The sequence below is a fragment of the Streptococcus sp. F2 genome, assembly GCF_056500955.1.
In genome coordinates, this window is record NZ_JBWKAI010000006.1 from 1 (window position 1) to 57,671 (window position 57,671).

The 57,671-nt window shown below is 39.3% G+C and carries 52 protein-coding genes and 1 other annotated feature (1 of these 53 running past the window's edge); of the genes, 36 read left to right on the forward strand and 16 right to left on the reverse strand.

Going from position 1 to position 57,671, the window contains the following annotated elements; all coding sequences use genetic code 11:
* The first annotated feature begins 235 nt into the window (after positions 1-235).
* Positions 236-646 carry a peptide deformylase gene (locus ACYTR8_RS03180; protein WP_111716170.1) on the forward strand — a complete coding sequence of 137 codons (411 nt, stop codon included), beginning with the start codon at positions 236-238 and terminating at the stop codon, positions 644-646.
* Positions 647-833: 187 nt separating this feature from the next.
* Here ACYTR8_RS03180 and ACYTR8_RS03185 read toward each other — a convergent pair whose 3' ends face one another.
* Positions 834-2,858 (reverse strand): surface-anchored 5'-nucleotidase, encoded by a 2,025-nt coding sequence (locus tag ACYTR8_RS03185; RefSeq protein WP_269760697.1) that lies wholly within the window; start codon positions 2,856-2,858, stop codon positions 834-836.
* A gap of 462 nt (positions 2,859-3,320) precedes the next feature.
* Between ACYTR8_RS03185 and ACYTR8_RS03190 the strand changes: the two genes are divergently transcribed.
* The 6 genes from ACYTR8_RS03190 (at position 3,321) to fni (ending at position 10,781) form a co-directional block, all read left to right on the forward strand.
* The gene (locus ACYTR8_RS03190; protein ID WP_479641659.1) at positions 3,321-5,042 is read left to right on the forward strand and encodes an ABC transporter ATP-binding protein; all 1,722 of its coding nucleotides are present in this window, start codon (positions 3,321-3,323) and stop codon (positions 5,040-5,042) included.
* Position 5,043: 1 nt separating this feature from the next.
* Entirely contained in the window at positions 5,044-6,786 is a 1,743-nt protein-coding gene (locus tag ACYTR8_RS03195; protein ID WP_111716177.1) for an ABC transporter ATP-binding protein, read from the forward strand.
* A 205-nt stretch (positions 6,787-6,991) separates the two neighbouring features.
* Positions 6,992-7,870: a mevalonate kinase gene (gene mvk, locus ACYTR8_RS03200; protein WP_111716180.1), complete on the forward strand. Its 879-nt coding sequence runs from the start codon at positions 6,992-6,994 to the stop codon at positions 7,868-7,870.
* Complete coding sequence (gene mvaD, locus ACYTR8_RS03205) at positions 7,852-8,796, forward strand: diphosphomevalonate decarboxylase (RefSeq protein ID WP_111716182.1); 945 nt, start codon at positions 7,852-7,854, stop codon at positions 8,794-8,796. Before mvk ends, mvaD begins: the two co-directional genes overlap by 19 nt.
* The gene (locus ACYTR8_RS03210; protein WP_479641660.1) at positions 8,789-9,802 is read left to right on the forward strand and encodes a phosphomevalonate kinase; all 1,014 of its coding nucleotides are present in this window, start codon (positions 8,789-8,791) and stop codon (positions 9,800-9,802) included. The genes mvaD and ACYTR8_RS03210 overlap by 8 nt, the downstream gene beginning before the upstream one ends.
* Positions 9,789-10,781 (forward strand): type 2 isopentenyl-diphosphate Delta-isomerase, encoded by a 993-nt coding sequence (gene fni / locus ACYTR8_RS03215; protein ID WP_479641661.1) that lies wholly within the window; start codon positions 9,789-9,791, stop codon positions 10,779-10,781. The genes ACYTR8_RS03210 and fni overlap by 14 nt, the downstream gene beginning before the upstream one ends.
* A gap of 145 nt (positions 10,782-10,926) precedes the next feature.
* On the opposite strand, the gene ACYTR8_RS03220 is transcribed toward fni, so the two are convergent.
* Positions 10,927-12,453: a helix-turn-helix domain-containing protein gene (locus tag ACYTR8_RS03220; protein WP_479641662.1), complete on the reverse strand. Its 1,527-nt coding sequence runs from the start codon at positions 12,451-12,453 to the stop codon at positions 10,927-10,929.
* Positions 12,454-12,803: 350 nt separating this feature from the next.
* Between ACYTR8_RS03220 and ACYTR8_RS03225 the strand changes: the two genes are divergently transcribed.
* The gene (locus ACYTR8_RS03225) at positions 12,804-16,211 is read left to right on the forward strand and encodes an Ig-like domain-containing protein (RefSeq protein ID WP_479641663.1); all 3,408 of its coding nucleotides are present in this window, start codon (positions 12,804-12,806) and stop codon (positions 16,209-16,211) included.
* A 283-nt stretch (positions 16,212-16,494) separates the two neighbouring features.
* On the forward strand, positions 16,495-16,890 hold the full coding sequence (locus ACYTR8_RS03230; protein ID WP_269760705.1) for an LPXTG cell wall anchor domain-containing protein: 396 nt from the start codon (positions 16,495-16,497) through the stop codon (positions 16,888-16,890).
* Between the two features lie 136 nt (positions 16,891-17,026).
* On the opposite strand, the gene ACYTR8_RS03235 is transcribed toward ACYTR8_RS03230, so the two are convergent.
* The 3 genes from ACYTR8_RS03235 to ACYTR8_RS03245 form a co-directional block, all read right to left on the reverse strand.
* Complete coding sequence (locus tag ACYTR8_RS03235; RefSeq protein ID WP_111716194.1) at positions 17,027-18,571, reverse strand: helix-turn-helix domain-containing protein; 1,545 nt, start codon at positions 18,569-18,571, stop codon at positions 17,027-17,029.
* 159 nt (positions 18,572-18,730) lie between these two features.
* Positions 18,731-20,008 (reverse strand): hydroxymethylglutaryl-CoA reductase, degradative, encoded by a 1,278-nt coding sequence (locus ACYTR8_RS03240; RefSeq protein ID WP_434177661.1) that lies wholly within the window; start codon positions 20,006-20,008, stop codon positions 18,731-18,733.
* Positions 19,989-21,170 carry a hydroxymethylglutaryl-CoA synthase gene (locus ACYTR8_RS03245; protein ID WP_111716199.1) on the reverse strand — a complete coding sequence of 394 codons (1,182 nt, stop codon included), beginning with the start codon at positions 21,168-21,170 and terminating at the stop codon, positions 19,989-19,991. Before ACYTR8_RS03245 ends, ACYTR8_RS03240 begins: the two co-directional genes overlap by 20 nt.
* Positions 21,171-21,387: 217 nt before the next feature.
* On the opposite strand from ACYTR8_RS03245, the gene ACYTR8_RS03250 reads away from it, so the two are divergent.
* The 6 genes from ACYTR8_RS03250 to ACYTR8_RS03275 all read left to right on the forward strand — a co-directional run bounded on the left by ACYTR8_RS03250 (position 21,388) and on the right by ACYTR8_RS03275 (position 25,833).
* Positions 21,388-22,227, forward strand: coding sequence for a thymidylate synthase (locus tag ACYTR8_RS03250; protein WP_129555803.1), 840 nt, complete (start codon positions 21,388-21,390; stop codon positions 22,225-22,227).
* An 80-nt stretch (positions 22,228-22,307) separates the two neighbouring features.
* Positions 22,308-22,805 carry a dihydrofolate reductase gene (locus ACYTR8_RS03255; RefSeq protein WP_269760710.1) on the forward strand — a complete coding sequence of 166 codons (498 nt, stop codon included), beginning with the start codon at positions 22,308-22,310 and terminating at the stop codon, positions 22,803-22,805.
* Positions 22,806-22,824: 19 nt separating this feature from the next.
* A complete protein-coding gene (locus tag ACYTR8_RS03260; RefSeq protein ID WP_003054200.1) occupies positions 22,825-22,995 on the forward strand; it encodes a hypothetical protein in 171 nt (56 codons plus the stop codon).
* A 117-nt stretch (positions 22,996-23,112) separates the two neighbouring features.
* Positions 23,113-24,342 (forward strand): ATP-dependent Clp protease ATP-binding subunit ClpX, encoded by a 1,230-nt coding sequence (gene clpX, locus ACYTR8_RS03265; RefSeq protein ID WP_479641664.1) that lies wholly within the window; start codon positions 23,113-23,115, stop codon positions 24,340-24,342.
* Positions 24,343-24,351: 9 nt separating this feature from the next.
* Positions 24,352-24,951, forward strand: a complete 600-nt coding sequence (gene yihA / locus ACYTR8_RS03270; RefSeq protein ID WP_003061604.1) for a ribosome biogenesis GTP-binding protein YihA/YsxC — start codon at positions 24,352-24,354, stop codon at positions 24,949-24,951.
* 138 nt (positions 24,952-25,089) lie between these two features.
* On the forward strand, positions 25,090-25,833 hold the full coding sequence (locus ACYTR8_RS03275) for a hypothetical protein (RefSeq protein WP_269760711.1): 744 nt from the start codon (positions 25,090-25,092) through the stop codon (positions 25,831-25,833).
* Positions 25,834-25,889: 56 nt separating this feature from the next.
* Here ACYTR8_RS03275 and ACYTR8_RS03280 read toward each other — a convergent pair whose 3' ends face one another.
* Positions 25,890-27,989 carry an AAA family ATPase gene (locus tag ACYTR8_RS03280; RefSeq protein WP_479641665.1) on the reverse strand — a complete coding sequence of 700 codons (2,100 nt, stop codon included), beginning with the start codon at positions 27,987-27,989 and terminating at the stop codon, positions 25,890-25,892.
* Between the two features lie 601 nt (positions 27,990-28,590).
* Positions 28,591-28,725 (forward strand) — a sequence feature (ribosomal protein L10 leader region).
* Positions 28,726-28,753: 28 nt separating this feature from the next.
* Between ACYTR8_RS03280 and rplJ the strand changes: the two genes are divergently transcribed.
* From rplJ to pbp3, 3 genes are all read left to right on the forward strand, one after another.
* Positions 28,754-29,254: a 50S ribosomal protein L10 gene (rplJ, locus tag ACYTR8_RS03285; RefSeq protein WP_479641666.1), complete on the forward strand. Its 501-nt coding sequence runs from the start codon at positions 28,754-28,756 to the stop codon at positions 29,252-29,254.
* Positions 29,255-29,318: 64 nt separating this feature from the next.
* Positions 29,319-29,684: a 50S ribosomal protein L7/L12 gene (gene rplL / locus ACYTR8_RS03290; RefSeq protein WP_003043797.1), complete on the forward strand. Its 366-nt coding sequence runs from the start codon at positions 29,319-29,321 to the stop codon at positions 29,682-29,684.
* A gap of 237 nt (positions 29,685-29,921) precedes the next feature.
* A complete protein-coding gene (gene pbp3, locus ACYTR8_RS03295) occupies positions 29,922-31,151 on the forward strand; it encodes a D-alanyl-D-alanine carboxypeptidase PBP3 (RefSeq protein ID WP_479641667.1) in 1,230 nt (409 codons plus the stop codon).
* Positions 31,152-31,247: 96 nt separating this feature from the next.
* Here the strand turns inward: pbp3 and ACYTR8_RS03300 are convergent, their stop codons facing one another.
* Complete coding sequence (locus ACYTR8_RS03300; RefSeq protein WP_479641668.1) at positions 31,248-32,210, reverse strand: polysaccharide deacetylase family protein; 963 nt, start codon at positions 32,208-32,210, stop codon at positions 31,248-31,250.
* Between the two features lie 183 nt (positions 32,211-32,393).
* Here ACYTR8_RS03300 and ACYTR8_RS03305 point away from each other — a divergent pair, with 183 nt between their 5' ends.
* The 12 genes from ACYTR8_RS03305 to ACYTR8_RS03360 all read left to right on the forward strand — a co-directional run bounded on the left by ACYTR8_RS03305 (position 32,394) and on the right by ACYTR8_RS03360 (position 43,057).
* Positions 32,394-33,680 carry a homoserine dehydrogenase gene (locus ACYTR8_RS03305; RefSeq protein WP_479641669.1) on the forward strand — a complete coding sequence of 429 codons (1,287 nt, stop codon included), beginning with the start codon at positions 32,394-32,396 and terminating at the stop codon, positions 33,678-33,680.
* A 1-nt stretch (position 33,681) separates the two neighbouring features.
* Entirely contained in the window at positions 33,682-34,542 is an 861-nt protein-coding gene (gene thrB, locus ACYTR8_RS03310; RefSeq protein WP_111716220.1) for a homoserine kinase, read from the forward strand.
* Positions 34,543-34,655: 113 nt separating this feature from the next.
* Entirely contained in the window at positions 34,656-35,924 is a 1,269-nt protein-coding gene (locus tag ACYTR8_RS03315) for a bifunctional folylpolyglutamate synthase/dihydrofolate synthase (RefSeq protein ID WP_269760098.1), read from the forward strand.
* Between the two features lie 39 nt (positions 35,925-35,963).
* A complete protein-coding gene (gene folE / locus ACYTR8_RS03320) occupies positions 35,964-36,527 on the forward strand; it encodes a GTP cyclohydrolase I FolE (RefSeq protein WP_164714908.1) in 564 nt (187 codons plus the stop codon).
* 9 nt (positions 36,528-36,536) lie between these two features.
* On the forward strand, positions 36,537-37,337 hold the full coding sequence (gene folP / locus ACYTR8_RS03325) for a dihydropteroate synthase (RefSeq protein WP_269760097.1): 801 nt from the start codon (positions 36,537-36,539) through the stop codon (positions 37,335-37,337).
* Positions 37,338-37,344: 7 nt separating this feature from the next.
* Positions 37,345-37,704 (forward strand): dihydroneopterin aldolase, encoded by a 360-nt coding sequence (gene folB, locus ACYTR8_RS03330; protein WP_111716229.1) that lies wholly within the window; start codon positions 37,345-37,347, stop codon positions 37,702-37,704.
* Positions 37,701-38,201: a 2-amino-4-hydroxy-6-hydroxymethyldihydropteridine diphosphokinase gene (gene folK / locus ACYTR8_RS03335; protein ID WP_479640176.1), complete on the forward strand. Its 501-nt coding sequence runs from the start codon at positions 37,701-37,703 to the stop codon at positions 38,199-38,201. Before folB ends, folK begins: the two co-directional genes overlap by 4 nt.
* Positions 38,202-38,349: 148 nt before the next feature.
* Complete coding sequence (gene murB, locus ACYTR8_RS03340) at positions 38,350-39,237, forward strand: UDP-N-acetylmuramate dehydrogenase (protein ID WP_269760095.1); 888 nt, start codon at positions 38,350-38,352, stop codon at positions 39,235-39,237.
* Between the two features lie 48 nt (positions 39,238-39,285).
* A complete protein-coding gene (locus tag ACYTR8_RS03345; RefSeq protein WP_111716236.1) occupies positions 39,286-40,440 on the forward strand; it encodes an ABC transporter ATP-binding protein in 1,155 nt (384 codons plus the stop codon).
* Positions 40,424-41,218 (forward strand): ABC transporter permease, encoded by a 795-nt coding sequence (locus tag ACYTR8_RS03350; protein WP_003048634.1) that lies wholly within the window; start codon positions 40,424-40,426, stop codon positions 41,216-41,218. The genes ACYTR8_RS03345 and ACYTR8_RS03350 overlap by 17 nt, the downstream gene beginning before the upstream one ends.
* The gene (locus ACYTR8_RS03355; RefSeq protein ID WP_269760094.1) at positions 41,215-41,991 is read left to right on the forward strand and encodes an ABC transporter permease; all 777 of its coding nucleotides are present in this window, start codon (positions 41,215-41,217) and stop codon (positions 41,989-41,991) included. Before ACYTR8_RS03350 ends, ACYTR8_RS03355 begins: the two co-directional genes overlap by 4 nt.
* Complete coding sequence (locus ACYTR8_RS03360) at positions 41,984-43,057, forward strand: ABC transporter substrate-binding protein (protein ID WP_479641670.1); 1,074 nt, start codon at positions 41,984-41,986, stop codon at positions 43,055-43,057. Before ACYTR8_RS03355 ends, ACYTR8_RS03360 begins: the two co-directional genes overlap by 8 nt.
* A 95-nt stretch (positions 43,058-43,152) precedes the next feature.
* On the opposite strand, the gene ACYTR8_RS03365 is transcribed toward ACYTR8_RS03360, so the two are convergent.
* Complete coding sequence (locus ACYTR8_RS03365; protein WP_479641671.1) at positions 43,153-43,830, reverse strand: response regulator; 678 nt, start codon at positions 43,828-43,830, stop codon at positions 43,153-43,155.
* A gap of 1 nt (position 43,831) precedes the next feature.
* A complete protein-coding gene (locus ACYTR8_RS03370; protein WP_269760092.1) occupies positions 43,832-45,352 on the reverse strand; it encodes a Spo0B domain-containing protein in 1,521 nt (506 codons plus the stop codon).
* A 160-nt stretch (positions 45,353-45,512) separates the two neighbouring features.
* On the opposite strand from ACYTR8_RS03370, the gene ACYTR8_RS03375 reads away from it, so the two are divergent.
* From ACYTR8_RS03375 to ACYTR8_RS03385, 3 genes are all read left to right on the forward strand, one after another.
* Positions 45,513-46,844: a 2-hydroxycarboxylate transporter family protein gene (locus tag ACYTR8_RS03375; RefSeq protein WP_269760091.1), complete on the forward strand. Its 1,332-nt coding sequence runs from the start codon at positions 45,513-45,515 to the stop codon at positions 46,842-46,844.
* Between the two features lie 31 nt (positions 46,845-46,875).
* Positions 46,876-48,042, forward strand: coding sequence for an NAD(P)-dependent malic enzyme (locus ACYTR8_RS03380; protein ID WP_269760090.1), 1,167 nt, complete (start codon positions 46,876-46,878; stop codon positions 48,040-48,042).
* Between the two features lie 167 nt (positions 48,043-48,209).
* A complete protein-coding gene (locus ACYTR8_RS03385) occupies positions 48,210-49,742 on the forward strand; it encodes a ClC family H(+)/Cl(-) exchange transporter (protein ID WP_111716252.1) in 1,533 nt (510 codons plus the stop codon).
* Positions 49,743-49,800: 58 nt separating this feature from the next.
* On the opposite strand, the gene ACYTR8_RS03390 is transcribed toward ACYTR8_RS03385, so the two are convergent.
* Entirely contained in the window at positions 49,801-50,724 is a 924-nt protein-coding gene (locus ACYTR8_RS03390) for a helix-turn-helix domain-containing protein (protein WP_443597672.1), read from the reverse strand.
* Between the two features lie 219 nt (positions 50,725-50,943).
* Here ACYTR8_RS03390 and ACYTR8_RS03395 point away from each other — a divergent pair, with 219 nt between their 5' ends.
* The 3 genes from ACYTR8_RS03395 (at position 50,944) to radC (ending at position 53,590) form a co-directional block, all read left to right on the forward strand.
* Positions 50,944-51,558, forward strand: a complete 615-nt coding sequence (locus ACYTR8_RS03395; RefSeq protein WP_111716257.1) for an SGNH/GDSL hydrolase family protein — start codon at positions 50,944-50,946, stop codon at positions 51,556-51,558.
* Between the two features lie 176 nt (positions 51,559-51,734).
* A complete protein-coding gene (locus tag ACYTR8_RS03400; protein ID WP_269760087.1) occupies positions 51,735-52,862 on the forward strand; it encodes an AI-2E family transporter in 1,128 nt (375 codons plus the stop codon).
* Positions 52,863-52,909: 47 nt separating this feature from the next.
* Entirely contained in the window at positions 52,910-53,590 is a 681-nt protein-coding gene (radC, locus tag ACYTR8_RS03405) for a RadC family protein (protein ID WP_111716263.1), read from the forward strand.
* On the opposite strand, the gene ACYTR8_RS03410 is transcribed toward radC, so the two are convergent.
* From ACYTR8_RS03410 to ACYTR8_RS03435, 6 genes are all read right to left on the reverse strand, one after another.
* On the reverse strand, positions 53,541-54,287 hold the full coding sequence (locus ACYTR8_RS03410; RefSeq protein WP_269760086.1) for a gamma-glutamyl-gamma-aminobutyrate hydrolase family protein: 747 nt from the start codon (positions 54,285-54,287) through the stop codon (positions 53,541-53,543). The two genes, radC and ACYTR8_RS03410, sit on opposite strands and share 50 nt — an antisense overlap.
* Before the next feature lie 9 nt (positions 54,288-54,296).
* Entirely contained in the window at positions 54,297-54,941 is a 645-nt protein-coding gene (locus tag ACYTR8_RS03415) for a redox-sensing transcriptional repressor Rex (RefSeq protein WP_003054034.1), read from the reverse strand.
* A gap of 175 nt (positions 54,942-55,116) precedes the next feature.
* The gene (locus ACYTR8_RS03420) at positions 55,117-55,329 is read right to left on the reverse strand and encodes a DUF4649 family protein (protein WP_269760085.1); all 213 of its coding nucleotides are present in this window, start codon (positions 55,327-55,329) and stop codon (positions 55,117-55,119) included.
* Positions 55,330-55,396: 67 nt separating this feature from the next.
* Positions 55,397-55,744, reverse strand: coding sequence for a DUF1831 domain-containing protein (locus tag ACYTR8_RS03425; RefSeq protein WP_269760084.1), 348 nt, complete (start codon positions 55,742-55,744; stop codon positions 55,397-55,399).
* On the reverse strand, positions 55,734-56,861 hold the full coding sequence (locus ACYTR8_RS03430; RefSeq protein WP_269760083.1) for a cysteine desulfurase family protein: 1,128 nt from the start codon (positions 56,859-56,861) through the stop codon (positions 55,734-55,736). Before ACYTR8_RS03430 ends, ACYTR8_RS03425 begins: the two co-directional genes overlap by 11 nt.
* A protein-coding gene (locus ACYTR8_RS03435) for a ribose-phosphate diphosphokinase (RefSeq protein ID WP_111716278.1) crosses the window boundary here: on the reverse strand, positions 56,858-57,671 show its 3' portion. It continues 167 nt past the right edge of the window; the window shows 814 of its 981 coding nt (coding positions 168-981); its start codon lies beyond the right edge, outside the window; its stop codon occupies positions 56,858-56,860. Before ACYTR8_RS03435 ends, ACYTR8_RS03430 begins: the two co-directional genes overlap by 4 nt.

Genomic DNA, 57,671 nt, shown 5'->3' on the forward strand with positions numbered 1-57,671 from the left:
GAAAGATTATTTAGTCCAATTATTTGGAGAAAGAGGCTAAGCAGATGATTGATTTAAAAAGGAATCTTTTCAAAATTGATGTCCGGGCACAAAAGGATGAAGAGAAAGTTTTCATGCGTACGGCGTGTCCTTAAGCAATTCTCGAGAGATTTTCCCTATCGCATCTGGTATAATAGAGATGAGTCATTCACATCATACTGCTTTGAAAACAGTATTTGCATTAGGGGGAGAAAAGATGATTAGAGAGATTGTGACAGATACTTTTTTCTTGCAGCAAAAGTCCAAAGCTGCTACTAAAGAAGATTTATGGATTGGTCAAGCCCTACAAGATACCCTGTCTTTCCATAGAGATCATTGTCTTGGCTTAGCTGCTAATATGATTGGTGAGCAGAAGCGTGTGATTATCATCAGCATGGGATTTGTGGATTTGGTGATGTTTAATCCCGTTATGGTCTCTAAGAAAGAAGCTTATGAGACAGAAGAGTCATGCTTGTCCTTAACTGGTAGCCGTCAGACCAAACGCTATACTAGTATCACAGTTGAATACGTTGACCTTAATTGGAGGCCTAAACGCTTAAGATTATCAGGTTTACCAGCTCAAATTTGCCAACATGAGTTAGATCATTTAGAAGGTGTTTTAATATAAACCCAAAAGCCGGCAAGGCAGTTATAACAAGTTCCTTAATCGCTAGAGATAGCTATTAGTGTGTCGAGGGGAGTTGTGACTGTTTGCTTGGCTTTTTTATGCTTTTAGCTAACAGTAGGACACTAAAAATACCCCATCCTCGATAAGAGAATGGGGTATGATTAGCTATGTGGATAGAAACGAGATTTTAGTTTCTGTCTTTTTTCTTAAGAAGCCCAGCACCACCTAAAGTTAGGAAGCCAAGAATCATCATGAGGGTAGACGAACTTTGATTGCTACCTGCCATTGGAAGACTAGCATTGGCAGTCTTACTTTTAGCAGCAAGTTCTTCTGCTTGTTTAGGAGTAGTTAATTTCTTCTCGTCAGCTTTCACAGCAGGTGTGACAAGGTCAGAGACAATTTCAGTAGAAAGGATATTACCAGCGCGGTCTCTGAAGATTCTGCTGATGATATCATGTTTACCAGTGTCATCTGTCTTAGTAGAGCCTTCAAGTGTTGAGGTTACATAAGTTTTCACCCCTTTGACAGTCGCAGAAACAGGTTTACCAGCAGCTTCTAAATCTTTGATGTACTCGATAAAGACTTCTGTATCAGGATTGATAGCGCCAATTAACTTAGCTGATTTGAAGACTGAGAAGCCATCACCACCACCATAAAGAAAGTCATTGACAACAAGAGTATAATTAGCAGCTAAATCAAGCTCTTCACCATTATCTTTATAGACTTTAACAACTTTAAATGGAACCTCAGGATTTTTAGCTTCGTTGTCGGTGTAAGTGTACTTAAGACCAGACATTTGAAGGAAGTATTTTTGACCTTCATCATACTGTTGGTTCAACACATCATAGATTTGTTGACCGGTTATTTGAACAACTTGAAGGATATTGCCAAATGGTTGAACAGCCTGTGCAGCTCCCCAAGTAATGGTCTGATCATCTTTAACAACAAGATCCGCACGGATACCACCATTGTTTGTCATAGCAAAATCAACGTTAGGGAAAGTTTTCTTAGCGATAGCCAGTTGAGCAGTTGTTACCAAGTTACCAACAGGAGATTCCTTGTCATTGTTTTCCATTTTAGGAATGGTAGAAGACGTTGAAGCAGTACCGATTTTACGTTCAGTAACCGTTTTAACAATTTCATTAGCCTGATCAACAATAGCTTTGATATCAGCACTTCCAGTTTTGACACCAGGTGCTACGGCGATGACTTTAGCTTCTGGCGTCGCCACAAAATCATTAGTATCAGTGTCTAAAGTTCCACGAACATCAGCGTAAGCCTTACCTTGAGAGACTGCTTGGACAACACGTGTCTTACCAACAGTTCCGTTAGTGTATTGATGATTGTGTCCTGCAAAGACAATATCCACACTGTGATTTGGGTAAAGTTGGTTAACTTTTTCCATAATAGTCGCCACTTCATTATCAACGACCCCATCTTTACTTGTTGCAGGAATGTGAGCCAAAACAACAATCGCATTCACATTTTGTCCTTGTAATTCTTTGGCATACTTAACGATGGTTTCAGCAGCATCTAAGAATTTATATTGTTCATAGTTTTGTTTTAAAACAAGATTTGGAATTTCTGTTGTGACAATACCGATAAATCCAACTTTAACGGATTTGTCATTCACAGGTACATCTTTGACAGCATAAGGTTTCCAGTCATAAGGAATCTTGTTGGATTCTTTGTCAACCACATTAGCGATGACAATGGTTTGCTTAGAAGCTTCATGCTCATAGTTTTTGGTAATGTCATTAATCGTTGAATCAGCAGCAGGTGCTTGACCTGTCATGATACGATTAAACTCAGCTAGACCTTCATCAAACTCATGGTTCCCAAGGGTGCCATATTCAAAGCCCATTTTATTGAAAACTTTTACAGTAGGTTCGTCTTGTAATAGTCCGGAGTTGGCAGGACTAGCCCCGACCATGTCTCCTGCTTGGACACGGATACTTGTGCCTTCTGGGCTTGCTTGTTTGAACTCAGTTTCGGCATCGTCCATGTAGGCATCCAATTGAGCGGCAGTACCAGCATTGGCTACTTTACCTTCTGGCATGTAGGCTGAACCTGTTGTATCAAGGGCACCGTGGAAGTCATTGACACCAAGCAATTGCACATCGACCTGATCAGCTTGAACCCCTGTTACTAGCATTGAAAAACCAGCAAAGACACTCAACACACTACTTTTTAAAACAAGATGCTTTTTCATAAAATCTCCTAATAAGTTAAAGTAATTGTTACAAGTCAAGTTTACTATTATTTACACTAGAATTCAATAAAATGTTGCTAAAAAGAGAAATATTTTTAAAAAATAGGAAAGATTGTAAAAGTGAAAACGTTTAAAAAACAAACATTTCATTCTATAAAATTGGCAGAAAAATGTAAAAAGTTTTAAAAACCTATTTACAAAGCTTATGAGGTGTGCTAAGATGATAGACAGATTAAAAGAAAGGAGAACAATATCATGAACATTTCAACTAAACGTATGAACTGTCTTGAGAATACCCTCCTTTCTAGCCGAAAAAGTTAGTTTCTTTTAGTGTGACTAATAGAAAACAGTAAAGCCCGCGGTAGGAAGGATATCTTATTGCGGGCTTTTTGTGTACCCAAATTCCTGTTTGATGACAAAAACTTGTCAAACTGGTTAACTGAAAAGAAGAAGGAGGATAACATGCTATCCTTAATGAGTCGTTACATTAAACAAAACAAATGGACTTACATCATTATTGCCTTGACACTATTTGTCTATGACGCATCCCTGATTATTCCGACAAAAGTGATTCAAAGCTTAATTGATGCTATGTTTCGGTATCAATTGACTCAAGCAAGTTTGATGAGCCATGTTTTGGTTCTCTTAGGAGCAACGATATTGTCATATGCCACGGCTTATGTCTGGCATCTCAAGCTTTTCCAAGAGGCAGTGCATTTTAAATTTGACTTGCAACAACGTGCCTTTCGTAAATTGGTTTTTATGCGGACGCCTTTTTATGAAAAATTTAGATCCGGTGATATGATGACCCGGTTTTCGACAGACGTTGAAGCCTTAATGGACTTTATTGGTTATGGCCTGATGATTATTCTTTATGCTGGTGGGATGATTGCCTTTATTATTCCAACCATGTTTTTGATATCATGGCAAATGTCACTCATCGGTATGATTCCCATTAGCATCATGATGGTCATAACTTATTTTATTACTAAAAAACAAGAAGTATTGGTTGAGGATGCTCGTGAGGCTATTTCCAACTTAAGTGATGAGGTCCTCGAGACTGTCGAAGGCATCCGTGTGATGCGTGCCTATAGTAAAAAAGATTACATGGAAAATCATTTTGTGCAAAAAGCTGAGGCGCTAGCTGATCGTTGGAATCGCATTGCTGGTTACAGAGGCCTCTACTTCCCTATTTATAGTGTGATGATTGCTATCAGTACTCTTATTATTTTGACGGTTGGCCTACACTTTATCAGTAAAGGAGAGGTGAGTTTAGGTCAAGTGATTGCCTTGCAGTTATACTTGGTTTCTCTAGTGGAACCGTTTGCCATGTTATCTGATTTTATTCTTGTTTATCAGACTGGGCGGACCTCATTTGATAAAATCAATGAACTCATCGAGACCGGTGATGACCTCGAAGAAGACGGGCATCTGAAGCTGGAGAGCTACGATCAGATTCGTCTAGCGGATTATTCTTTTTCTTACGCTAAGAGCAGTAAGCCTAGTTTGTCCGCTATTAACCTGGTGTTGAATAAAGGTGAGACATTAGGGATTGTCGGAAAAACTGGGTCTGGAAAGACGACTCTCGTGCGTCAATTGTTGAGGCAATACCCAGTTGGTCAAGGTCAATTTTACATTAATGGGCACCATGTTCTGGAGTACCAACGTCACGCTTTAGAAGAACACATCGGTTACGTGCCACAAGAACATGTGCTCTTTTCAAAAACAGTTTCTGAAAATATCGCCATGGGGAAAGAGGATGCTACTTTAGAAGACATTCTTGCTGCCATTGCGACGGCTTCTTTTACTGACGATCTAAAAGGGTTGTCAAAAGGGCTAGACACTAAAATTGGTGAGCGTGGCTTATCTATTTCAGGTGGTCAAAAGCAACGGATTTCCATTGCCAGAGCCTTTTTGTCAGAGCCTGATTTGTTAATTTTAGATGATTCTTTATCGGCCGTAGATGCTAAAACAGAAACAGAGATTATTACTCATATTCAGGAAGAAAGGCAAGGTAAAACAACGATTATTGTTAGTCACCGTCTATCAGCTATTCAACATGCCGATTGGGTAATTGTGATTGATCAAGGCAAGATTGTTGAAGAAGGAAAACCGGACCAGCTTCTTGCACAAAAAGGTTGGTATTATGAACAATACCAACGTCAACAAGCACAGGAGGACTAAGATGGCCTTATTTAAACGCTTATTAAGCGAAATCAAAGTGGCTAAAGCAGCTTTTGCCACGGGAATCGGGCTATTGTTACTGGCAACGGCAGCTGGACAAATAGCCCCACTATTATTAAAACAACTGATTGATCATTACTTGACGCCGTTAGCAAAAGGAAAATCTATCGTTTTAGCTCATTTTGAGCAGTTGAGCTGGCTTTATTTAGCCCTGATTATAGGATCAGCCCTGTTACGTTATGTCTCTTATCGGAGCCTGGTTTATTCCTCGAATAAGGTGGTTACACAGTTAAGAAAACAAGCTTTCGATGTCATGCAACGCCTACCGATTTCTTATTTCGATCACCAACCTGCTGGTAAAATTGCGACTCGCATTGTCAACGATACTGAAACGTTGCGAAACCAATTTTATGACAATCTGTTGTCGCAGATTATCATCAGCATGGCTCAAATTATCTTTATTTATGGGGTAATGATTTACCTGAATCTTAGATCAGGACTGTTGTTACTATTAGTTATCCCTATCTTTTATGGCATTCAAGTTCTTTATAAACGCTTAACAGACCAGCCTATGAAAGCTTTTTATGACGCTAGAAGTGCTGTCAACACTCAAGTCAATGAAACCATGAATGGGGTTTCCATTATCCAGCTTTTCCACCAAGAAAATCATATGCTAGAAGACTTTAACCAGCAAATTAATCAGATGAAAAAGGCAGATGATAAAATCATCTTTGCTGATTCTGTGGCTTCGTGGACCTTAACAGAATTGGTGAAGTACACCATGATTTCTGCTATTTTAGCTTTTATTGGCTATCAATTTTTACAAGGAAAGCCAGGAATTACAGTGGGGAAACTCTTTATTTATTTAAATTACCTCACCCGTTTATTTGATATATTAGGAACAATGGTTAGGCAGCTGCCTAATATTCAGCGGTCACAAGCAACAGGTAGCCGTTTAATGGCTCTATTAGACCAAGAGCTGGAAGAGGATAATCCCAAGGAGATACATATTGACAAAGGAAATGTCAGCTTTAATCACGTGTCGTTTGCCTATGAAGAGGGCAAAAATGTTTTAACAGATATCACAATAGAAGCTAAACAAGGAGAAACGATTGCGTTGGTTGGGCATACCGGATCAGGTAAATCTTCAATTATGAATCTCCTCTATCGTTTTTACACGCCTCAGTCAGGAATGATTACCGTTGATGGGCAGGATATTCAAGCCTATTCTAGAGAAAGCTTGCGCTCCCAAATGGGAATCGTGTTGCAAGATCCCTATCTTTTCTCAGGGACCATTGCTTCTAATGTGACCATGGGGAATCAAAGCTACAGTGATCAAGAAGTGATAGAAGCTCTGGAAAAGGTTGGAGCAGGGCCTATGATTGGTAGATTAGATAAAGGGATTCATGAGCCTGTTTATGAAAAAGGGGCGTCGTATTCTAGCGGCGAGCGGCAACTCATTGCCTTTGCCAGAACATTAATTACGAATCCTAAAATTCTTATCCTGGACGAAGCGACTTCCCATATCGATACGGAAACAGAAGAAATTATCCAGAGAGCTATGGAAGTATTGAAACAAGGTCGAACAACATTTATCATTGCTCACCGCCTATCGACGATTCAATCTGCTAATACTATTTTTGTCTTAGATAAGGGACGGATTGTCGAGCGTGGAAACCATCAAGAATTGTTAGCAAAAGGTGGTATTTATGCGCAGCTTTCTAAATTACAAGAAAAGGTATAAAATCGTGGCAAGAGCCGTCATTATTCTCATGATAACTTCGGCACTCTATTTAAAAGCTATCTAATATGTCTTAGATAGCTTTTTTATGTGGTTTAAGTGGTTTGCTGACAAAGACTAAAAAAGGTATATCATCGCATTTTCTAAGGATTTAGTGTAAAATAGTAAGGTAACAGTTTAAAAGAATGAACAACGAAAAGATAAGAAAATGAACGAAAAGATTGGATACGGTAAAGCGCATAGTAAAATTATTTTAATGGGGGAACACGCCGTTGTCTACGGTTACCCAGCGATTGCTTTGCCACTCACAGATATTGAAGTTGTCTGCCATATTTTTCCAGCAGACAAGCCTCTAACCTTTGATTTTTATGACACGTTATCAACAGCAATTTATGCTGCTTTAGATCATTTGCAGCACCTAGAAGAACCAATTGCTTATGAAATTGTGTCCCAAGTGCCGCAAAAACGAGGGATGGGGTCTTCGGCGGCTGTTTCTATTGCAGCTATTAGGGCGGTATTCTCTTATTTTCAAAAATCACTACCAGATGAGTTGTTGGAAATTTTAGTCAATAAAGCAGAAATTATTGCTCATACCAATCCCAGTGGCTTAGATGCCAAAACCTGTCTTAGTGACCATGCCATCAAGTTTATTCGAAATATTGGTTTTGAGACCATTAAAATTGACTTAGGTGCTTTTTTAATCATTGCGGATACTGGTGTCCATGGGCATACCCGTGAAGCTGTTAATAAGGTTGCCCAGTTTGAAGAAACCAATCTACCTTATCTAGCTAAGTTAGGTAGGTTGACTGAAGCTGTTGAAAAAGCCATTACTCAAAAAGACAATCAGGCTATTGGTCAGCTCATGACCCAGGCTCATTCCGCCTTAAAAGCTATCGGAGTGAGCATCGCTAAAGCTGATCAATTAGTTGATGCTGCTCTCAAGGCAGGTGCTCTTGGTGCTAAAATGAGTGGAGGCGGTTTGGGAGGTTGTATGATTGCTCTGGCTGATACTAAGGAAATGGCAGAAACCATTAGCCATAAATTACAAGAAGAAGGAGCCGTAAACACGTGGATCCAAATGTTATAACTGTAACATCCTATGCAAATATTGCTATTATCAAATATTGGGGGAAAGAAGACCAGGCTAAAATGATTCCCTCAACCTCTAGTATTTCGTTAACTTTGGAAAACATGTTCACTACAACCAGTGTTTCTTTCCTACCAGACACAGCATCAAGTGACCAATTTTACATCAATGGTTGCTTACAAGATGATAAGGAGCATGCCAAGATTTCGGCTATCATAGACCAGTTTCGAAAACCTAATCAGCCCTTTGTTAAGGTCGAAACTCAAAATAATATGCCAACAGCTGCAGGCCTTTCCTCAAGTTCCAGTGGTTTGTCAGCTTTGGTCAAAGCTTGTGATCAGTTATTTAACACTCAGTTAGATCAAAAAGCTCTAGCTCAGAAAGCTAAATTTGCATCAGGCTCAGCCTCTCGTTCCTTTTTTGGTCCGGTTGCTGCTTGGGATAAAGACAGCGGTAACATTTATAAGGTGGACACAGACCTGAAAATGGCTATGATTATGCTAGTTTTGAATGATGCTAAAAAGCCAATTTCTAGCCGAGATGGTATGAAATTATGTCGTGAGACGTCTACTACCTTTGATGAGTGGATAGAAAAATCAGCAGTGGATTATCAAAACATGTTGACTTATCTTAAAGCCAATGATTTTGAGAGGGTCGGTCAGTTAGCAGAGTCCAATGCTCTGGCTATGCATGCCACGACCAAAACCGCTAATCCCTCTTTTTCTTATCTCACAGACGACTCCTATCAAGCAATGGAAGCTGTTAAACAACTCCGTCAGGAAGGCTTTTCTTGCTACTTTACCATGGATGCAGGACCAAATGTGAAGGTTCTCTGTCTAGAAAAAGATCTTGAGACATTAGCAACACGATTTGAAAAAGATTACCGAATCATTGTCTCAAAGACAAAGGACTTACCAGATGCTTAATTACCGTGTACAAACAGGTGGCAAATTATACCTGACAGGAGAATATGCTATTTTAGAGCCGGGCCAGCTGGCACTGATTCAGTTTATTCCCCTGATGATGACGGCAGAAATAGGCCCGTCATCTCATCTTCAGCTAGCTTCAGATATGTTTGACCACAAGGCTGATATGACGCCAGATGCTTCGTATGGTCTGATTCAAGCGACGATTAAGACTTTTGCAAACTATATGGGGCAGTCGGTGGAACAATTAGACCCCTTTTCATTGTCTATTACAGGCAAACTAGAGCGAGATGGCAAAAAATTTGGAATTGGCTCAAGTGGGAGTGTCACGCTCTTAACTTTGAAAGCTCTGTCAGCTTATTATCAACAGCCCTTAAGCCCAGAGCTTCTTTTTAAACTAGCTGCTTATACGTTACTAGTTCAAGAGGATAATGGCTCTATGGGAGATATTGCTTGTATTGCTTATCAAACCTTAGTTGCTTACACCTCTTTTGACCGACAGCAAGTTAGCCAGTGGCTTTCTGACATGCCTTTACGAGATCTTCTAGCCAAAGATTGGGGGTATCAGATTCAGATTATTGAACCAGCTTTGTCGTGTGACTTTTTGGTTGGCTGGACTAAGATTCCCTCTATTTCTAGTCAGATGATTCAACAGGTAAAGGCAAAGATTAGCCCCAGTTTTTTGACGACTAGCTATCAGTTGAGTCAAGAGACTATTGCAGCTCTGCAATCCGGACACAAAGAAGCTCTCAAAACAAGTTTAACAAGAGTTAGTCAGCTATTAAAGACTCTCGACCCAGCCATTTACCATCCGAAGTTAGTAACTCTAGTTGAGGCTTGTCAGGGGCTAGATGCCGCTGCTAAGTCGTCGGGCTCTGGTGGTGGAGATTGTGGTATTGCCCTTGCCTTTGACCGCCAAGCCAAAGAGACTCTTATTAATAGATGGCAAGCAGCTGATATTGACTTATTGTATCAAGAAAGGTGGGGAAACCATGACGAATCGTAAAGATGACCATATCAAATATGCTCTCAAGTATCAATCGCCTTACAATGCTTTTGATGACATGGAGTTGATACATCATTCCTTACCTAGCTATGATATCGCTGATATTGATCTGAGCACTCATTTTGCAGGACAGGACTTTGAGTTTCCTTTTTACATTAATGCCATGACAGGGGGGAGTCAAAAAGGAAAAGCAGTTAATGAAAAATTAGCTAAAGTGGCAGCTGCTACTGGCATTGTCATGGTGACTGGATCTTATAGCGCTGCTTTGAAAAATCCGAACGATGACTCTTACCGATTGCATGAGGTAGCAGAAGGGTTAAAACTAGCCACTAATATTGGATTGGACAAGCCTGTAGAACGAGGTCAACAGACTGTTAAAGAGATGAATCCCTTATTTTTGCAGGTTCATGTCAATGTGATGCAAGAATTGTTGATGCCAGAAGGTGAACGAGTCTTCCAAACTTGGAAGCAACACTTAGCAGATTATGCGAGTCAGATTAGAGTGCCGATTATCCTCAAAGAGGTTGGCTTTGGTATGGATGTCAGCACTATTAAAATCGCTCATGAACTAGGCATTCAAACCTTTGACATCTCAGGTAGGGGAGGTACCTCCTTTGCCTACATTGAAAACCAACGCGGCCTTGAACGTTCGTATCTCAACGACTGGGGTCAAACTACTGTTCAATGCTTGCTAAATGCACAAGGGCTCCTGGATCACGTGGAAATTTTGGCCTCAGGGGGTGTGAGACATCCTTTAGACATGATTAAATGTCTGGTGCTTGGGGCGCGTGCTGTGGGACTATCGCGAACTGTTCTCGAACTGGTCGAAAAATACCCTGTTGAGCGCGTGATTGATATCGTGAACGGGTGGAAAGAAGACCTCAAGCTAATCATGTGCGCCCTTGATTGTCGCACTATCCAAGACCTTCGCCAGGTTGATTACCTTCTTTACGGACGTCTCTATCAAGCTAATCATTAAAACCATCTCTATTTGTTAACCAATGGTTTAGCAAATAGAGATGGTTTTTTGTTATGAGATCGTTACAAGTTATCGTTTAGTTAAAAAAGCTAATGCACGTTCAGGAATGAAACACCTAGTAACAACTGACATTGTCATGATGACTTTAGTAAGTGTCATGATTTTTGAGACGCTTGTGCCTGTGACAAATAGAAGCAATAAAGGTTTGGTATTGTTCCTGTCTTAACTGATGAAAAGCATTGAAAACGTCCTCTTGATAGAGTTCATAGGCATCGTAGGCCACCTCGACAAAGACATAGTCATCTTCTGAGTAAACGGTTTTGAGGTATGGCAAGCAATTATGCTCAGCAAGGATGAGACTTTTTCGTCGATGACGATGTTGTTTTAAAGGTTCTGATAAAAAGTTGACGCCTTCAATAGAAGCTATTTTAGAGGAAAATTGCTGACTTAAAATCATTGTTAAGGTATGAAGATTAGTGATGGTATTTGCAAAAACATAGACAGCAATTGGGGGAAGTTGAGATTTTATCATCTCTATTAGCTGAATGGTAAACCGATGAGGAGTTAAGGTCAGTGTTAGGTTAACTTCCTGGGCCCACTCTGAAATAAGATCATCAACTAAAGCGAAAAAAGGATCTTCTTTTCTTGCCGAAAAAGGAGTGGCTTCTTGGTAGGGAGTCAGGCATTGCAAATTCAAAAAGCATTGTTTCATCAGAAAAACCATCAAAATCAGAAATGGTTGTGAAGACGTTATCTGAGGTCCGAGCAGTTGTTCGAACTTAAGGATTAAATGTCGGATAGGTGTTTTTTGAGTGACGATGGTTAGGGTTTGCTCGATATCTTTTGATGTCCATTGGTCTTTAAACAGAGGTGTGTTAAGGGTTAAGTAAATAAGGAATAAATAATCAATATCAGTCTCGGACAAAGACCAGGCGTCAGAAGTTAGGACTTCTTGACAAATGATTTGTAAACGATCATAAGAGAACAACTGTTTAAAATCACGAAATGTTTCTGTATCAGGCAAGTTGGGGTGATTGGTTTGACGTTTCCAGGTCAAGGCAATCAAGATCGCAAAGAATTGAAAACTCTCTGGTCTAAAAGATAACGAATCCTGTGAAATCTGGGCATTGCTTGCTAGGACAAAGGACTCAACTAAGTTCATGTCCTTATTAGTAAGAGGATAAATGTTACAACCATAGCGATACTGAAGCAAGGCAATAAGGTAACGAACTCGGTATTCGGGTCCACTGATGTGATTTTTATGAATAGACAGGCCAACACTAGCTAAAAAATGCTGACATTTCTGCTTGATGCGGTATGCAGTAGCCAGAGAAATAAATGCTGACTGTGCAAAACTATCGAAATAATCTTGAGAGTCAGATAGAAAAAAAGTTAAGGCTTTTAGAACAAGGGACTCCTGATAAAGACGATGTAGCAGGAACTCTTTTTGTTGCGTATAGTCTTTTGTTAGTGTGATGACACTTTTATCATAGTGGAAGACAGTGAAATCCGCATAAATCTCCTGCAACTCTCCGATAATCGTCATGACTTTTTTATAAGAAAACGGTGTTTGCTGACAAATCTGATGAATGGTCAGTTGCTGGTATTGACATAATAAGCGGACGATGGTTACACGGTCCATTATTTTTCTCTCCAAATGGTAATCTAACATAAATCTCCTCTTTTTAAATAGTCACATATTTTAAGAGAGTCGTCAATGCGTGCTCAGACCTAACATTACATGATATGTTACTATTAACATTAAAAAAACTATTTTTTTAAATATGGGAAACGTGAAAAATAAAGTTAATCTAATCTAAAAAATCTATCATTGATGTTTTGGATAATACTATCTAAGGTTATTCGCAGGAGTGGCAAATCAGATATTCCAAAAAACGGCAATCCTCTCAACTGGGAATAGGGTCTCATTTGTGCGATAATTGGAAACGTTTGAAGTATCTAAGCATTGCGACGACCAATGGAAACTAAAAACGAAAACTTAAAATTGAGGGAGAAACCATCGTGTTTGAGAGAGAGAAAAGCCGATTTTCGATTAGAAAAAATAAATGTTACGGAGCCTGCTCCGTATTTTTAGGATTAACCATCCTAACCTTAGCCATGGCAGGAGGAAACGTCAAGGCGGATAGTCCAGTATCAGCAGAAGAAGCACCAACTACTTCAACATTAGTAGCACCAGAAGGAGCAGCCCAACACCTTCCAACAGAGACCACGGCTGGCTATAGCCTTGAATCTGATGAAGAGGGATTAGAGACTAACACTGAAATAGCACCAGCATCTCTGGAAGCGCAAGGAGCAACGCCACGAGCGATAGAAGGAGAAGTGGTTGCAGGACAAGATGTGAGTGATAATATAGACGCCATAGAAGCGAAGTTCAGAGATGATAAAGAAATAGATCCTAACAATGGCGGAAATTTATATTTTGAAACTATCTTCAAAATAGATGATCAAGTTAAAGAAGGTGATTATTTCTATTTAGAATTGTCTAAAGATCTCACTCCATATGGTGATGATAAATCTCATGAAGGGCAATTTGAATCTTTACATGATGGAGATGTTGTTCTTGCAAAAGCAGAATATATTGAAACACAAAATAAAATTAAATACACATTTACTGACGAAATTACTCATCGTACAGATGTGAATGGTTTTATTCGCCTTCCTCTTTTTATCAATAGGGAACAAGTTTTAGAAAGTTCTTTAATTTATCCAGAAGTTAAAATTGGAAAAAATAAGGTCAGTATACCAGTAAATATTAAGTACGCTACTCTTAAAGATCAGAAGGAAACATTATCTGCTAATATTTTTTCAATAATTACTAGCGTTGAAGAAAAAAATGCTGAATTTGAATGGACAATTTATATAAATCCGTTAGGAAAAAAATTAGTAGATGCAACTGTGAAGTTATCACCTTTAGATAAACAACATTTAAATAGTAAATCTTCTGCTAACTTTCTAAATCTGAATTTAGACGATGTAGAATTATTTAAAGTCCCACAGAATTATCAATTGCCAGAAAGTTTTGGGTTAAACTATAAAATACTTACTAAAGTAAGTGAAGTAAAGAATTCAGTAATTAAAAACAATGATGGAACTATAGATTTAAAGTTAAATAATTATCTTATTAATGGAGAAAGCTACGTACTGAAGATAAAAAGTCCATATAATGTCAATAGTGGAAGAATTAGCGTTACAGCAGAACTAGATGCTAAGAAAATATTTTATCCTTATGAATATACTGGTCATGGTAGTATTGCTACTAATGAATTTGAAGAAGGCCAAGCAGGGGCGCAGTCGTTAGAAGCAGTAGGTTTCTTTGTTGAAAGGCATATATATGAAACTGTAGATGAAGATGGAAATAAAATTGGTGAAGCAGATTATACTATTGAAAATTCTACCTCCGGTGCTGTAGACAGTCAATTTATAACTCAAAGAAAATATGATTACCCTGAATATCACTTAGTAAACGTTACTTCAGGAACTGATACAAAATTCAATGTTAATGGAGTTCAAACTAATAACAGTTATATCAAAAACAAAGTTCAGGAAGTCACTTATTTGTATCAAAGACAAATAGTAACCAAAGGCTCCTTCCAAGAGCACCACGACTACTATGATATGGAACGTGCGTTTGATGGAACGATTTTAAAACGGACAAAGAACACTAATTTGTCTTATTCAGGTCAGATGCAATCTGGTAAGGAAACTGAACACTATACAACACAGAAAAATGAGCAAGATGATTATAAATTCCTAACTGTTACGGGTGCAAAAAATGAACCTGTCTACAATAATAATGGAGAGACTAGTCAAGGTAATTTTGTTGCCAATGTAAAAAAAGAAGTGACTTATGAATACGAGAAAGTAAACCAACCAGGACGCTTTGAAGATACTCATAAGTACTTTATTAACTATGTGGATGCTAATGGTCAGGTTATTCGTACAGAAGAAGTAAATTCCCTCACTAATCAGTACCAAGAGGGAATGCCAGAGTGGGATGAATACGTTGCTTATCCACTGGAAAAAGACGGATTTGTTTTTAAAACAACATCTGATGATAAGTTAACAAATCCTGGAAACTTTGATAAAGAGAATAAAATCACTCGAGGTTCCTACATTCCAGGGGAAATGCAACGCATCACCTATAATTATTATAAGGATGTTCTGTTAAGTGGAACTGTTATTGCGACATATGGTGAGTTTGGAACAGGTCAACCGTTAAGTGATGCAGTGTTTGCTACTTACGGTAAAGCTGATAAAGAGTTGCCAAATGGCGCGGGTCAACTAAATGATGACTATGTAACCGTTGCAAAAGATATTCCGGGTTACCATCTGGTCGAACAACCTGAAAATGCTAAAGGAAAAGTTAGTGATGGCGTCACTTACGTTCACTATCTTTATCAAAAAGACAAAGAGCCACTAGGTACTGTCATTGTGCGTCACATCGAGTTTGGAACAGGTAAAGAGTTGGCGCCATCAGAGTACGCGACATACGATGATGTTCCAGCTGACGTTCCAGCAGGTTCTACCGTTGCGGGAACTGGTTATGAAACTAAACCAGCACAAATCGATGGCTACGATCTCGTTGAGGTGCCAGAGAACGATTATGGTAATGTTGTCGAAGGCATCACCCGTCTGACTTATGTGTATAAGAAACAAATCATTACTGGCCAAGGAGAAATCATTGATTTTGAATTGGAAAGTAATGGGGATGAATCTGGACAAAATGAGCAACCAGATGAGATTTCAGAACATGGACCACTTGTTGAATTAGAGTATCCAAGCCAAGAAGGCATGTCAGGAGAAAATGCTGGAACTGTAGAAATTGAAGAAAATGCTCCAATCGTTGAATTGGATTATCCAAGTCAAGAGGGGATGTCAGGAGAAAATGCAGGAACGGTAGAGATTGAAGAAAGCTCTCCAATCGTGGAACTTGATTACCCAAGCCAAGAAGGCATGTCAGGGGAAAATGCTGGTACTGTGGAAGTTGAGGAGAATGCTCCAATTGTTAAATTGGATTATCCAAGTCAAGAGGGGATGTCAGGAGAAAATGCAGGAACGGTAGAGATTGAAGAAAGCTCTCCAATCGTGGAACTTGATTACCCAAGCCAAGAAGGTATGTCAGGGGAAAATGCTGGTACTGTGGAAGTTGAGGAGAAAGCTCCAATTGTTGAATTGGATTATCCAAGTCAGGAAGGCATGTCAGGAGAAAATACTGGTCAACAAACAATTGAAGAAGATACTCCGACAGTAACAATCGAAGAAAAACCGGTTGTTAAGCCTGTCTCATCACAACCATCTAAGGAAGAACTTCCTGCAACTGGAGAACGTTCAGAAACAGCAGTAACTGTTTTAGGATTAGCCTTATCAGCTTTAGGATTAACCTTTATCCGAAAAAGAAAACAAAACTAAAAAAGCCTAAGGTTTTAAAAGACGCTATAATCTTTTTCGAGGGAGACCTCTGAGAGATTATAGATCTTTTTTGTATTTAGAGGGTATGTTGCTAAAAAAGATATTATCCAATGATAAATATTAAATAAACAGAAAATTAAACAATATAATAATGCTATTTTGATGTGTTTTTCTGAAAAAATCATCGAAGAAAGCCAATAAAACTAGTACTATATCATGTTATTGTCAAATAGACTTACTGTTTTGAATAAAAATTGAAAATACTTTAATCTGTCAAAGAGGAGTGTCGGTAGTAGACGAGGAGTCTGCTCAAGAGGACGCCTCAGATCCAACGCCTGAAGTTGACGAAGTGCCGGCAGTAGACGAGGAGCCTGCTCAAGAGGATACTCCTGACACAATTTCCGAAGGACAGTTGACCTTTGAAGGAGATGAACCAACCACTAAAGAAGAAGCTGTTCGCACAGAGGAAGAAAAGTTGCCATCTGTAACAGATGAGACCAAAGTACTATCTTCTGTAAAAGTGGTGGAAACGTCAGAAGGATCATCCTCTCCATCTTCTCATGTCTCAGAAAAGAAACTTCCAACAACGGGTGAAACAAAAGGGCTAAGAATGAGTGTCCTTGGTTTACTTTTAGCAGGATTAGGAGTTGGTTTTATGAAACGTAAAAAGGCTGATTAATCACCTAATGAAGGAAAGAATTAGCAGTCATGCTAAGTTTCGATGAAATGTTCAAATAACATTAAAAAAAGGACATGGTTGAGAGAAACCGTGTCCTTTTTGAGGTAGTATAGCTGAGCAACAGATTATAGCAGCGCTATTGAAGGGTACTATAGAGTTGATTCAGAAACGTTTGGTAATTTTCTTGCCTTAACTTAGCGATTGTTTCTGCAATCACTGTTTGTGATAAAGCATGAAAACTCATGGAGAAATTAATAAAGTGATGGTCCTGCTGTTGATAGAGATTTTTGAGGTAGTCTCTGTTTCTCAAGTCAGAGAGAATGATACCTTTTTTCTGGTTAAGACTCTCAAGGCAAGGACTGGTTAAAATATTAATGCCATAAATATCGGCAACGGAGGTTGGGAAATTCAGTTTTAAATAGGTTTGCAAAAGGGATAAGTCTGCAATGTTATTAGCAAAGACATAGACAGGGACAGGCTCTAAGTGGAGTTTAATCAGTTCACGTAAATGAACCGTCAGCAAATAACAAGCAACCGTATTATTGTGTTCTTCAATCCCTAACACTTTTAGCCAGTTGTCTAAGAGATGGGTCACGATGCTAAGCAAGATGTGATCTTCCTCATCCAAATGATAATGTCCAAAAAATCCCTCTGGAAGAAGTCCTTGCATGCCACAAAGATAGTTTTGCATCAAGAACATGCAAGCGACAGTAAAAAAATTGCTAGTGCTGATTTGACTACCAAAGAGCGCTTCACAATGAGGAAGGAGGTATTTAATATCAGTATCTAGGCGAACAATTTGTAACATCTCTTTTTTGTCGGACACTAACCATTGGTCTTTATACAAGGCGTTGTTAGTAGTGCAGTAGGCTAGAAACAGGTATTCACGTTCTCTCTCCGAGAACTGAATGCCTAACTTGGGTTCTAGAACACGACTGCAAATGGTTGACACTCGATCAAAAATAAAAATAGATTTGAGATGTTCTAAATTATGATCGCAAAAATCAGACAGAGGGTAGTCGTGTCGGTACCAGGAGAGGATAACCAAATAGCTGAAAAATTGATACTCTTCAGGTGTGTTTTCTAAAATAGCAAGGTTTAAGGTCTTGTTAGAAGTGACGATAATATCTTTGACCAAGTCTAAATCTTTTTTAGCAAACTCATAGATTGGAAAGCCGTAGCGGTAGTGAAGAAGCGCGATGAGAAATCTCATCCGATGCTCAGGTCCAGAAATCTGGTTATGACGGATGGTTAGGCCGACCTCTTTTAGAAAGTTAAGACATTTCTTTTTCAGACGATAGGCAGTGGCAGTAGAAACGAACTGACTCTGGCTAAAATCGGAAAAGTCTTTCTGTTTGGGGTCCAAAAAGAAATGAAGAGTTTGAAGAAATAAGGAATTCTGATATATAGCATAAAAATAATGTAATTTATTGCCTAGAATACTTGTTTCTAGTTGCACTTGGCCTCCTTTTATGGTCCAACTGAGTTGGTCTTCGTAAAGGAGAGCTAAGTCTTTTAAGGTATCAGCTACCTTTTTTTCCCCTGCATCCACAAGGGTTGCTAATTGAGATAAGTGAATATCTTGAAAATCCAACAGGGCATTTAAAAAGGTTACTTGTTCGGTAAGTTTACCTTCGATGTAGTCTTGAATCTTGGAAACCTCTCGGGAGCAAAATGTCAATTAATGAAATAGAAATAAGGTGGATAGGTATTACCAAGGATTGTCAATAAGATAGAGATAATGAAACCAAGCGACTAAAAAGCCCTTCCCAAGAGAATGAGTTGGGAGGACTAACCGGTTATTGGGTAACCATCTCTGTCTAAAAGAGGTAGCCTTAGTTTAAGCATTTCGTAGTATTGCTAGATGCTGACTAGCTTTCTCAAGGTTCATTGGCTTGTCTGCTAATAAGGAGGTCACCAAAGGGGCAACTTCCTCTTCTTTAGCACCTGCTAAAAGGGCTAGGGACTTCGCATGAAGCTTCATATGGCCTGCTTGAATACCTGAGGATGTCAAAGCCTTGAGCGCAGCAAAGTTTTGAGCCAATCCCACCGAAACAATAACCTGAGCTAAGGTTTTAGCATCTGGTTGATTAAGCAAATCATGGGCAATGGAGACAGTTGGATTAAGCCCAATGGATCCACCTTTACTGGCAATGGGCATAGGGAGCGTTAATTGACCAAGTAATACTTCTTGTTCCTGGTCAAACTCCCAATGGCTGAGGCCTTGGTAAGACCCATTTCTTGAAGCGTAAGCATGCCCCCCTGCTTCGATGGCACGCCAGTCGTTCCCTGTCGCCATAACTACCGCGTCAATGCCGTTAAATATGCCCTTATTATGGGTGGCAGCTCGGTAGGAGTCCGCTTGAGCTAATTGACTTGCCAAGACCATTTTTTTGGCTAATTGCTGGGCTTCTGTCTTGTCTCGACTCAAAAAGCGAATATCAACTTGACAACTAGCCGTTACAAGAGACTCTGTGGCATAATTTGATAGAATAGCCATTAAGCTTTGTCCCTTGGATAATGATTCTAAGTCGGGAATAAGTGCTTCCATCATGGTATTGACCATATTGGCTCCCATGGCCTCTTGTGTGTCTACTGTGAGGTAAAAAATAAGGAAATCTCCCTTTTCTTCCAAACGGATCTCTCTGGCGCCGCCACCTCTTTTGACAATTGATGGGTAAGCATCATTGGCAGCTGCAATCAGTTTGTCTGAGTTGGCAAGAATAGTCTGTTTAGCTTCTTCCACTTGGTCGATATCATAGAGAGCAACTTGACCAATCATTTGGCGTTTGAGAACTTTAGAGGCAAAGCCCCCAGAGCGCTTGATCAGTTTAGCAGCAAAGGAAGCAGCAGCGACAACGGATGGTTCTTCGGTCACAAAAGGGACTTGATAAGACACGCCGTTAATGAGGAAATCAGGAGCGATACTAAAAGGCAAGGCAAAGCGTCCCAAAACATTCTCGGTTAGTTGATTAGCCGTTTCGATAGGTAGTAAGTAATCTCTCTCTAATGCTTGAAGATGCTCAGGGGTTAAGAGTTCAAATTGTTTAATGAGTTGCAGTCGCTCTTCAAAGGTCTTCTTTGAAAAGCCTGCCCAATTAAGATTCATATTTGTCATTGATTTGGTATAGTCGTTGATTGTCCTTGATTTCTGTTAAGGCAAATTTGCTAGTTAAGTAGGTGTTGAAGCTGGCATTGCCTCGCTTGTCCAATTTGGCTTCTTCGTAGAAAAGCTCTTCGTACTCAGCTACAGAAAGGCGATGTCTTTGATCTAAAATGGTTTGACGATCCGTCATTAGCATCTGCTCATAGCCTGCTACTAACTGTCCTGAGAAAATTTCACTCACTGCTCCAGAACCGTAACTGAAAAGTCCGATTCGGTCCCCTGCTTGTAACGTTTTGCTATTTTCAAGCAGAGACAAGAGACCTAAATAAAGAGAACCTGTATAGATGTTGCCGATTTGTTTGCTGTAAGTGATAGAAGCTTGGAAGTTTTCCAGTAAGTGTTCCGTGTGTTCAACAGGCAAGGACTCATCCATCATTTTGTTCAGTCCTTTCAAGGCTAACTTTGGAAAAGGAAGATGGAAACAAAAAGCAGCAAAATCTGTTAGTTGAGCCCCTGTTTTATCTTGGTAGGCTTGCCAGGTAGTTTCTAAAGAGTCAAGGTACTGTTTGGTAGAGTAGACGCCGTTAACAAAAGGCGTTGTACTATAATTTGGACGCCAGAAGTCCATGATATCTCGCGTCTGCGCCAGATTGTCTTGATGTAATTCGAGAATACGTGGATTAGCCGTTACCAACATAGCAATGCTTCCAGCCCCTTGAGTGGATTCACCAGCAGAATCAATACCATATTTAGCAATGTCACTGGCAATAACAAGAACACGTGATTCTGGCTTTGCTGCCACATGTAGTTTAGCGTAATCTAACGCGGCCGTGGCACTGTAACAAGCTTCTTTGACTTCAAAAGAACGGGCAAAAGGTTGAATCCCCATCAAATGGTGGACGTAAATTGCCGCGGCTTTGGATTGGTCAACGCTTGACTCTGTTGCGAGAATAACCATGTCAATTGTAGCTTTGTCTTCATCTGTTAATATCTGATCAGCTGCAGAAGCAGCTAATGTCACAATATCTTCTGTAACCGGAGTAACACTAAGGGCCTCGATGAGCAGTCCCTGACTAAATTTTGCTGGATCTGTTTGGCGAGCAAGAGCCAAGTCATCCAATTTCAAGACATATTGACTGGTCGCAAAACCAATCTTATCAATTCCGATTTTCATAAGTGTCCTTCTTTAATATCGATTTTTTGTAGTCTTATCCATTTTAACACATTTTATCCAAAAGTTAGACTGATAAAACTATGGCTTTCCTTTTTCAGATTAAAAAAAGAGAACTTATCAGATAGCATTTCCAAGAGACATTTCGTTGTTTATTCTGGTATTTTCCTATAAAATTAGTTAAAATAGTAAGAAGTGCTCTGAAAGAAAGGACTTGGAGATGACAAAAGCAGACGATATTTTTAAAGCCAATATTGAAAAAATTATGGATGAGGGTGTCTTTAGTGAACAAGCACGTCCCAAGTATAAAGATGGTCGTACGGCTAATTCCAAATACATCACAGGTGCCTTTGCAGAATACGATTTAGCTAAAGGGGAATTTCCAATTACCACTTTGCGACCTATTCCCATTAAATCAGCTATTAAAGAATTATTGTGGATTTATCAAGATCAAACGAACAGTTTAGATGTTTTGGAAAACAAATACAATGTTCATTATTGGAATGAATGGGAAGTTGGTCAGACAAGAACCATTGGTCAACGTTACGGAGCGGTCGTCAAAAAACATGACATCATTTCAAAATTATTGAAGCAATTAGCAGAAAATCCTTGGAATCGTCGCAATGTCATTTCCCTCTGGGACTATGAGGCTTTTGAAGAGACAGAAGGCTTGTTACCATGTGCCTTTCAAACCATGTTTGATGTTAGACGTGTAGGGGAAGATCTTTATTTAGATGCTACCTTGACGCAACGTTCTAATGATATGTTGGTTGCCCATCATATCAACGCCATGCAATATGTTGCCTTGCAAATGATGATTGCTAAACATTTTGGCTGGAAAGTTGGCAAATTCTTTTATTTTGTCAATAATTTACACATTTACGATAATCAATTTCCTCAGGCTAAGGAATTATTGAAACGACAACCAACTGATTGTCAGCCTAAGCTTGTGTTAAATGTTCCAGATGGTACTAATTTCTTTGATATTAAACCAGAAGATTTTGAATTGCAAGACTACGAACCGGTCAAACCACAATTGCGGTTTGACTTGGCAATCTAAGGATTACCTCGATTTTTTTGTGAGCATTTTACTAAGAAATTTGATAAAATAAGGAAAGTTCAAGGTGAAGGAATAGACGAATGACAAAGGAAATGATTGCTATCTGGGCAGAAGATGAAACAGGTCTTATCGGGGTTGATGGCAAGCTACCATGGTACCTGCCAAGAGAGCTACAACATTTTAAAGAAACAACTTTGAATCAAGCTATTTTAATGGGGAGAGTAACCTTTGATGGCATGAATCGTAGGCTGCTTCCTAATCGTCAAACCCTTGTGATGACAAGAGATGTAAACTATCAAGTAGATGGGGTATTGACCATGACTAGTGTTGAGGAAGTGCTGGATTGGTATCATGCACAGGAAAAAACACTTTACGTTATTGGTGGGAGCAAGGTTTTAGAAGCCTTTGACGGTTATTTTAATCGTGTGATTAAAACAGTGGTTCATCACCAATTTGAAGGGGATACCTACCGACCCAAACTTGACTTAAGTCGTTTTAAGGAAGAAAGCCAAACCTTCTATCCAAAGGATGCAAACAATCCTTACGATTTTACAGTGACGGTTTTAAAACACCAATAGTATAGGGAGATGATAAGGAATGCAACGTAGTATTTTTGGCGTATTTACGGCCTTTTTGTGTGCGATTTGTGTCTTATGTGCTATTCCAGCCTTTCGGAAAAATCGTTACGGCCTAGGGACACTTTTCTTGTTAAATGCTTTTACCAATTTGGTCAATAGTATCCATGCCTTTTATGGCACCTTGTTTTAAAGAATTCTAAAGCGGGTAATCAAAAGATACTTGAAGCATTTAGAGAATATTGAGTACACGAGTGACTCACGAAACGTATGAAATGATAAGAGAAAGTAAGAGAGAGAGTTATAGGAAATGGCAGGAAATCGTACAAACGATATTAAAGTATATTGCTCATTTTGTGGCAAAAGCCAAGACGAAGTCAAAAAAATTATTGCAGGGAATAATGTTTTTATCTGTAATGAATGTGTGGCTTTGTCACAAGAAATTATTAAAGAAGAGTTGGCAGAAGAAGTGTTAGCTGACCTAACAGAAGTTCCAAAACCAAAAGAACTCCTTGAGGTTTTAAACCAGTATGTTGTTGGCCAAGATCGTGCCAAACGTGCTTTATCAGTAGCTGTTTACAATCATTACAAACGCGTGTCATTCACGGAAAGTCGTGATGATGAAGATGTTGAATTGCAAAAATCAAACATTTTAATGATTGGTCCAACAGGTTCAGGAAAGACTTTTCTCGCTCAAACCTTAGCTAAGAGCTTAAATGTTCCTTTTGCGATTGCTGATGCAACCTCACTGACTGAAGCAGGGTATGTTGGAGAAGATGTGGAAAATATTCTTCTCAAGCTTATCCAAGCAGCTGATTATAATGTGGAACGAGCAGAGCGTGGTATCATCTATGTCGATGAAATTGATAAGATTGCTAAAAAAGGTGAAAATGTGTCCATCACACGTGATGTTTCTGGTGAGGGAGTTCAACAGGCTTTGCTAAAAATCATTGAAGGAACGGTTGCTAGTGTTCCTCCTCAAGGCGGTCGTAAGCATCCAAATCAGGAAATGATTCAAATTGATACCAAGAATATCTTGTTTATTGTTGGGGGAGCCTTTGATGGCATTGAAGACATTGTCAAACAACGTTTAGGAGAAAAAGTCATTGGTTTTGGTCAAAACAGCCGAAAAATCGATGACAATGCTTCTTATATGCAAGAGATTATTTCAGAAGATATCCAAAAATTTGGTCTTATCCCAGAGTTTATTGGACGCTTGCCAGTCGTAGCTGCTCTTGAACAACTAAACACATCAGATTTGATTCAAATTTTGACGGAACCAAGAAATGCCCTAGTCAAGCAATATCAGGCTCTTTTTTCTTACGATGGTGTCGAATTGGCATTTGATAAGGAAGCCTTAGAAGCCATTGCAAATAAAGCCATTGAGCGTAAGACAGGCGCGCGTGGTCTTCGTTCTATTATCGAAGAAACGATGTTAGACATTATGTTTGAAATTCCAAGCCAAGAAGATGTCACAAAAGTGCGTATCACCAAGGCTGCTGTCGAAGGCAAGTCAAAACCCGTTTTAGAGACAGCTTAAGGAGAAATAATGGCTGAAGAACAAGTCTTAAATACCCATAACGCCTCAATTTTGTTGAGTGCTGCAAACAAATCTCACTACCCTCAAGATGACCTGCCAGAAATTGCTTTGGCAGGACGTTCCAATGTTGGGAAATCTAGTTTTATTAACACCATGCTTGGGCGAAAAAACTTAGCGCGTACGTCAAGTAAACCAGGAAAAACCCAGCTTTTAAATTTTTTCAACATTGATGACAAGCTTCGCTTTGTAGATGTGCCAGGATATGGTTATGCCAAAGTATCAAAATCTGAACGTGCCAAATGGGGCAAAATGATTGAAGAATATTTGACTAGCAGGGACAATCTAAGAGCTGTCGTGAGTTTGGTGGATTTACGTCATGAACCTTCCAAAGAAGATGTTCAAATGTATGAGTTTTTGAAGTATTATGACATTCCTGTCATTATTGTGGCAACCAAAGCAGACAAGATTCCTCGTGGTAAGTGGAATAAGCATGAATCAATGGTTAAGAAAACTCTGGGGTTTGACAAGACAGATCGTTTTATCATTTTTTCATCAGTGGACCGCGTGGGTATCGACGAAGCATGGGATACTATTTTAGAACACCTATAAAAGAGAGAAAACAGATAGAATATTTCCAATAGGGAATGTTCTTTTTGTGTTCTAAAAAAAGGGTTGATTAGAAGTTTTTAATTTTGACTTGACGCCTTAATCATGTCATGCTAGTATTTTATATTGAGGAGATAAGTAATGACACGAGTAGCCATAAGGCACCCCGCAAGAAAATGTTTGCTATGGGATCGATGTAGTGCTCTTTGTGTGTTTATCATTTTCCTAGCTTTGTTGACGATGCTTTTTGTGATCAGGTACCGTAATAGCTCTATCGAAGGTATTTGGAAGACAGCAAGTATTGATCAAAAATTAGGAGATGATTTTGCGAAACGGCTCACAGGCTTACATCAAAGTCCCCTTATTGATGACAGTTTGTTAACGTCACCCGAAATGATTTTGCAGGTTAAAAATAATAAGGCTCACCTAAGCTTTAGAGTCCAAGTCGAAAAAGCTGCCTTTGCCGAACGTTTAGCATCTTATCACGAAAATGAGCTATTAAAGATACTGAAAGATAATCACCTTGTGATTGGTGAGTTGAGTCAGGAAGAACAACAAATCATTGACAGTAGCATGCCAGCTCACCATGAGTTGGAAATGATTTTAGATCAGGCTTTTGAAAAGCTAGCTTCTAATATTGGTGGTCATTATGATCGGAAAACAGGGAGCTTGTCTGCTATTATTCTTAACGGCAATGTTAATCGCATTTTGCATACGATTGATATTAGTGAATTGACCACCGGACATATTTCCCTTTCAAAAGGTATCACAACACCTAATGGTTACTTTGATTACATCAAATTTGGTAGAAAACTTGAATTATTAGGTGATGAAAAAATTATTTTTAAAAAGATAACAGAAAAAAGCGCATCTGGCACTTCTTAAGGTTGCAAGATGCGCTTTTTTACTTTACGTGATTTTCCCAAAGTAATGGCTAATGATTAGTTTTTGTCGTGAATGACTAACTGTCCTTGTTCCAGACTAGCTTGTAGGTTTTTGACCTCTGGGTGATCGAGGTAAAAGTCTGTAATGCGGTCTCGGATTTCTTGCTCGATGACACGGCGTAATGGTCGAACTCCCATTGCGTGGTCATAACCTAATTCAATCAAGTGAGCTTTAGCATCATCAGAGATAGCTAAGCTGACCCCTTTTTTAGCTATAGTTTGATTAACTTCCGCTAACATTAAATCAACAATTTCTTCTAAGTCTTCTTTTTGCAGATGATTGAATTCGATAACCCCATTGAAACGATTGAGAAACTCTGGTCTAAAGTAAGGCGCAATACGGTCCATAATAGTGGGTTGATCAGTATTTTCATCTTCTTGATGCCCAAATCCAGCATTAGAAGTAGCAATGATAACAGTGTTTTTAAAGTTGATGGTATTTCCCTGACCATCTGTTAATCGGCCATCATCCAGTACTTGGAGAAGAAGGGTAATGACTTGCGGATCGGCTTTTTCAATCTCATCCAATAGAACAATCGCATACGGGTTGCGACGAACTCGTTCCGTTAACGTATTGTTATTATCATCATAACCGACATAACCGGCAGTTGTCCCGATTAACTTGGACACAGCGGTACGATCACTGTATTCGGACATGTCAAGTCGAATAATAGCCTCTTTGGAACCAAAGAGGTCCAGTGCTAGCTGTTTGGCTAACTCTGTCTTACCCACACCTGTTGGTCCAACAAAGAGGAAGGAACCGATAGGACGATTGCCATCATCAAAACCAGCTCGATTACGGCGAATAGCACGAGCCACAGCTTCAACAGCTCCATCTTGACCAATCACGTGTCCTTTTAAGCGGTTGCTAATTTCTTTGAGTCTTTCCAAATCACTAGCTCCCATATTGGACACTGGGACACCAGTCAGGCGCTCTACAGATTCTGCAATGTCATTGACAGTAGCAGTAACCTTTTGGTCTTCGCTATGGTTGTCCATTTGTTTTTGCAATTCTTCAATTCGAGTTTTAGCGGTTAAAGCTCTCTCAAAATCTTCCTTAGCCACAGCCTCTTCTTGGATATTCTTTTGAGTGGTCATTTCAGCTTCTAGAGATTTGAGGTCAGTCACAGGATGCTGAGCAGCTAAATGCGCAGCAGTCATATCTACTAAGTCAATCGCTTTATCTGGTAAACTACGTTGAGGAATGTACTGAATAGAATAGTCAATCGCAGCTTTAAGAACAGCATCCGGAAGGATAACATTATGGTGTTGTTCGTAAAGATTTCGGATTCCCATTAAAATATGGAAGGTGTCCTCAGCAGACGGTGCATTTACCTTAACCTCATTAAAACGACGAGCAAGCGCAGCATTTTTTAAAATGGTATTGCGATATTCATCTTGAGTTGTGGCGCCAATCAGTGTCAATTCACCACGGGAAAGAGCAGGTTTTAGCATATCAGCTAATCCTTTAGACCCAGAGTCACCACCAGTGGAACCTGCACCAAGAATTTGATGAATTTCATCAAAGAAAAGAATAATATTCCCAGCTTCTTTAACCTCTTGAATCATGTTTTGGATATTTTCTTCAAAGGAGCCACGGTACTGAGTGCCTGCTTCAAGGCCAGAAATATCAATGGAAATGATTTCTTTATTTTTGATAGCAGCAGGGACGTCACCATTCACAATAGCTTGAGCTAGCCCTTCAACCACAGCTGTTTTACCAACACCGGCATCTCCGACTAAAACAGGATTATTCTTTGTTCGGCGAGCTAAAATTTCCGCAGTGTCTTGAATTTCGTGATTGCGACCAATAACAGGATCAAGTTTTCCTTGTCTTGCTTCTTCCGTTAAGTTGGTGCCAAGTTTAGCTAAAATCCCATCCTTTTTGGTCTGATGACCTTGGGCTGTAGGTTGTTCAGTACCTTTATCGCTTAGACGTCCAGTTTGACGATATGCCTGGAATTCTTCAGGCGTCATTTCGCGTCCGTTCACTAAATAGCGTCGATTTTCACTGCGATAGCCACCCATATTGCCCATTAGTTGATTAAAGATATCATCCATGTTTCCAAAAGGATCTTTGTCATAATAATTTGTCATATTAGTTACCTCGAAATAAAAATAATGTACTATCATAAGATAGAGTAGGAAGGTTACCATTCTTAGATCTATACACACTTTAGTAGATTAGATAGGTCACAGCTAAGAAGTGGAGTTTACGGTTTGCTAACCACCTTATGATATTATTTTACTCCTTTGGTCAGTTAAGGTCAAACAAAAAGATTTAAAACTGAGACTTCTCCTAATTCTTCAAAAGAATAATAAAAACAGGGATGATAGTAGGTAAAATAATATAGAAAAACATTGATTCTATAGAGTTTTTAACATAGAATAAAATTGGTTAGGGATTGTTTAAAGTTGAAGTCCTGCTAAAACAAATAGCGCGACGACGAAACCTTGTGATAGCACTTATTCAGTTTTAGAGCTATGTTGTTTTGAATGGTCCCAAACCTAAAAAGGGTGTTCGCCTTTTTTAGGTTGCAACAGAATAGGCACCGATGAACGGTTCTCTTTTAGTATACTATTGACTATCTGAAGCTACTTAGTTACCTTATGTTGAAAGATTTTTTATGAGAGCTATTAACGAAAAAAAATTAGATTTTTCTATTGACAATTAAACATCAAAACGGTATACTAATTAAGGTTTGATAAAAACTGACCTAAGACAGCAGGGGAGCGTGCTCATAATATTCCTGCCGAGGCACAAAACGTAATTAGAAAAATAACGTATTTGTACTTTCGTGTCTAGGTTTAGGTGCGATTTTTTTGTACCTAGCCCAAAAATAAAAACGGAGGTAAAACTAATGAGTGAAGCAATTATTGCTAAAAAAGCTGAACAAATCGAACTTATTGCTGAGAAAATGAAAGCAGCAGCAAGTATCGTTGTTGTTGATTCACGTGGTCTTACAGTTGATCAAGATACTGTTCTTCGTCGTTCACTTCGTGAAAGTGGCGTTGAGTTTAAAGTTATCAAAAACTCAATTTTGACTCGTGCAGCTGAAAAAGCAGGTCTTGATGAGTTGAAAGACGTATTCGTAGGACCATCTGCAGTAGCATTTTCTAACGAAGATGTTATCGCACCAGCTAAAGTCATCAATGACTTTGCAAAAACTGCTGACGCACTTGAAATCAAAGGTGGTGCAATCGAAGGCGCTGTTTCTTCAAAAGAAGAAATCCAAGCACTTGCAACATTGCCAAACCGCGAAGGAATGCTTTCTATGCTTCTTTCTGTACTTCAAGCTCCAGTCCGCAACGTTGCATACGCTGTCAAAGCTGTTGCAGAAAACAAAGAAGGCGCTGCTTAAGTCGTCTCAAAGTAGCTTAAGCCTACACTTAACATTTTAAATTAATTATTTGGAGGAAATAACAATGGCATTGAACATTGAAAACATTATTGCTGAAATTAAAGAAGCTTCAATCCTTGAGCTTAACGATCTTGTGAAAGCTATCGAAGAAGAATTTGGTGTAACTGCAGCTGCTCCTGTAGCTGTAGCTGCTGCTGGTGGTGCTGAAGAAGCTGCTAAAGATTCATTCGACGTTGAATTGACATCTGCTGGCGACAAAAAAGTTGGCGTTATCAAAGCTGTTCGTGAAATCACAGGTCTTGGTCTTAAAGAAGCTAAAGGTCTTGTTGATGGAGCACCTGCTAACGTTAAAGAAGGCGTTGCTGCTGCAGAAGCTGAAGAAATCAAAGCTAAACTTGAAGAAGCTGGAGCAACAATCACTCTTAAATAATAGAGTCCTTGCTTTAGTAGCTTGAATAAGCTGATTAGCCCGCTATTTTAAAAATAGCGGGTTTTTTGAATATCATTTTTGATAGGTTTTAATAAGCCATTATTATCGATTGTTATGATAAGGCTAGTCAATAATGTTAAGCTTTAAGTGTAATTGAGATTGTTTTGATAAGTGGTATTTCAGTTATAGTCAATTTTTCTGAGAATTTTTGCTATAATAGTAACTATGAAAGATATAATGATAAAAAGGTGGGCTATCCTTTTTTTTGTGGTACTATCTTGTTCGGGGCTCGGTAAAACAGTTCTCGCAGCTGATTTTCAAGTGGGGGCAGAACATGCGATTGTCGTAGAAGCAGACTCTGGGAAAGTTCTGTATGAGAAAGACGCTAAGACGCCAGATGCCATTGCCTCTTTGACCAAATTGGTGACGGCCTATCTGGTTTTGGATAAGGTTAACTCAGGTCAACTACAATTATCAGATCAAGTTAACCTCTCAGATTATGCGTTTGAATTAACCACAGATAGTTCTCTAAGCAATGTACCCTTTGACCAAAAAACTTATTCGGTGCAGGATTTATTAGAGGCAACTTTGGTGGCAAGTTCAAATAGCGCAGCCATTGCGTTAGCAGAAAAAGTGGCAGGGTCAGAGCCTAACTTTGTAGCGCAAATGAGGGCACAGCTATCTCGTTGGGGCATTACTTCTGGTAAAATTCTTAATGCTTCAGGACTGCCAAATGAGGTGTTAAAGGACCATCGTTATCCTGGTTCTGCGTTGGAAGAAGAGAATATGTTGAGTGCTCAGGATGTTGCCATTGTGACGATGCATTTACTGGAAGATTTTCCTGAGATTTTAGAGATCACTAAACAAACAGAAGTTGATTTTGTTGGTAATTCTATTAAAAGTTTTAATCAACTCTTGCCAGGTATGGCTAAGGGGAGAGCAGGAGTTGATGGGTTAAAGACAGGAACCACAGATTTGGCAGGTCATTGCCTTGTGGTAACTTCTATTGAAAATGGTATGAGGCTGATTACCGTTATTCTAAATGCTGATGGATCTGATAAAAACCAAAACACACGGTTTGAGCAGGCGAATCATCTGTTAGACTATGTGGCTAAACGGTATCATTGTCGCAAGATTTTGAAAAAGGGAAGTCTGATGACAGAACGTCCTTTTTCAGTGGTAAATGGCACAGCACAAACCTTATCTACTTATGCAGCCAAAGATGTCACCTTGGTGTTAGGAACTGATGAGCTGGCTCCTAGACCGGAACAGTTTGTGGTGTCAACCGACTCTTTGTTAGCGCCTATTGCTAAAGGTGAGGTGGTTGCTTATTTGACTTCTCCCAGAATTGCAGGCGAGAGGTATTTGAAAAAACCTGAGCGTATTCCTCTCAAAGCCAGCCAATCTCTTAAAAAGGCTTCTGACTTACAACTGTGGTGGCGAGGTCTTCTGGAGAAACTGAAGTAAGGTTAGAGATAGCATTCTTTTATGATCAACACAAAAAGACAGTGAGAAAATTTTCTTCTTACTGTCTTTTTTAATTTACTATGACTTAATTCACTCTTATTGTTCCATAGCTGCTAAAAGTGTTTCAGGACTTGTCGTTGGTAAAATGCGAATGCGATTGAGGGAAAGCAGACCATCGGCTGCGCTAGCAACACCTTCATTAGTTGTTACCCCCAGTTTGTAGTTGAGACTAGCTGCAATTTGTATGGTAGTATCGCTGTATCGGCCTGCTGGATAAGCGATGGCAATGGTTTCTTGACCTAATTCTTTATCAAGGTAATCCTTAGAGTCCTTCATTTCACTTGTCTGAATGTCTGGACTGGATTGCTCTAAATCTGGATGGTTAACGGTGTGGTCCTGGAAGGACATACCGGATTGTTTCATTTCTTTCATTTGATCAAGGGTTAAATTAGCAACACTTCCAATTTCAGTTAATCCCGTAATGACATTGTTTGTTGCTTTAACACCATATTTTTTAAGGATTGGATAGGCAACTCTATAAAAATCAATCATACTATCATCAAACGTTAACCAAACGACTTTTTCAGCAGGTAATTCATTACTTGAAAGCGCACGGTAGGCTTCTTCCGGGCTTAAAAAGTAGTAGCCAGCTTCTTTCATTGTTTTGATCTGCTGTTCAAAAAGATCAGGAGCAACAATTAGGTTGGCATTTGCAGCCTCCTCAGGTGCCATGACATGGACGGCGTGATACATTAAAATAGGTACTTTAACAGGTGAGGTTTGCTTCGTCCAAGTGTTCTGTGGTTGATTAGTTTTTGGTGATGTTGAGGTTGTAGTCTTGGTTTTTTTAGCTTTTTGACTGGTTTTGATAGTTGCTTCTTTGTGTTGGAAGAAACTGACTTTTGGAAGAACTTGAGATATCTGTGATAGGTTTAATTTGGAGTGATCCTGGTATAAATAGAAAATTAAGGCTAACCCAAGCGTGCAAGCTAATAATAATAGGGTATTGATCATCGTAAAGGCTTTGCGTCGTTGGCGCCGTTTATGTCTATTCTTCATCTGATGCTCCTTTTGATTTGGTTAATCCTATTGTAACATTTTTTAGCAGTAGCAAGTCTTTTAGAAAGAAATTTTCTTGTACTTGCTATTAATATATTTTGTAAAACTAAGGCTAAATTTGGTATAATTGAGGAGATTGATGGCCAGTTAGACCATTATTAGGACAAGACTGAGGTAAGTGAAATGGCGGTAAGAATAGCTTTATTAGGATTTGGTACTGTTGCGACAGGACTTCCTTTTTTATTGGAAGAAAATAGAGTAAAGTTACAAGCACTGGTAGGAGATGAATTCGTCATTGAAAAGGTGTTGGTCAGAGATGAGGCCACAACAAAACGGTTGCGTCAGCAAGGTTATTCGTATAACTTTGTTACCTCTTTTGAGGATATTATGACAGATGATACCATTGCTATTGTGGTTGAATTGATGGGACGTGTCGAACCTGCTAAAACCTATATTACACGTGCCCTATTGGCAGGGAAACATGTGGTTACTGCCAATAAGGATTTACTAGCCTTACATGGGACAGAACTTGCTACTTTGGCCAAACAACAGGGGGTGGGTTTCTACTACGAGGCTGCTGTGGCTGGAGGTATCCCAATACTAAGAACGTTAGCCAACGCCTTTGCCGCAGATAAGGTAACCGCTCTTTATGGTATTTTAAATGGCACCACGAATTTTATGTTAACCAAGATGGTTACTGAGGGATGGACCTACGAGACTGCTCTGGCAGAAGCGCAAACATTAGGTTATGCAGAGAGTGATCCGACAAACGATGTAGAAGGCATTGACGCAGCCTATAAACTTGCCATTTTGTGTCAATTTGCTTTTGGAATGTCCATGCCATTTGAGAAGATTGAGCACCAAGGCATTACACATATTACCCCAGAAGATGTGGCAGCAGCAGATCAATTGGGCTATGTCATTAAGTTAATTGGTTCTATCCGTGATTGTTCCGAAGGTCTTCAGGCACAAGTGGCTCCGACCCTTGTGCCTAAGTCCCATCAGTTGGCAGGTGTTATAAATGCTATGAATGCTGTGTATGTGGAATCTGTTGGAATCGGACAATCCCTGTTTTATGGTCCAGGAGCTGGGCAAAAACCAACAGCAACATCTGTTCTTGCAGACCTTGTTGAAATCGGAAAATGCTTAACCCATCAGTTATCCATAACCCCTTTTAATCGTTTTGAGAGAGTTGGTCAGCTTGCACCAGCAGAAGATTGCTTGGCTTACTATTACCTTTCTATAACGTGTCCGAAGGAGATGGGTCTGATGGAAGAAGAGCAGACTAGAGATGAAAAAATACCGTTGATTCAAAAAATGCTTGATGTTCCCATTAACGATCAACAAAAACATCTAGTGATTGTGACCAATAACATCAGTCAAGCTACCTTTGAGGCTTTTAAACATCGCCTAGCCACTAAACCAGGTGTCACTATTTTAAATAGTTTTAACGTATTAGGAGAAGACTAGTATGAAAATAAGAGTTCCAGCTACTTCAGCCAATTTGGGACCAGGGTTTGACTCTGTTGGGATCGCTGTATCCAAATATCTAGAAATTGAGATTTTAGAAGCTACAGATAAATGGGTGATTGAGCATGATTTGGAAGGTGTGCCTTGCGATGACCAAAATCTATTGCTGCAAACAGCCTTGAAACTGGCTCCTAATGTGCCACCTCACCGTATTAAAATGACGTCAGATATTCCTTTGGCGCGTGGGCTAGGTTCGTCATCGTCAGTCATTGTTGCTGGGATTGAATTGGCGAATCAACTAGGACAATTGACCTTATCTGATGAACGTAAGCTAGCGATTGCCACAGAGATTGAAGGGCACCCAGATAATGTCGCACCAGCTATTTTTGGTCAAATGGTTATTGCGTCACAGCTTGGAAAAGAAGTGAATTATATTGTCACTCCTTTTCCAGACTTGGCTTTGGTTTGTTTTGTTCCTGACTATGAACTAAAGACAGCTGAGTCGAGAGACGTTTTACCAAAACAAATGTCATATAAGCAAGCGGTAGCAGCCTCATCTGTAGCAAATCTGGCCATCGCTGCCTTATTAACTGGGAATATGCAAAAAGCTGGTAAGGCTATTGAAAATGACCAATTTCATGAAATTTACCGTCAAAAGTTAGTGAAAGAATTTCAGCCTATTAAACAAGCAGCCGCAGCTAGCGGAGCTTATGCCACTTACTTATCTGGAGCTGGTCCAACGGTGATGGTTCTATGTTCTCTTGATAAGCGAGCAAACGTGTATGAAGCAATTGCACAACTTGGGTTGTCAGGGAAACTTGAGATGTTGACGGTTGATCAGCAAGGTTTATGCCTTCTCTAAATCAAGGCTAATCCCTATAGTGGAGAGGTGGCAAGATTAGTTGCAATTGTCATTATCCGCTGTTACTTTACTTGTCATGTGGTATACTAGAAATAGATGTTGTGAGGTACAAGATGACTTATCAAGAAACACTAGACTGGATTCATAGACGGCTGACCTTTGGAATTAAACCAGGTTTAGAACGCATTCTCTGGGTACTTAATCAGCTAGGAAACCCGCAAGAGCGGATTAAAGGGATCCATGTGGTAGGAACAAACGGAAAAGGCTCTACGGTCAATAACTTACAGCATATCTTTACGGCTGCAGGCTATGAGGTCGGTACTTTTACCTCACCCTATATTATGGACTTTAAAGAGCGAATCAGTATCAATGGTAATATGATTTCAGAGGCTGATTTAGTTGCTGCTGCTAATCGTGTGCGTCCTTTAACAGAGCGTTTAGTTCAAGAGACTGATTTTGGAGAGGTCACTGAATTTGAAGTGATTACTTTAATCATGTTCCTCTATTTTGGAGACATGCATCCTGTTGACCTTGCTGTTATTGAAGCAGGATTGGGAGGGGTGTATGATTCAACCAATGTTTTTCAAGCGATGGTAGTCGTTTGCCCATCTATTGGTTTAGATCATCAGGCTATCTTGGGAACGAGCTATGCTGAGATCGCTGCGCAAAAAGCAGGGGTCTTAGAGGGAGGCGAAGCCCTTGTTTTTGCCGTTGAAGATCACGCAGCACGATCAGTTTTCTTGGAAAAAGCAGAGCAGGTTGGAGCTTCTATTTGGGAGTGGCAGAAACAATTTCAATTGCACGCAACACCGACAGGCTATGTTTTTACAAGCCCGTTGAAGACGATTTCAACGATTCACATTGCTATGCCAGGAGAACATCAAGTATCTAATGCTGCTTTGGCGATTATGACGAGTTTAATCTTGCAAGACCGTTATCCTAAGCTAACTCCAGATCACATAAAGGAAGGTCTGGAATCCAGTTATTGGTTGGGCCGTACCGAATTATTAGCGCCAAATCTGATGATTGATGGGGCACATAATAATGAAAGTGTAGCTGCTTTAGTAGCTCTCTTGAAAAGTAAGTACAAAGGTAAAAAGATTCATATTCTATTTGGTGCGATTGATACCAAACCCATTGCGGATATGTTAGCTAGGTTGGAAAAAATGGGCGATTTGTGGGTGACTAGTTTCCATCATTCGAATGCCTATCCGTTAGATAAATACCCTGATCGATTCAGGAGAATAGCCGATTTTAGAGACTTTTTGGATTTGCGTCACCAAGCAACAACAGACGACTTTTTCCTCGTTACGGGTTCCCTTTACTTTATTTCCGAAGTAAGGCAGTATTGGAAAAATCAGTCCGATGCCAACTCCATTTGAGAATCAACAATTAGAGATCATGTAAAAAGGGGAAGACTATTGTCTATTAATAAAGAAAAAGCAGAAGCAGCCATCTACCAATTTCTTGAAGCAATTGGGGAAAATCCAAATCGAGAAGGGCTTCTTGATACACCTAAACGAGTTGCAAAGATGTATGCTGAAATGTTTGCAGGTCTTAACAAAGACCCTAAAGAGGAATTTACGGCCGTTTTTACAGAACACCATGAGGATGTGGTTATCGTCAAAGACATTAGTTTTTATTCCATGTGTGAACATCATCTGGTGCCCTTTTATGGCAAAGCTCATATTGCCTACTTACCAAGTGATGGTCGTGTCACTGGCCTAAGTAAATTAGCGAGAGCGGTTGAGGTCGCAAGTAAACGTCCTCAGTTACAAGAGCGCTTAACCGCTCAAATTGCAGACGCTTTGGTTGAGGCACTTCATCCAACAGGCGTTTTGGTTCTCGTTGAAGCAGAGCACATGTGCATGACGATGCGAGGTATCAAAAAGCCAGGAAGTAAGACCATCACGACTACGGCAAGAGGCCTGTACAAGGAAGATCGTTCTGAAAGACAAGAAGTTATGGCATTAATGACAAAATAGGAGGGGACTATGAAGATTGGCAAATTTGTGATTGACGGCAACGCTGCTATTATGGGAATTTTAAATGTGACTCCCGATTCCTTTTCCGATGGTGGTTCATACACGACAGTACAAAAAGCCTTACAACAGGTAGGCCAGCTAATTGCTGATGGGGCCAAAATTATTGATGTTGGCGGTGAATCCACTCGACCAGGTTACCAATTTGTGAGCGCTGCTGATGAAATTGAGCGTGTCGTTCCCGTGATTAAAGCCATTAAAGCAAAATATGAAGTGTTAATCAGTATTGATACCTACAAAACAGAAACCGCAAGAGCAGCTTTAGAAGCTGGTGCTGACATTTTAAATGATGTCTGGGCAGGTTTATACGATGGGGAAATGCTTGCTCTAGCAGCGGAGTATGATGTGCCTATTATCTTGATGCATAACCAAAAAGAAGAAGTCTATCAAGATGTAACACAAGATGTTTGTGATTTTTTGAGTGCTAGAGCTCAGGCAGCCATAGATGCTGGAGTACCAAAAGACAATATTTGGATTGATCCAGGATTTGGATTTGCCAAATCTGTTCAACACAATATGGAGTTATTAAAAGGATTGGATCGTGTCTGTCAGTTGGGTTATCCTGTCTTGTTTGGCATTTCGAGAAAGCGTGTTGTAGATGCCTTGTTAGGCGGCAACACCAAAGCTAAAGAGCGAGACGGAGCGACAGCAGCCTTATCTGCTTATGCTCTTGGAAAAGGCTGTCAGCTGGTACGCGTACACGATGTCAAGGCTAATCAAGAAATTGTGGCTGTTTTGAGTCAGTTGATGTGAGGGATGTATGGATAAAATAATATTAGAAGGCTGCCGATTTTACGGCTATCATGGAGCCTTTCAAGAAGAACAAACCCTTGGACAGATTTTCTTGGTTGATTTAGAGCTAGCAGTAGATTTACAAGCAGCCTCTTTGTCAGATGAATTGGCTGATACTGTTCATTATGGTATGGTTTTTGAGAGTGTTCGCCAGTTGGTGGAAGGGGAAACATTTACCTTGATTGAGCGTTTAGCAGGTGCGATTTGTGAAAAACTTTTTGACGAATTTTCACGGATTGAAGCCATTAAAGTAGCTATCAAAAAAGAAAACCCACCGATCGCAGGACATTACAAGGCAGTTGGTATTGAATTGGAGAGGCAGCGATGACCATTGTTTATTTAAGTTTAGGGACCAATATGGGAGACCGGGAAGAGTACTTGAGTCAAGCTGTCCAGTCCCTTGCTAAGATTCCTAAAACCCATTTACTAGCCCAATCGTCTATTTATGAAACGGCTGCTTGGGGTAAGACAGATCAAGCTGACTTCCTTAATATGGCCTGTCAATTAGATACACAATTAACCGCGGCTGATTTCTTAAAAGAAACACAAGCTATTGAGCAATCTCTTGGTCGTGTGAGACATGAAAAATGGGGACCAAGAACCATTGACATTGATATCTTGCTATTTGGAGAAGAGGTTTATGACACAAAGGAATTGAAAGTGCCACACCCATATATGACTGAGCGTGCTTTTGTTTTGCTTCCTTTATTAGAATTAAACGCTGAGTTGAAGCTGCCCGTCCGTCAAGTCCCTTTATCGGTTGATTTGGCGGCTTTAGACACCTCAGACATCACGCTTTTTTCAGCTCGACAGACAGAGTCTTAGCCCTGTTTTAGAGATGATGATTGCAATAAGCCAATTCATAAACTTTTGTTAAAATCATCGTTATTTTTTCTAAAATTTGATATAATAGTATCGGCTTTATGCCGATTTTTTTACTCGTATAAGAAGTGATAGAAGAAAGAAGATAACTATGATAACTGAACTTCATGGGATTGATATTCGTGAGAACGAAGCCCTAAAGAACTATACCTATACTAAGGTAGGTGGCCCAGCTGATTTCTTAGCCTTTCCTAGAAATCACTACGAGCTTTCACGCATTGTGACCTATGCCAATAAAGCGAACATCCCTTGGATGGTTTTGGGAAATGCTAGCAATCTGATTGTCCGCGATGGAGGTATTCGTGGCTTTGTCATCATGTTTGACAAATTAAACGCAGTCCGCATCAATGGATACACGTTGGAAGCAGAAGCAGGAGCGAACCTGATTGAAACAACTAAAATTGCAAAATTCCATAGTTTAACAGGATTCGAATTTGCATGTGGCATTCCTGGAAGTATTGGGGGTGCTGTTTTTATGAATGCGGGTGCCTATGGCGGGGAGATAGCGCATATCTTCTTGTCAGCTAAAGTGCTTACTCCAAGTGGAGAAGTAAAAACCCTCTCAGCTCGAGAAATGGCCTTTGGCTACCGTCACTCAGTCATTCAAGAAACTGGTGATATTGTTATTTCTACTAAGTTCGCCCTTAATCCAGGGAATTACGATCACATTAGTCAAGAGATGAATCGTTTGAATCATCTGCGCCAGCTCAAACAACCGTTGGAATTTCCATCTTGTGGCTCGGTCTTTAAGCGTCCTCCAGGACACTTTGCAGGTCAACTAATCATGGAAGCAAATCTTAAAGGTCATCGTGTTGGAGGTGTGGAAGTTTCTGAAAAACATGCCGGTTTTATGATCAATGTGGCAGATGGCACAGCTAAAGATTATGAAGATTTGATTGCCCATGTTATTGAGGCAGTTGAAAACCATTCTGGCGTTAGGCTTGAGCCAGAAGTGCGTATTATTGGAGAAAGCCTATAACACTCGTTAATCATCATTAAAGAAAGTACCGTGGAGGATTTATGACAATTGACTAAGCCAATTATCACATTTAACAATGTTTCAAAAACATTTGAGGACAGTGGAACACAGGTCCTAAAGAATATTAATTTTGACCTTGAAGAAGGAAAGTTTTACACCTTATTAGGTGCCTCAGGCTCTGGAAAATCAACCATTTTGAATATTATGGCTGGTCTTTTGGATGCTACCAGTGGGGATATTTACTTGGATGGCGAACGTATTAATGATTTACCGATTAATAAACGTGATATTCATACTGTTTTCCAGAATTATGCCCTTTTCCCTCATATGACTGTTTTTGAGAACGTTGCTTTTGCTTTGAAGCTGAAAAAAGTGGACAAGAAAGAGATTGCTAAGCGCGTGAAAGAAACCTTGAAAATGGTTCAGTTGGAAGGTTACGAAAATCGTTCCATTCAAAAATTATCCGGTGGTCAACGTCAACGTGTGGCTATTGCGCGTGCGATTATCAATCAACCTCGTGTGGTCTTGCTTGACGAGCCGCTTTCAGCTCTTGATTTAAAACTCAGAACGGAAATGCAGTATGAATTGCGTGAATTGCAACAGCGTCTAGGCATTACCTTTGTCTTTGTTACTCACGATCAAGAAGAAGCCTTGGCCATGAGTGATTGGATTTTTGTGATGAATGAAGGGGAAATTGTTCAGTCAGGGACGCCAGTAGATATTTATGATGAACCCATCAATCATTTTGTTGCCAATTTTATCGGGGAGTCTAATATTATCAATGGTACCATGATCGAAGACTACCTCGTTTCTTTTAATGGTAAAACGTTTGAATCGGTCGATGGCGGTATGCGTCCCAACGAAGCTGTTGAAGTGGTTATCCGTCCTGAAGATCTTCAAATCACTTTGCCGGAAGAAGGGAAATTACAAGTTAAGGTTGATACCCAATTATTCCGGGGAGTTCACTACGAAATTATCGCCTATGATGACTTGGGTAATGAGTGGATGATTCATTCTACCCGCAAAGCTATCGAGGGAGAAGTTATCGGATTAGACTTTACCCCTGAAGATATTCATATCATGCGTCTTAATGAGACAGAGGAAGAATTCGATGCGCGTATTGAAGAATATGTGGAAATGGACGAACCAGAAGATGGATTGATTAATGCCATTGAGGAGGAGCGTAATGAAGAAAACCTCTAGCCTTTTTTCGATTCCTTACTTCTTATGGATTCTCTTCTTTGTTGTGGCTCCGGTTACTCTCTTATTTTATAAGTCCTTTTTTGACATTGAAGGGCATGTGACTTTAGCCAATTACGAAACGTTTTTTAGCTCTTGGACCTATTTGAGAATGAGTGTGAATTCCATTTTATACGCTGGTATTATCACACTTGTCACGCTCTTAATTTCATATCCTACGGCACTCTTTTTAACGCGCCTAAAGCACAAGCAGTTGTGGCTTATGCTCATTATCTTGCCAACCTGGGTAAATTTATTGCTAAAGGCCTACGCCTTTATGGGGATTTTTGGTCAACAAGGGGGAATTAATAGCTTTTTAACCTTTATGGGAATTGGGCCACAGCAAATCCTGTTTACGGATTTCTCCTTTATTTTTGTAGCCTCTTACATTGAACTCCCTTTTATGATTTTACCGATTTTTAATGCTTTGGATGATATTGACCATAATGTCATCAATGCCAGTCGTGACCTAGGAGCCAATGAGTTTCAAGCTTTTTCAAAGGTTATCTTCCCTCTTTCCTTGAATGGGGTTAGAGCAGGTGTCCAGTCAGTTTTTATCCCAAGTTTGAGTCTCTTTATGTTAACCCGTTTGATTGGTGGAAACCGTGTGATTACGCTTGGAACAGCGATCGAACAACATTTTTTGACAACCCAAAACTGGGGAATGGGATCAACCATAGGTGTGGTGTTAATCTTGACCATGGTTGCTATTATGTGGCTAACAAAGGAGAAAAGTAAATGAAAAAATTTGCCAATCTTTATTTAGCAAGTGTCTTTATTTTGCTCTATGTTCCCATTTTTTATTTGATTTTCTATTCTTTCAACAAGGGTGGGGACATGAATGGTTTTACAGGAGTGACATTTGAGCATTACCAAACCATGTTTGAAGATAGTCGCCTGATGGGGATTCTATTACAAACCTTTGTTCTTGCTTTTAGCAGTGCCTTACTGGCAACGATTATTGGGACCTTTGGAGCTATTTTTATTCATCACATCAAACGTAAATACCAAAATGCGATATTATCTGCCAACAATGTTTTGATGGTGTCACCGGATGTTATGATTGGTGCTTCCTTTTTGATTCTTTTCACCTCCTTGAAATTGCAATTGGGAATGTCGTCTGTTCTATTGAGTCATATCGCTTTCTCTATTCCTATTGTGGTTTTAATGGTGTTACCGCGTTTGAAAGAGATGAATCAAGACATGGTCAACGCAGCCTATGATTTGGGAGCCAATTATTTCCAAATGCTCAGAGAAGTTATGCTCCCCTATTTGACACCTGGTATTATTGCAGGTTATTTTATGGCCTTTACCTATTCTTTGGATGATTTTGCAGTGACCTTCTTTTTAACTGGAAATGGTTTTACCACTCTATCGGTTGAGATTTATTCACGGGCTCGTCAGGGAATTTCCTTGGATATCAATGCTTTGTCAACCATCGTTTTCTTTTTCTCCATCCTCTTAGTGATCGGTTATTATTATATTTCACAAGACAAGGAGGAAAAGCATGCGTAAACTTTCTTCTTTTTTGGCAGGAGTTTTGGGCGTTATTGTTATTTTAACAAGTCTTTCCTTTATCTTGCAGAAAAACTCTGGCTCTGGTAGTCAATCAGACAAATTAGTAATTTATAACTGGGGAGATTACATTGACCCAGCTCTGCTAAAGAAATTTACTAAAGAGACAGGTATTGAAGTACAATATGAGACTTTCGATTCCAATGAAGCCATGTACACCAAAATTAAACAAGGTGGAACCACTTATGACATTGCTGTTCCTAGTGACTACACCATTGACAAGATGATCAAGGAAGATCTTCTGATCAAACTGGATAAATCAAAATTGGTTGGCATGGAGCATATTGGTAAAGAATTTTTAGGAAAAAGCTTTGATCCTCATAATGATTATTCCTTACCTTATTTTTGGGGAACAGTAGGGATTGTCTATAATGATCAGCTAGTGGATAAAGCGCCTATGCACTGGGAAGATCTGTGGCGTCCCGAATATAAAAATAGCATCATGCTTATTGATGGAGCGCGCGAAATATTGGGCGTTGGATTGACCACCTTTGGTTACAGTGTTAACTCAAAAAATCGAGAGCACTTAGAAGCTGCAGAACGTAAACTTCAACAGCTAACGCCAAATGTCAAAGCTATTGTGGCTGACGAAATGAAAGGATACATGATTCAAGGCGATGCTGCGATTGGCATAACCTTTTCCGGAGAGGCTAGTGAAATGTTAGACAGCAATGAACACCTTCACTATATTGTTCCTTCGGAAGGGTCCAATCTCTGGTTCGATAATTTGGTGCTTCCAAAAACCATGAAACATGAAAAAGAAGCTTATGCCTTTTTGAATTTTATCAATCGTCCTGAAAATGCAGCGCAAAATGCTGAATATATTGGTTATGCGACACCAAACAAAAAAGCTAAGGCTTTGCTTCCAGAGGAGATTAAAAACGATCCTGCCTTTTACCCAACTGACGATATCGTCAAAAAATTGGAAGTCTATGATAATTTAGGCTCAAGATGGTTAGGTATCTATAACGACCTTTATCTCCAATTCAAAATGTATCGCAAATAAAAACAAAAGACTGATGTCACCTATATGCCAAGAGTTGAGACAATAAGAGCTAACTCTTGAAATGAAGTGGCTAGTCAGTCTTTTTTGCTTGCTGATTAATGTGATGAAGGCCAGTAAACCCGATAAGGACGGCCAATTTTAGTGAAAATTTGTTGGCTGTCTATCTGATTATTTTCTTCTAAATAAGCAATGTATTTTCGGACAGAAACATGAGATAAATGACAAGATGTGGCCAGTTCTTGAATGGTAAAGGGTTTTTCAAAGGTCCGGATATTCTCCATAATCCATCGAAAGGTTGATTCAGAGAGGCCTTTTTCTAATAGTTGCGTGTTTTTAGTGTCTTTTTTGTTGGTCAAACATTTCAGTTGATCAATTTGAGCTTGCTCCAATTTCTGGTTAGCCAATTGTTCTCTATGGGCAACAAATTGTCGAATGCTTTCTTCAAATCGCTCGAAGGTAAAGGGCTTGATAAGGTAATCAATAATACCCAAATGAAACCCATCTCGGATACTATTACCATCGTTTGCAGCAGAGATAATAATGACTTCGCAAGGATGATGCTGGGCACGTAAGGTTTCTAAAAAAGAAATACCATTGCCATCTATAATGTGAATGTCCAGTAAAATTAGGTCAATAGCGTAGGTAATAAGTATATTTTGGGCAGATGCCATGGAATTGCTAGACATAATAGAGTCAAAAAGAGCCGTTTTTTCAAGGTAATTGCGATGGATAAAATCCACCATGGGATCATCTTCAATAATTAAAACATTCATCCTAGCCTCCTAAATAGGGTACTGTCACCGAAAACCGTAACTCTGTTGCAGTTTGATGCTGCTGAAATTGAGAGTTTGTATCTGTTAAAAGTTGTTGAAAATAGGGAAGTTCAAAAATAGGTTGAACCCGATCGAGATCGATCCAATCATCTGTTAAGGTATAGTAACTGCTTAATTGATTCTGCTCATATCGGATACTCAATACAAGCGACTTGGGCCTCAGGATGGTTAAGAGATTAGTGTGGATAAAGCGGTAAATCATCAAACAATGATTGAGTTGTTTTTTGCTAGCAGAATGAGGAATCTCGCTTAAAACATCCATTTTGAGATGCACATTTAATTCTTGGTATTTATCCTGTTCGCCAATGAGAAAACTAGCTAGCAGTGGCTCTTTAACCAGAACCGATAGACTTGTAATAATTTCATTTTCAGGTTCTAAAATGCTGTCTAGGTAAATTTTCAACTGGTCATAGTAAGCAATGTCAACTAAGCCATAAATAACATGCAATTGATTCATGAATTTATGAGTTTGGGCTTGAAGAGCAGAAGCGTAGGCAGTAGTGTAAGCTAATTGATCCAAAGTATAAATGGCCTTAACTGCTTCTCGCATGAAAATAATATGGCCTCGGTGATCGTTTTTGACAGCAATTGGAGAGATAGCGAGGAGGTAATCTTCTTCGTCATACCGAAACAGTTGTTCGTGCCCTTCCTGGATTTGAAGATTTGAAAAGGAAGGAAAAAGATATTTAAAAGGTTTTCCAATTGGCTTTTCTAACTGGCATTTTCGAGCGATTAACTCTTGTCCAGCCTGATTGCATAATTGTAAAATACCAGTTTTATCTACCACAAATACGGCGGCTTCGATTTGATCCAACATGGCATTACGCTCTTCAAAGAGTTGGTAAATTTCACTTGGTTCTAACTGATGCAGTTGACGCTTGAGTCGAAAAGAAATAAAACTGGTGACCAGTAAACTAATGAGAAGACAAAGTAGTAAGGATAAGGTGTAGTTGCGTTTTGATGTTAAAGCCACATCATTTAGGGTGGTCAGTTTAATGCCAACAGCAATAGCACCAATCTGTTTGTTGCCGTCAAAAACCGGAACAAGGTAACGGAGGGACTTTCCTAAAGTGCCTTTTGCGGTAGAGATAACCTTTTTTCCTGATAGAACTGCCTCCTCATCACCTCCTTGAAAAGGTTTTCCGATATTTTTCGGGTTAGGATGGGTGAGTCGGATACCTTTCATATTCATAACCACTACGTAATCCAAATGATAAATAGAGGCGATGGAATTAGTATAGGCAGTCGTTTTAGTATTGGGTTTGTCGCTTAGGAGCAATTCTTTGATGTCCTTATGGTTGGCTAACATTTTTCCAGTTGACGTTAGTAAGTGAGTTTCTTGATTTTTGATGGATTGGTGTGTGTCGTGCAGCATAATCCCATAAAAAAGGGATGTCGTGACAACAATCATAGATACCAAAATCAACGATAGGCTGGCCCATAAACTTAGTGGTTTTTTCATAAGGTCTCCTTCTTATTGAGTATAACACGATAAGAAATGACTCGCTAGCTTAAATTAATTAAATAACTTGAAAAAATTAAAGTAGTTAAACAACTTAAATAAACTGTTTTTTTGGAACTTTCTCTTTTATACTAACCTTATCGCTAAAGGAGGTTGTTTCATGGAAACAATAAGCAAGAAAATGCCTCGGCAAGACTTGTCTGAGCATTCAAAAGCATGGCAAAACAGGCGTATAGGCTCTGTTCCTTTACCTGTTTATCTGGTTTTAGCTACCTTAATTTTGATCACAGGCTGGCTCCAACAATTGCCTGTTAATATGCTGGGGGGCTTTGCTGTTATTTTAACTCTTGGTTGGCTACTAGGAACCATTGGGGCTACCATTCCAGGTCTCAAACATTTTGGTGGTCCAGCTATTTTATCGCTCTTAGTCCCTTCGATTTTGGTTTTTTTTAATCTCCTCAATCCCAATGTATTAGAAGCGACTAATGTATTGATGAAGCAAGCGAATTTTCTTTATTTTTATATTGCCTGCCTGGTCTGTGGTAGTATTTTAGGCATGAATCGTAAAATCTTGATTCAAGGACTCTTTCGGATGATTATTCCGATGTTACTTGGAATGGTTTGTGCTATGGGAGTAGGGACTTTGGTTGGCGTCATTTTAGGATTAGACTGGCAACATACCCTCTTTTATATTGTGACGCCAGTCCTTGCTGGAGGAATTGGTGAAGGTATTTTACCCTTATCCCTTGGTTACAGTGCCATTACAGGAGTCGGAAGTGAGCAATTAGTGGCTCAACTGATTCCAGCCACCATTATTGGGAATTTCTTTGCTATCTTATGCACGGCCTTGCTCAACCGTTTTGGAGAGAAGCACCCAAGTTATTCTGGTCAAGGGCAATTAGTTAAAATAGGTCATAGCGAAGATATGTCTGATGCCCTAAAAGACAATTCTGGAGCCTTAGATGTTAAATTAATGGGGGCAGGCGTTTTAACAGCTTGTTCACTTTTTATTGCCGGTGGCTTGTTACAGCATTTAACAGGTTTTCCAGGACCGGTGTTAATGATTATCTTGGCGGCCTTCTTGAAATACCTGAATGTTATCCCCCAAGAAACACAAAATGGTGCCAAACAACTTTATAAATTTATTTCCAGCAACTTTACTTTTCCACTAATGGCAGGGCTTGGACTACTTTATATCCCATTAAAAGATGTTGTGGCCACCCTTAGCTGGCAATATTTTATTGTGGTGATTAGTGTGGTGTTAACGGTTGTCAGTGTCGGTTTCTTTGTCTCTCGTTTCCTTAACATGAACCCGGTGGAAGCAGCAATTATTTCAGCTTGTCAAAGTGGTATGGGTGGAACCGGTGATGTGGCTATTTTGAGTACTGCAGACCGCATGAATCTAATGCCGTTTGCCCAAGTCGCTACCCGTTTAGGTGGGGCTATTACCGTTATCACTATGACAGCTATTTTAAGAATTATTTTTAGTTAATCCAAACCAATAAAAAAGAGAGGTATTCCCTATGGAAAATCAATTAGATCAACTTGCCCTTGAACAAGCCAAAACGTTCGGAGGTAAATTGGAAGTTCAACCAAAAGTTGACATTAAAAATAAACATGATTTGAGCATTGCCTATACACCAGGTGTAGCTAGTGTGTCATCTGCCATCGCAAAAGATAAAACATTAGCATATGACTTAACCACCAAGAAAAATACAGTAGCCGTTATCAGTGATGGTACTGCGGTTCTTGGTCTGGGGGATATTGGCCCTGAAGCAGCCATGCCAGTTATGGAAGGAAAAGCAGCACTCTTTAAAGCATTTGCAGGTGTGGACGCTATTCCAATTGTATTAGATACCAAAGATACCGAAAAAATTATTAGTATTGTCAAGGCGCTTGCACCAACCTTTGGTGGCATTAACTTGGAAGATATTAGTGCGCCCCGCTGTTTTGAAATTGAGCAACGCTTAATTAAGGAATGTCATATTCCTGTCTTTCACGATGATCAGCACGGAACAGCTATTGTGGTGTTGGCAGCTGTCTTCAATAGTTTGAAACTCCTTCAAAAATCCCTTGATGAAGTATCCATCGTGGTGAACGGTGGTGGATCTGCTGGATTATCCATTACCCGTAAATTATTAGCAGCAGGTGCGACAAAAGTGACGGTAGTGGATAAATTTGGCATTATCAATGAACAAGAGGCAGATCAGTTAGCACCACATCATTTGGATATAGCGAAAGTCACTAATCGTGAGTTTAAATCAGGTACCTTAGAAGATGCTCTTGAAGGAGCAGATATCTTTATTGGTGTATCAGCACCAGGAGTCTTAAAAGCAGAGTGGATCAGTAAAATGGCAGAGCGCCCAGTAATTTTTGCCATGGCCAACCCTGTTCCAGAGATTTACCCTGATGAAGCCCTTGAAGCGGGGGCTTACATTGTAGGTACTGGCCGCAGTGATTTTCCTAACCAAATTAATAATGTCCTTGCCTTCCCAGGGATTTTTAGGGGGGCACTAGATGCACGGGCAAAAACCATTACTGTTGAGATGCAAATTGCTGCCGCAAAAGGTATTGCTAGTCTTGTCCCAGATGACGCTTTGAGCACCACTAATATTATTCCAGACGCCTTCCAAGAAGGAGTCGCTGATATTGTTGCTAAAAGTGTCAGTTCTGCAGTGACCGAGGCCTGACGGTAATTTCCCCTAAATCTTTTAAGAAAAAACATGCTGGCTAGTAGGCTAGTGTGTTTTTTGCTATTCTCCATTCAGTCTGAGAACCAGCTCTTAAAAAGCACTGGTAACTTAAGCCTGTCTTTGATACAATGGTACTAGTGCATTCAAAAGAAAGAGAGGAAAAGATGGAAAATCACAAAAATGAATTTACCTTTTCAAACAAGTCCATTATTGCCTATGTTTGGCGTGGGATTATTGTTGGCATTGTAGCTGGAGTTGTGGTTAGTCTATTTCGATTGGTTATTGAAAAGATGGCTGAAGCGGTTATTGAATCCTATCATGCCGCTCATGAGAATCCCCTTTTATTAGTTCCTATCGTTGGTATCAGCTTATTAGCTGTTATTTTTGTCGGCTTTTTGGTTAAGTCTGATCCTGATATTAAAGGGTCTGGAATTCCTCATGTCGAAGGAGAGCTTAAAGGTCTTTTGTTACCAAATTGGTGGAGTATCCTCTGGAAAAAATTTCTAGGAGGAACATTAGCCATTTCTATGGGCTTTATGCTTGGTCGTGAAGGTCCCTCTATTCAACTTGGTGCCATGTCAGCAAAGGGATTTGCTAAACTCATCAAATCCAGCCGTTTGGAAAAACGAGTTCTGATTGCCAGCGGAGCAGCAGCAGGTCTATCAGCGGCTTTCAATGCCCCGATTGCAGGACTTTTATTTGTTGTTGAGGAGATTTACCATCATTTTTCTCGCCTAATCTGGATTACAGCATTAGTTGCAAGCTTGGTCGCTAACTTTATTTCCTTAAATATTTTTGGTCTCAAACCAGTTCTTGGTATGCCGAAAGCCATGCCTTTTTTAGGGCTTAACCAATATTGGTTATTGCTATTGTTAGGGCTCTTTCTTGGTGGCTTAGGTTATCTCTACGAAGTAGTCATTCTTGATTTTCACAAACTCTACGGTGTTTTAGGGAGATGGCTGCATTTGCCAGCTCATTTTTATGGGATTATTCTGGTGGTTATGATATTACCGATTGGTTATTACTTGCCACAATTATTAGGTGGGGGGCATGGTTTAATTCTTGCCTTATCCCATCAGCAACTCCCCTTAATCACCATTCTCCTTTATTTCCTTATTCGCTTTATTGTTAGCATGTTTAGCTATGGCAGCGGTCTACCTGGTGGTATTTTCTTACCGATTCTAACGCTCGGTGCTCTGGCAGGGTTGTTATTTGGGCAAACAGCTCTACAATTAGGATTACTCAATCAGCGCTTTCTACCTCTTTTCTTGGTTTTAGGCATGGCAGGCTATTTTGCGGCTATCTCCAAGGCCCCCCTAACGGGGATGATTTTGGTGACTGAAATGGTTGGAGATTTGAAGCCATTGATGGCTATAGCGGTAGTGACTTTTGTGTCCTATTTGGTAATGGACTTATTAAATGGTCAACCTATTTATGAAGCAATGCTTGATAAAATGGCCATTAAACATCCTACTGACTTAGTAGAGCCAACTCTGATTGAATTAACGGTCGGAGACAAGATTGCAGGAAAGTATGTCAGAGACTTGAAACTACCTGACAATGTCTTAATCACAACACAAATTCACAATAAAAAATCACAAGTGGTTTCAGGTAGCACGCGCCTCTTATCCGGTGCCACCATTTTCTTAGTTGTTAATGAAGCTGACACAGGATTTGTGAGAGAAGTATTGATGTAGATACATTAAAAAAACCGAGTATTCTTTTAGAAAGTACTCGGTTTTTTAATATAGTAGTTTAGTTATTGCTTATGTTTGAACTGATAAGAGAGCGACTTTCTTTGGTCTTAGTGTATTGCTTGCGGTAGTGACTTGGTGTCATGTCATAATATTGTTTAAATTGGCGATTAAAGTTAGAAAGATTGTTAAAGCCAATCCCATTAGCAATTTCAACAATAGGCTTGTTTGAATTGACCAACAATTCGCAAGCCTTGTTAAGTCTTACTTGAATAATAAATTCAGTACAGGAGTTACCGGTATGTTGCTTAAAAATAGCCATAAAATGAGTCTTACTGTAACCAATAAAGTCGGCTAAAAAATCGATAGTCAATGTCTGATGGTAGTTATTATTGATGTAAGCAACCAGTTCTCGAATTTTTTCATTTTTTCGATGGATATCATCAGTGTATTTTCGGATGACATAGCGGTGGTAATATAATAAGTATAAGAATTCGTGTAGTTTAGCCTTTAAGAGTAATTCAAAATGACGATCCTCTTCTTTGGATAAGCTGAAAATCAAAAACAAGCAGTCTTTTAAAGCATCATAACCCGGCATATCAGGTTTAATGCAAGGCAAAAATTTGTAAGTGCTGTCTTGTAGGGGCTGTAAATACCGATTAGTCACTTGATCACCAATGGAAGATCCAATCATATCCAAATGGAACTGAAAAGTTTCAAACATATGAGTTTCCCCGTTAATAGGATGAATGGAGTGCATGCCATTAGGTCTAACCAGAATAATATCACCTGTCTCACCATTAAAAAAGTCGTTATCAATATGATAGCGAGCAGTTCCTTCTTGAACATAGATGAGTTCTAATTCTGGATGCCAATGGAATAAAATATCAGGTCGCCCATCATTGATGACAGTCTGAAAATAACGATAAGGTAGCGGCTTTCTCTTAGCCTGTATATCTAAACGTGGTTGTAACTTATTAAACATGTTTTCTCTCTCCTGAAACAATAGTCAGTTAATAGTATTGTAACAAAAAAAATGGCTCATTTCTGAGGATATGCTTAAAAAGGTAAATTTTTTCTACAATAGTAAGTGATGATCTCCAGACGGTCAATGACTAACATGTTAGTCGTTTAATGTAGAGCGTTGGATACTGAATAGAGTCAATCTTTTTGTTATACTATAGGTAATAATAAGGAGTTTGACATGTTAGAAATTGTTTCAGAAGAATTACGACGCTATCAAGAAAAGAAGCTAGCAGATTACCATGATAAAAATAAGAGTACTGAAAAAGGGGGTATTGTTTTTGCCGGAGATTCACTGATTGAGTTTTTCCCCTTAAAAAAAGCCTTAGGAACAGACTTTCCTTTTATTAATCGAGGTATTGCAGGAATTGATAGCCAGTGGTTAGTGACACATTATGATGATCATATTACTGATTTAGAACCAGAAAAAGTCTTTTTATTAATTGGTTGTAATGACATTGGTCTAGGATTTGACAAGAATCATATTGTTTCAACTATTGTAGAATTGATTAACCAGATTCGAAGCCATTCCATCTATAGTAAGATTTACCTTCTGTCATTATTACCGGTGTCGCAGAATCCAGCATACCAGACGACGGTTAAAGTTAGAACCAATGCTGTTATTGATAGCATTAATCAAGAATTATCCATGATTCCTTCTGTAGAATTTATTGACGTCAATACTTGTCTTAAAGATGCACAAGGTGGACTAGCAGATAGCTATACCTTAGATGGTCTACACCTTAATTTTCAGGCTTATGCTATAATGGCACAAGTTATTAAGGATTATTTATAAAAGCATTAAGAGACCCGCAACTACTGGCCTATGATGACCTTTTTAGATGATGCTAGGAAGGTCAATATAGCCAATTATGCTTTGTCCAAGTAGTTCTCACTGCCCTTAATGTCGATGAGGAGATTCGGGTATCCCTGTTTTGCAATTTAGTGTATAATGGAAAAGAAGGAGTTACCATGAAATTTGAAAAAAAACATATCCTCTATCTTGTTGTGACATTTATTCTTTGTTATGCTATTTTAGCCAACTGGGAAAATGGAACTGATATTGTAAGAACTATTTATAAAACAAGTCTCCCCTTTCTCTATGGAGCAGCAGGAGCTTATATTGTTAATATTGTCATGAGTGCTTATGAAAAAGCATATGTCTACGCTTTTAAAGGAAGTCCCCTCGTTTTAAAAGTTAAGCGAGGCATCTGTATGTTGCTAGCTTATCTGACCTTTTTTATTTTAATCACTTGGATTATCTCAATTGTCATCCCAGATTTAATTGCTAGCATCAGCACCTTAACAAAATTTGATACACCATCTATTAAAGAAGTGGTTAATCAGTTAGAACATAATAAATTATTAGCACGTGTCATCAAATATATTGGTGGTGATGCCAAACTAACACAAACCATTACGAGTTATAGTCAACAATTATTAAAACAATTTATCGGTGTCCTAACGAATATCTTGACGTCAGTAACGGTTATCGCATCTGCAATTATCAACCTTTTCATCAGTTTTGTCTTTTCACTCTATGTCCTGGCCAACAAAGAGAGTCTTTGTCGTCAAGGAAATACCTTGGTGGATACTTATACTGGTAAATATGCTCAGCGTATTCATTATCTAGTTGATTTATTACACCATCGTTTTCATGGTTTCTTTGTCAGCCAGACCTTAGAAGCTATGATTTTAGGGACGCTCACAACGACGGGAATGTTTTTACTACAATTACCATTTGCCGGAACTATTGGGGTATTAGTGGCCTTCACTGCATTAATTCCAGTTGTCGGAGCTTCCATTGGTGCAGCAATTGGTTTTGTTTTAATCATGACCCAATCCATGTCGCAAGCGATTGTGTTTATTGTGTTTTTAATTATTTTACAACAAATTGAAGGAAATTTTATCTATCCAAGAGTGGTGGGAGGTTCCATTGGTCTGCCAGCAATGTGGGTGTTAATGGCCATTACTATTGGAGCTTCCCTAAGAGGAATTGTTGGGATGATTATCGCCGTCCCTTTAGCAGCAACTCTCTATCAAGTCATTAAGGATAACATCCAGAAAAAACAAGCCATTCAAAAAAAACAGGTTTCTTAATAAGAAACTTGTTTTTTTATCGAATAAATAGATAGGGAGGTAGTGAGATGTATTCGATCAAATGCGATGATATAAAGCTGATGCCAAGAGAACGGTTAATGCGCATGGGGGCCGAAGCCTTAAGCAACCAAGAATTATTAGCCATTTTATTAAGGACAGGAAATAAAGAAAAACACGTTTTGGAATTATCTTCTTACCTGTTGTCACATTTAGAAAGCTTAGCAGATTTTAAAAAGCTGTCCCTGCAAGAATTACAAACCTTAGCGGGAATCGGTAAAGTTAAAGCAATTGAAATCAAAGCAATGATTGAATTGGCTGCTAGGATTCAAGCAACTGAGCAAACAATGTCTGAGAGGATTCTTTCGAGTGTTCAGATTGCAGAGAAGATGATGGCTGTTTTAGGCGATAAAAAGCAGGAGCATTTAGTGGTTCTGTATTTAGATAGTCAAAATCGCGTGATTGAAGAGAAAACGATTTTTATAGGGACAGTCAGACGTTCGATCGCAGAACCTAGAGAAATTTTATATTACGCTTGTAAAAATATGGCAACAAGTCTTATTGTGGTTCACAATCACCCATCAGGAAGTATTGACCCGAGTCCTAATGATTACGCTTTTACTGAAAAAATAAAACGATCATGTGAAGACCTAGGCATCATTTGCCTGGATCACATCATCGTTAGTTATCAATCTTATTATAGTTTCCGAGAAAAATCATCTCTTTTCTAGCTTCAAAGTCATTGACAAATAAATCAAAGAGTTGTAAATCTTCCTTGCGAAAACCTTGAAGCAACTCAGGATGCCATTGAACACCCAAAAAAGGAATAGCCTCGTTAGTAGAAACAACAGCTTCAATCGTTCCATCACGAGGGTCTCTTGCAATAACTTTTAAATCATCAGCTACCTTTTTCAGACTTTGATGATGAAAAGAATTAATGACAGTTTTCTTACCATAGATAGGATATAAAATGGAATCTTCATCCACAATCATTTCATGCGATAGAAAATCAGAAGGAGCATCTTGCCAATGGGAAGGGATATTCTGGTTTAAACTGCCACCTAAGGCAACGTTCATTAACTGAGTCCCACGACAGACGCCTAAAATAGGTTTTTTCTGGGCTATAGCTTCTTTAATGATGGCTAGTTCAAAGTGATCTCGTTCGGGTGAGAAATCATCAACAAAGGCAGCTTTTTCTTCTTGATAATATTTAGGGTCTACATTTTGTCCCCCAATCAAGATTATTTTATCGACCATGGACACATACACCTTAGCAGCTGATTCATCACCAATTGGTAGTAGAAGCGGTAAGCCACCTGCATCAGTAACTGCCTGGACAAAACCAGTAGGCGCATATGACCACGGCAGATTATCTAGAGCGATATTTAATCTTTGGTTTGCACTTATTCCAATAATGGGTTTGGACATTGTACCTCCTTAGTCAAGATGGTTTTGATTCATAAAATAGAGAAGGGTTTGCAATTCGCTAGTTAAATCAACGGATTGGACAATCACACCTTTTGGAACCTGTAAATGGACAGGAGCGAAACTTAGAATCCCTTTAATACCAGCTTCAATGAGTTGTTCGGATACTTCTTGAGCATAGATACTTGGCACAGTTAAGATAGCCGTTTCAATATCAGTATTGTCAAGTCGGTCTTTGATGGTTGAAATCCCATAAATTGGAATACCATCAGTGGTCTTGGTCCCTACAAGAGGGTTATCATCAGTATCAAATCCCATTGCAATCTGCATTTTATTACGGTCATGGAAACGGTAGTGTAAGAGTGCGCGACCAATGTTACCACATCCAACTAAAATCACGTTAGTAGTAGAGTGATCGTTAAGTAAATCAGCAAAGAAATTCATTAATTTGGTGACATCATAACCAAAGCCACGACGTCCTAATTCTCCAAAATAAGAAAAATCTCGACGAACAGTTGCCGAATCAATGCCCATAGCATCTGCAATTTGTTTAGAGCTTGCTTTTTCAACCTGATCAGCATGAAAACGTTTGAAAATGCGGTAATAGAGTGATAAGCGTTTTGCGGTCGCTTTTGGAATAGATTTATCAATAACCACTGTTTAACTCCTTATAGAATTGTCATTACATTTATCTTTCTTTATTGTAACAGAAAGTTTGTGAAAAATGCAACGTTTTGTTCATTATTTTGTGAAAGATTTCCTTTCATAGAAACCGTAACTGGTTTATAAGAAGATAAAAAAAGCTAAGAAAAAACTTCTTAGCTTTGCTATTTTAGTGAAGGCCTTGTTGCTCAAGGAAAAAGTAGAGGTTACCAAACTGTCCCTTATAATCTAGTTGCTGGCCATCTACCATTACCTTGTTAACAGGGAAATAATCTGCAATAGCAATTTGACAAGCTAATTGCGCCTGTTTATAGTCATCATAACTAGCGTAGGAAATCTGCTTTTCCTGTTTGTTATTGTTTAAATAGCTAATGTCAATCATTGTCTGTTACCTCCCTTTTTGATAGCACCATTATAGTACGTTGGGAAGAGAAATACAATTGATTAGCTTAGACTTTTGTTTTACTAAAAATATCACGTTCGACAAGGCTATCCATAAGGAAATAAAACTTGTCTTGAAGAATTTTATTATCTTCAGATTTAAAAATATTAACTAACCTAAGACCAGATTGATCCGTAATAGCGAGTTTAAAACCATCGAGTTCTTTATTTATCGTAATTTTTAAAGGAAAACCTTCTCCTGAATTAGGAACTTTTTCTAACAAGCGGGTTAACTGATAATGCCCCACCTTGGTTTGTGTAAAAGTAGTGTCTCTTAAAGTGTATTTTTTGACAGTTGGACTGATTTGGTAACGATAGTTACAGTCTTCTAAAGTAATTTCTTTTTCAAATGCCATCTGATTCTCCTAGAATTTTTCGTAAGGCTTGAGCCAATTGAGTGACTTCTTCGAAAGTATTTTGATCTGACAGGCTGATGCGAATGGATTCTGTTAGGCGATGAGACTCTTTGCCATAGTAAGCTGCAAGTACATGACTTGGCTCAACGGTTCCAGCTGTACAAGCAGATCCTGTCGACACTGCAAAACCAGCTAAGTCAAGTTGGGTTAGTAGGACTCCATTTTGATAGCCAGGAAAGCCAATGTTAATCACCTGTGGAAGAGAGCTTGAGCCTTGATTAAGGTAATAAGAGAGTCCCTCTAGTTGTTCCAACAAGTGATCTCGTAAAGAAGTGATATGATTGGTTGCTGACAGACAGTTAGTTAAAGCATCTTTTAGAGCTTGTGCCATCCCCACAATGCCTGGTAAGTTTTCAGTGCTAGCTCTGCGTTTATGTTCTTGTTCTCCCCCATGAAGCAGGGAGTCCATAATCATTCCTCTACTATAAAGGAATCCAATCCCCTTAGGACCGTGAAATTTATGAGCAGACGCTGATAAGAAATCAATCCCCAACTGCTCAGGAAAAATATCAAATTTTCCGATAGCTTGTACAGCATCTACGTGAAAAACCGCTTGATGGTCTCTAAGGAGGTTTCCAATCTCTTGAATAGGTAAGACATCACCTGTTTCATTATTAGCATACATCATACTTACTAAAATCGTATCATCTCGGAGCGCCTTTTTAACGTCAGCCAAATCAATTGTTCCATTTTGGCAAGGCAAATAAGTCACCTCGAATCCAAATCGGTCTTCAAGATAGGCCATAGTGTGAAGAACAGAATGGTGCTCAATAGCAGTTGTGATGAGGTGCTTACCCTTATTTTGATTAGCCAAGGCGTAGCCTTTAATAGCTGTATTGTTGCTTTCTGTCCCCCCAGAAGTGAAAGTAATGTGGCGAGCATTAACGTCTAAGAGATTGGCGATTGTTTGGCGAGATTCTCTGAGAGTTTTGCTTGCTTGGCGTCCGTAAGAGTGAATACTAGAAGGATTGCCAAAAACATCTGTCATCGTCTCTGTCATTACTGTGATGACAGAGGGACTAAGTGGGGTAGTAGCAGCGTTGTCAAAATAAATCATGCGTCATGTTTACCTTTGGGTTTATAGGAGAAAAGAGGACTCAATGGTTTTCTTTCGTGAATTCGGATGATTGCTTCTGCAATCAAGTCGCTAGCACTAAGGTAAGTGACATTTTCTGGGACACGGTTTTTGGTCTTAACAGAATCTGTAACGATAATTTCTTTAATCGGAGCAGTTTCCAAAACATCAGCAGCACCACCCGCAAACAATCCGTGACTAGCAACGGCGTAAATGTCAGTTGCACCTGCTCGTTCAAGGATCTTAGCAGCTTCTGCAAAAGTTTTTCCAGTGTTAAGAATATCATCAATCAAAATAGCTTTTTTACCAGAAACATCACCGATAACATAGCCCTCTTCACGCTCTGAGTCATCCTGTGCGTAGTCAATAATAGCAATTGGAGAATCCAGATACTCTGCTAAGCTTCTAGCACGTTTAATGCCAGAATTTTTTGGGCTCACTACAACAGTATCGGCACCTGCCAAGCCAAGTTGGCTGTAATGCTCTGCAAACAATGGCACTGTGAAAAGATTATCCACTGGAATATCAAAGAAGCCCTGTACTTGAACGGCATGCAAGTCAAGTGTGACAACGCGGTCAATACCAGCTTTGGTTAGCATGTTAGCAACTAATTTAGCTGTGATAGGTTCACGAGATTTAGCTACGCGATCTTGGCGTGAGTATCCAAAATAAGGTAAAACAATATTGACAGTGTTGGCGCTAGCACGTTTACAAGCATCAATCATGATGAGTAATTCCCAAAGGTTATCATTGACAGGAAAACTAGTGGATTGAATGATGTAAAGATCATCG

What these genes read in the sequence shown, in the direction of transcription:
- ACYTR8_RS03180 (WP_111716170.1), top strand. Translation starts at nt 236, where the DNA reads ATGATTAGAGAGATTGTGACAGATACTTTTTTCTTGCAGCAAAAGTCC.
- ACYTR8_RS03185 (WP_269760697.1), bottom strand. Translation starts at nt 2,858, where the DNA reads ATGAAAAAGCATCTTGTTTTAAAAAGTAGTGTGTTGAGTGTCTTTGCT.
- ACYTR8_RS03190 (WP_479641659.1), top strand. Translation starts at nt 3,321, where the DNA reads ATGCTATCCTTAATGAGTCGTTACATTAAACAAAACAAATGGACTTAC.
- ACYTR8_RS03195 (WP_111716177.1), top strand. Translation starts at nt 5,044, where the DNA reads ATGGCCTTATTTAAACGCTTATTAAGCGAAATCAAAGTGGCTAAAGCA.
- mvk (WP_111716180.1), top strand. Translation starts at nt 6,992, where the DNA reads ATGAACGAAAAGATTGGATACGGTAAAGCGCATAGTAAAATTATTTTA.
- ACYTR8_RS03210 (WP_479641660.1), top strand. Translation starts at nt 8,789, where the DNA reads ATGCTTAATTACCGTGTACAAACAGGTGGCAAATTATACCTGACAGGA.
- fni (WP_479641661.1), top strand. Translation starts at nt 9,789, where the DNA reads ATGACGAATCGTAAAGATGACCATATCAAATATGCTCTCAAGTATCAA.
- ACYTR8_RS03220 (WP_479641662.1), bottom strand. Translation starts at nt 12,453, where the DNA reads ATGTTAGATTACCATTTGGAGAGAAAAATAATGGACCGTGTAACCATC.
- ACYTR8_RS03240 (WP_434177661.1), bottom strand. Translation starts at nt 20,008, where the DNA reads ATGACAAATATGAATCTTAATTGGGCAGGCTTTTCAAAGAAGACCTTT.
- ACYTR8_RS03245 (WP_111716199.1), bottom strand. Translation starts at nt 21,170, where the DNA reads ATGAAAATCGGAATTGATAAGATTGGTTTTGCGACCAGTCAATATGTC.
- ACYTR8_RS03250 (WP_129555803.1), top strand. Translation starts at nt 21,388, where the DNA reads ATGACAAAAGCAGACGATATTTTTAAAGCCAATATTGAAAAAATTATG.
- ACYTR8_RS03255 (WP_269760710.1), top strand. Translation starts at nt 22,308, where the DNA reads ATGACAAAGGAAATGATTGCTATCTGGGCAGAAGATGAAACAGGTCTT.
- ACYTR8_RS03260 (WP_003054200.1), top strand. Translation starts at nt 22,825, where the DNA reads ATGCAACGTAGTATTTTTGGCGTATTTACGGCCTTTTTGTGTGCGATT.
- clpX (WP_479641664.1), top strand. Translation starts at nt 23,113, where the DNA reads ATGGCAGGAAATCGTACAAACGATATTAAAGTATATTGCTCATTTTGT.
- yihA (WP_003061604.1), top strand. Translation starts at nt 24,352, where the DNA reads ATGGCTGAAGAACAAGTCTTAAATACCCATAACGCCTCAATTTTGTTG.
- ACYTR8_RS03275 (WP_269760711.1), top strand. Translation starts at nt 25,090, where the DNA reads ATGACACGAGTAGCCATAAGGCACCCCGCAAGAAAATGTTTGCTATGG.
- ACYTR8_RS03280 (WP_479641665.1), bottom strand. Translation starts at nt 27,989, where the DNA reads ATGACAAATTATTATGACAAAGATCCTTTTGGAAACATGGATGATATC.
- rplJ (WP_479641666.1), top strand. Translation starts at nt 28,754, where the DNA reads ATGAGTGAAGCAATTATTGCTAAAAAAGCTGAACAAATCGAACTTATT.
- rplL (WP_003043797.1), top strand. Translation starts at nt 29,319, where the DNA reads ATGGCATTGAACATTGAAAACATTATTGCTGAAATTAAAGAAGCTTCA.
- pbp3 (WP_479641667.1), top strand. Translation starts at nt 29,922, where the DNA reads ATGATAAAAAGGTGGGCTATCCTTTTTTTTGTGGTACTATCTTGTTCG.
- ACYTR8_RS03300 (WP_479641668.1), bottom strand. Translation starts at nt 32,210, where the DNA reads ATGAAGAATAGACATAAACGGCGCCAACGACGCAAAGCCTTTACGATG.
- ACYTR8_RS03305 (WP_479641669.1), top strand. Translation starts at nt 32,394, where the DNA reads ATGGCGGTAAGAATAGCTTTATTAGGATTTGGTACTGTTGCGACAGGA.
- thrB (WP_111716220.1), top strand. Translation starts at nt 33,682, where the DNA reads ATGAAAATAAGAGTTCCAGCTACTTCAGCCAATTTGGGACCAGGGTTT.
- ACYTR8_RS03315 (WP_269760098.1), top strand. Translation starts at nt 34,656, where the DNA reads ATGACTTATCAAGAAACACTAGACTGGATTCATAGACGGCTGACCTTT.
- folP (WP_269760097.1), top strand. Translation starts at nt 36,537, where the DNA reads ATGAAGATTGGCAAATTTGTGATTGACGGCAACGCTGCTATTATGGGA.
- folB (WP_111716229.1), top strand. Translation starts at nt 37,345, where the DNA reads ATGGATAAAATAATATTAGAAGGCTGCCGATTTTACGGCTATCATGGA.
- folK (WP_479640176.1), top strand. Translation starts at nt 37,701, where the DNA reads ATGACCATTGTTTATTTAAGTTTAGGGACCAATATGGGAGACCGGGAA.
- murB (WP_269760095.1), top strand. Translation starts at nt 38,350, where the DNA reads ATGATAACTGAACTTCATGGGATTGATATTCGTGAGAACGAAGCCCTA.
- ACYTR8_RS03350 (WP_003048634.1), top strand. Translation starts at nt 40,424, where the DNA reads ATGAAGAAAACCTCTAGCCTTTTTTCGATTCCTTACTTCTTATGGATT.
- ACYTR8_RS03355 (WP_269760094.1), top strand. Translation starts at nt 41,215, where the DNA reads ATGAAAAAATTTGCCAATCTTTATTTAGCAAGTGTCTTTATTTTGCTC.
- ACYTR8_RS03360 (WP_479641670.1), top strand. Translation starts at nt 41,984, where the DNA reads ATGCGTAAACTTTCTTCTTTTTTGGCAGGAGTTTTGGGCGTTATTGTT.
- ACYTR8_RS03365 (WP_479641671.1), bottom strand. Translation starts at nt 43,830, where the DNA reads ATGAATGTTTTAATTATTGAAGATGATCCCATGGTGGATTTTATCCAT.
- ACYTR8_RS03370 (WP_269760092.1), bottom strand. Translation starts at nt 45,352, where the DNA reads ATGAAAAAACCACTAAGTTTATGGGCCAGCCTATCGTTGATTTTGGTA.
- ACYTR8_RS03375 (WP_269760091.1), top strand. Translation starts at nt 45,513, where the DNA reads ATGGAAACAATAAGCAAGAAAATGCCTCGGCAAGACTTGTCTGAGCAT.
- ACYTR8_RS03380 (WP_269760090.1), top strand. Translation starts at nt 46,876, where the DNA reads ATGGAAAATCAATTAGATCAACTTGCCCTTGAACAAGCCAAAACGTTC.
- ACYTR8_RS03385 (WP_111716252.1), top strand. Translation starts at nt 48,210, where the DNA reads ATGGAAAATCACAAAAATGAATTTACCTTTTCAAACAAGTCCATTATT.
- ACYTR8_RS03390 (WP_443597672.1), bottom strand. Translation starts at nt 50,724, where the DNA reads ATGTTTAATAAGTTACAACCACGTTTAGATATACAGGCTAAGAGAAAG.
- ACYTR8_RS03395 (WP_111716257.1), top strand. Translation starts at nt 50,944, where the DNA reads ATGTTAGAAATTGTTTCAGAAGAATTACGACGCTATCAAGAAAAGAAG.
- ACYTR8_RS03400 (WP_269760087.1), top strand. Translation starts at nt 51,735, where the DNA reads ATGAAATTTGAAAAAAAACATATCCTCTATCTTGTTGTGACATTTATT.
- radC (WP_111716263.1), top strand. Translation starts at nt 52,910, where the DNA reads ATGTATTCGATCAAATGCGATGATATAAAGCTGATGCCAAGAGAACGG.
- ACYTR8_RS03410 (WP_269760086.1), bottom strand. Translation starts at nt 54,287, where the DNA reads ATGTCCAAACCCATTATTGGAATAAGTGCAAACCAAAGATTAAATATC.
- ACYTR8_RS03420 (WP_269760085.1), bottom strand. Translation starts at nt 55,329, where the DNA reads ATGATTGACATTAGCTATTTAAACAATAACAAACAGGAAAAGCAGATT.
- ACYTR8_RS03425 (WP_269760084.1), bottom strand. Translation starts at nt 55,744, where the DNA reads ATGGCATTTGAAAAAGAAATTACTTTAGAAGACTGTAACTATCGTTAC.
- ACYTR8_RS03430 (WP_269760083.1), bottom strand. Translation starts at nt 56,861, where the DNA reads ATGATTTATTTTGACAACGCTGCTACTACCCCACTTAGTCCCTCTGTC.